This window comes from Rhizobium atlanticum (assembly GCF_030182485.1).
Classification (GTDB): Bacteria; Pseudomonadota; Alphaproteobacteria; order Rhizobiales; family Rhizobiaceae; genus Rhizobium.
The window spans coordinates 1-57671 of record NZ_JAQJCJ010000012.1 but is presented as its reverse complement, the minus strand read 5'-3'; the positions used below and the strand labels follow the sequence as shown (position 1 = coordinate 57671).

Genomic DNA, 57671 nt, shown 5'->3' with positions numbered 1-57671 from the left:
GACGAAAAAACGGACGGCGCCGGCGCCGTCCATCTTTGTTGCCTCGGCGAGCTCATCGGGGACAGTCAGATAGAACTGGCGATAGAGGAAGGTACCGGTGGCGGTAGCCACAAGCGGCGCCACGAGACCGGTATAGGAATTCAACAGCCCCCATTCGAGCTTGATCTGGATGCCGGACACCCAGGCGACGAGCGCGGTAATCCCCGTGACGTCGAGCATTGCCTGGAACGGCTGCAGCGCGTTGGCCGCAATCGAATAGGTCGGCACGATGCGGACTTCGAGCGGCAGCATCAGCGTGATGAAGATGATCCAGAAGATCAGATGCCGGCCGCGGAAGCGGAAGTAGACGATCGAGAAGGCGGCCATGGCGGACAGGATCACCTTGCCGGCGGCGACCGCGGTCGCAAAGATGATGCTGTGAACCAGCTTGTTGCCGAGATCGGCGCGGACCCAAGCAGCTTGTGCATTTTCCCAGAAATGCGAACCCGGAGTGAGCGGCAGCGGCACCCGGTTGACCGTCTCCAGATCGAGCGTCGATGCGATGATGACGATGACGAAAGGCAGAAGTGCGATCACCATGCCGAGCGCCAGAAGCGTATAACAGACGAAATTGAATATCGGCGTGCGTTCGATCATGTCAGCGGCCTCACTTGTAGTGCACGCGCCGCTCGATGAAGCGGAACTGGAAGACAGTGAGAAGGACGACGAGCGCCATGAGGATGATCGACTGGGCGGCGGCGCCCGAATAATCGAGCCCTCTGAAGCCGTCGAAATAGATCTTGTAGACCATCAGTTCCGTCGCTCGGGCCGGACCGCCCTGCGTCATGACGTCGACGATGCCGAAGGAATCCTGGAAGCTTTCGGTGATGTTGATCACGAGCAGGAAAAATAAGGTCGGCGTCAGCAGCGGCAGCTGGAGGTCCCACATGCGGCGCAGCGGCCCGGAGCCGTCCATGGCGGCCGCTTCGATCAGCGAACGCGGGATGCCCTGAAGCGCTGAAAGGAAGAAGATGAAATTATAGCCGATATATTTCCACGAAAAAGCGATGATGACGGCGATCATCGCGTCCTTGCCGTCGAGCGCCGGGTTCCAGAGGCCGGGCCAGACGTGATTGATAACGGAGAGAAGGCCGGCCTCCGGCGCCAGGATGAAGCGGAAGGCGAGACCGAGAGCGGGAGCAGCGATCGCATAGGGCCAGATAAAGACCGACCGATAGATTTTATGGCCGCGCAGTTCACGATCCGTCAAAAGCGCCAGGACGAGCGCAAACCCCATGGCAATGATCGTCGAGCTAAAGGCGAAAACCATGCTGCGGCTGATCGAATCCCAATAGATCGGGTCGCTGAGCAATTGCTTGAAATTGTCAAAGCCGACCCAGGCATTGCCGCCGCCCCATGGCTGCTCGAGCGTGAACGCCCAATAAAGCGCCTGCGCGCTCGGCCAATAGAAGAAGACGAAGATCAGCAGCAGCATCGGAAACGCGAAGAGCAATCCGATCGTCGTCGAGGAGAAAGTGACGCGCTTTTCCATGGGTGATCGTTTTCGACCTGGTCTGGTTTAAGCACGGGCGGCGAGTTCGCCTCCGCAGCCCCGGTATGAATGTACAAGGATGCCCCCGGTCCGCAAGGCAGGCCGGGCGCGGCGCATATCGGACGATCAGGGAAGCTGAACGTTCTTGTAGGTCTGCTGGAAGCGGCGCAGCAGCTGGTTGCCGCGATCGGCAGCGCCGTCGAGCGAAGCCTGGACGTCGGCATTGTTGACGAAGATTGCCTGCAGGCCGTTGGCGATCTCGGTGCGGACCTGCAGCAGGCCGCCGAGGCGAATGCCGTGCGGAGCCGTATCGTCAGCCGGCGATGCGGTCAGGCTCTGGATGGCGAGCTCGCGGCCGGCATAGGGCGCCTTCTCGTAGAAGCCCTGCTTCTTCAGATATTCGAAGCCGGAGTTACGAACCGGGATATAGCCGGTGACGGTCGACCAGGTCAGCGCTTCTTCCGGCTTGGCGATGAAGTTGAAGAAGGCAGCGGCAGCCTTGTATTCGGCATCGGTATGCCCCTTCAAGACCCAGAGCGAAGCGCCGCCGACGAAGGAACTGTGACGGGTTGCATTGCCATAGGTCGGGAGCATTGCCACGCCCCAGTTCATGCCCTGCTTGGCGGTACGGCCGATATTGCCATGGTCACCGACGGAGGTCAGGATGACCTGGCAGTCGCCGGCAGCAAAGGCTTCGACGAAGGTCTGGCCGACGGCCTTGTTCTTGATGATGGCGAGCTTGTTGTCGTACCAGGACTTGAGGTCCTTGATGTAGCTGACGAGAAGCGGGTTCTTGTTGAACACCAGCTCGGCGTCGAGGCCTTCGAAACCGTTCTTCTTCGTCGCGATCGCTTCGCCGTTGACGGCTTCGAACTGCTCGATGTACTGCCAGACTTCGTTGTTGGAGATATCGAAGCCGAGCGGGCAGGCGTAGCCGGCCTCCTTCAGGGCCTTGAAATCTTCACCGGCTTCCTGCCAGGTGGCTGGAGCATGGTCCTTGCCGATCTTAGCGAAGGCGTCCTTGTTCCAATAGAGCAGAGCGGTCGACGAGTTGAAGGGGAAGGAGTACATCTCGCCCTTCGACGTCGCATAGTAGTTTGCGATACCGGAGAAGTAGTCTTTCCAGTCGACCGTATAGCCCATGTCGGTCATCAGCTGGTTTGCCGGGTAGAAGGCGCCGGAAAGCATGATGTCGAGCGTGCCGGCGTCGGACACCTGGGCAATGGTCGGCTGCTTGCCGGCGCGGTAGGCGGCAATCGTGTTCTGCAGGGAAGCGTCATAGCTGCCTTGGCTGGTGCAGACGACTTCATAATCGGCCTGCGACTGGTTGAAGCGATCGCACTGTTCCTGGACACGCTTTGCGATGTCACCGGAATTGCCGAACCAGAAGTCAATCTTGGTCTTTTCGGCGGCGGCAGCGGGCCCAGCAAGAAACGCTGCGGCGAGAAGGGCGCCAACGGCGCCGAGAAGCTTGGCTTGCATGAGAACCTCCAACGTAGAAAGGGGCGCGCTTTAAGCGCACGCCCATTTAGCTGGTTCAAATTGCCGCTGCCAATGAATATTACATGACATGAAATATTCGAATTCTAGTTGTCACAAAAATGACATGCAATCGTTATTCGAAACACCAGGAGAAGTATTTTGAGAATATTTGATCCATCCTTAAATATATTGTCAGATGTACGCACATATATTCGAATAACCGTCATTTTTAAGAGTCTGCAATATTTTACTTATATTGCTGCAAGGCATCCCTGTTCGCGCGGCCGAAGACAACGAAACTTGCGAAAAACATTCGCGTTTTTATCGTTGCGCTGCTGTGCAACGCCCGGTTTCAGCCCGAAAATCACAGAGAATCCTTCAAAATTGCAGCAAAGCGCGGATCGAATGCACGGCTGATCGGGCCGGCGGCCGCGCCGAGCGCCACCGACCAGGGATCGGCCATGCCGGGCTGCAGCCGTGGCAGCATCCGGCCGCGCCTCTCGGCGATCGAAGGCAGCAGCGGGCCGATCGCTGCAATCAGCCTGTTCACCAGCGCTTCCGGTGCGCTGCCGCAGAGGATCACCGTCTGCGGATCGAAGACAGTCTCGATGAGATGGATGCTCCAGCGCAGGTCCGCCGCCGCCGCCTCGATCCAGGCCTCGAAGCTTGGATCCCCGCTGGAGGCAAGCTCGTTGATGCGCGCATGGAGATCGGGATCGGCCGGATCGGCCGGTAGGTGCTGGTAGAGCGAGGCGAGCGAGGCGCGATGTTCGAGCGGCGTCGTTTTGCCGTCGGCAAACAGCAGCGCCATGCCGATCTCGCCGGCATTGCCGTTGGCGCCGCGATAGAGCTCGCCATTCAGGATCAGGCCGGCGCCGATGCCGTAGCCGACGAACAGACAGACGGCATGGTCGATGCCGTGGGCGGCTCCCACCATGCGCTCGGCGGTCGCAGCCGCTGCCGCATCGTTCTGAAGACTGACATCGAGGCCGGTGCCGTCGCTCAGCGTTTCCAGGAGCGGAAACTTCTGCCAAGCCTCCATCATCCAGGGATCGTCGCCGCTGCCTTCCATGCCGAACGGGCCAGGCATTGCGGCGCCGAGGCCGACCAGCCGTTTTTCCGACTGCTGGACGATAACGGCAAGCCTGGAACGCACACCGGCGACGAGATCGAGAATGACCTTCGTTCCCGTCGCCGGACCTCCGGGCGGCAGTCCGGCTTCTGCGCGTACGAGAACGCTGCCGACGAGATCGACGGCGACCGCCCGCGTCACGTGCCGGTCGATCTGCAGGCCGATCGCGAAAGCGCCTTCGGGCACCAGGCCGTAGGGCGTCGAGGGCTGGCCCCTGCCCTTGCGCACAGCCTCCTGCGAACCGACGAGACCATCGCGCTCGAGCTCCTCGATGATATTCGACACCGTCTGCTTGGTCAGCCGCGTCGCCCGCGCCAGATCGGCGCGTGAGAGCGCACCATTGATCCTCAACGCATCGATCATCACGCGCCTGTTATGCGCGCTGGTGCCTTCGTGATTGGTGCCGCTCTTGGCTCGGATCGGCCTGATGTCGCTCATGTGTCAATTGCCTCTTGACTCCAGTAGAATGTTGGCAAAGTAATAAGTCAAGACATTTGACTTAATAGGGACCGGAGAGTCCCAGGGAACGCAGGAGGCCGCGAAGGGCATCCAAAGACGCTCCGAGATGATGACCCGGCACGCTTTTTCACGCGTGCCTTCTCGAAAATCGATGGCGGCGAAACCGCCCTCGGTCATGCGTAAATTTCAAAAACTGGAGGCTGCAATGCTGAAATCTCTCAATAAGACGCTTCTGGGTGCGGCCTTGATCGGCGCATCCTTTGCTCCGCATGCTTTCGCCGAAACGGCGCTGAATGCACTTTTCATGGCGCAGGCCGCTTACAGCGAGGCCGACGTGCGCGCCATGACCGATGCCTTCGTCAAGGCGAACCCGGATATCAAGGTCAATCTCGAATTCGTCCCCTATGAAGGCCTGCACGATAAGACGGTGCTGGCCCAGGGTTCCGGCGGCGGCTACGACGTCGTCCTCTTCGACGTCATCTGGCCGGCCGAATACGCCACCAACAAGGTGCTGGTCGACGTCTCCTCCCGCATCACCGACGAGATGAAGAAAGGCGTGCTGCCGGGCGCCTGGACCACCGTGCAGTATGACGGCAAATATTACGGCATGCCGTGGATCCTCGATACGAAATATCTGTTCTACAACAAGGAGATCCTGGAGAAGGCCGGCATCAAGGCGCCACCGAAGACCTGGGACGAACTGGCCGAACAGGCAAAGACCATCAAGGACAAGGGTCTGCTCGCCACGCCGATCGCCTGGAGCTGGTCGCAGGCCGAAGCCGCCATCTGCGACTACACCACGCTCGTCAGCGCCTATGGCGGCGATTTCCTGAAGGACGGCAAGCCGGCCTTCCAGACCGGGGGCGGTCTCGATGCGCTGAAATACATGGTTACGAGCTATACGTCAGGCCTGACCAATCCGAACTCCAAGGAATTCCTAGAAGAGGACGTCCGCAAGGTTTTCCAGAACGGCGATGCCGCCTTCGCGCTGAACTGGACCTACATGTACAACATGGCCAACGACCCGAAGGACAGCAAGGTCGCTGGTAAGGTCGGCGTCGTGCCGGCGCCAGGCGTTGCCGGCAAAAGCGAAGCTTCGGCCGTCAACGGCTCGATGGGCCTCGGCATCACCTCCGCCAGCCAGCATCCCGATGAGGCCTGGAAGTACATTACCTTCATGACCTCGCAGGCCACGCAGAATGCCTATGCCAAGCTCAGCCTGCCGATCTGGGCATCCTCCTATGAGGACCCTGCCGTCACCAAGGGGCAGGAAGAGCTGATAGCCGCCGCCAAGATCGGCCTCGCCGCCATGTATCCGCGCCCGACGACGCCGAAATATCAGGAGCTGTCGACCGCGCTGCAGCAGGCGATCCAGGAATCGCTGCTCGGCCAGTCCACCCCCGAGGACGCGCTGAAATCGGCCGCCGAAAACAGCGGTCTCTGAGCCCGGCATGAACATCCGGGCGGCGCCTGCCGCCGCCCGGCCTCCATAACCTATGAATGAAAAGGGTCGCCTCGATGTCGGGCACTCGGCTGACAACCCGCGCGTGGCTTCTGATGCTGCCGCTTCTCGTGGTGATGATCTCGGTGATCGGCTGGCCTCTGGTCGATACCGTCGGCCTCTCCTTCACCGATGCCAAGCTTGTAGGCACCGAAGGACGCTTCGTCGGCCTCGACAATTACGTGAAGATGCTCTCCGGCTCGAATTTCCAGCGTACGCTCATCACCACCGCATGGTTCGCGATCATCTCCGTCGCCGCCGAAATGGTGATCGGCGTTCTTGCCGCCCTGCTGCTGAACCAGCGATTCCGTGGCCGCACTGCGCTGCGCGCCCTGATGATCCTGCCCTGGGCGCTGCCGACCGTCGTCAACGCAACCCTCTGGCGGCTGATTTACAACCCCGAATACGGCGCGTTGAATGCCGCGCTGACGCAGCTCGGTCTGCTCGACGCCTACCGCTCCTGGCTCGGCGAACCGGGCACGGCGCTCGCCGCCCTCATCGTCGCCGACTGCTGGAAGAATTTTCCGCTGGTGGCACTGATCGCGCTTGCCGCACTCCAGGCCGTTCCGCGCGACATCACCGCCGCCTCGCTCGTCGACGGCGCCGGCCCCTTCGCGCGTTTCCGCTTCGTCATCCTGCCCTATCTCGCCGGCCCGCTGATGGTGGCGCTGGTGCTGCGCACGATCGAAGCCTTCAAGGTGTTCGACATCATCTGGGTCATGACCCGCGGCGGCCCGGCCAATAGCACACGCACGCTCTCAATCCTTGTCTATCAGGAAGCCTTCTCCTTCCAGCGCGCGGGCTCGGGCGCTTCGCTCGCCCTGATCGTCACGCTGCTGGTAACGCTGCTTGCCGCAGGATACGCGGCGCTCGTGCGTAAGACCGCCGGGAGCGCCGCCTGATGGAACGCCGGAGCCCGCTCTTCTCAGCATTCATTCACCTCTGCGCCCTGCTGCTTGCCGCTGTCATCCTGGCTCCGATCCTGTGGCTTTTCATCATGAGCATCGCGCCGGCTGCCGATCTCGCCGCGAAGCCGCTGCGCTGGTGGCCGCAGGCGGTGGATTTTTCGCGATACCAGGTGCTGCTGTCGACACTCGAAAACAGCGCCGGCGCCGCCTTCACCTCGTCGCTGCGCAACAGCATCGAGGTGGCGGGCACGGCGACGATCGCCGCCATCGCGCTTGCCATTCCCGCCGGCTGGGCCGTGTCGCGCACACCTTCCGTCGGCTGGTCGCTGTCGATGGTGATCGCAACTTATATGCTGCCGCCAGTGGCGCTCGCCGTACCGCTCTATATGGGCCTCTCCCATCTCGGCATGCTGAACAACGTCTTCGGCCTCGCCCTCGTCTATTTGACGATCCTGGCGCCCTTCACCACCTGGCTGATGAAATCCGGCTTCGATTCCATCCCGCGCGAGATCGAATCTGCCGCGATGATCGACGGCGCCGGCCTGTTCCAGACGCTCCGGATCATCACATTGCCGCTCGCCGCCCCGGTGGTGGCGACCTCGAGCCTCTTTGCATTCCTGCTTGCCTGGGATGAATTCTTCTATGCGCTGCTCTTCACCTCGGACCAGCGCGCCAAAACGCTGACCGTCGCTATCGCAGATCTCGCCGGCGGCCGCGTCTCCGATTACGGACTGATCGCCACGGCAGGCGTGCTCGCCGCCCTGCCCCCGGTGTTGATCGGTCTCGTCATGCAACGCGCCCTGATTTCCGGGCTTACCAGCGGCGGCGTCAAGGGATGAACATGACAACAGAAAGAAACCGGCCTGCCGGGCTTGCTGCGATCGATCGCGAAATGGCCCGCCAGCACGCCGATGCAATCGCCTCCTATGAAACGGCCGGACCGATGGCGGCAAGAGCCGCCGCCTCGCTGAAAAAGACCGGCCGCCTGCTCCTGATCGGCATGGGCGGCTCGCATGCGGTAAACCGCGCCGTCGAACCACTCTACCGTGGTCTTGGCATCGATGCCGTCGCGCTGCCGCTTTCCGAGCAGCTCGGCCAGCCGCTGCCGATCGGCGGCAGGACGATCTTCGTTACCTCGCAATCGGGCGAAAGCGCCGAGGTCATGCGCTGGTTCAACGAGACCGGCGGGACGCCGGAAACTTTCGGCCTGACGCTTGAAGGCAGTTCCTTCCTGGCCAGGACCGCCCCCTCGCTGATCGGCAGCGGCGGCACCGAGCTCGCCTTTGCAGCCACCCGCAGCCTGACGGTGACCTTTGCTTTGCATCTGGCAATCCTCGCCGCCCTTGGCGAAGATCCGGCCCCGGCGCTTGCCGTCCTCAGGTCGCCGGAAGAGCATGACGTCGCAGCCGCGCTTGCAGCACTCGAAAACGTCGCGACCGTCGTCACGTCAGGCCGCCGCCTGCAAGGTGTCGCCGAAGCGCTGGCGCTCGGATTGACGGAGCTTTCGCGCCGCCCCTGCTTTTCCCTCGAAGGCGGGCAGCTCCGCCATGGCCCGATGGAAATGCTGGGGCCGGAGATTGGCGTCGTGCTGTTCCGCGGTCTGGACGAGACGGCCGGCCTGGTAACGGCAATGGCGATGTCTGCTGTCGAGACCGGCGCTCCCGTCATCATCTTTGACTCATCGAGCGAAGCTTCAGTGGCCGGCGCGGTGACAATCCGCTTCGCCCCGACAACCGGCCTTGCCGCGATCTTCGCCATGCTGCCGGTCGCCCAGCGGCTGATGATCGCCTTTGCCGACGCCCGCGTCGAGAATGCCGGAACGCCGGTTCGATCCACCAAGATTACCCGGAGCGAATGAATGCGGCCGCTTGCAGTCATCGGCAACGTCAATGTCGACCTGATCCTCGGACCGGCCGCCCCCTGGCCCAAGGCCGGCACGGAAATCATTGTCGATCATGACGAGTTGCGCGTCGGTGGATCAGCCGGCAACAGTGCGCTCGCCTGGCAGGCGCTCGGAGTCGAATTCGAGATCGCTGCCAATATCGGCAGCGACCAGTTCGGTCGCTGGCTGGCCGAAGCCTTCGGCCACCGTTCCGATAAGTGGCCGATGCGTCCTGAACAAACGACCCTCTCCGTCGGCATCACCCACCCCGACGGCGAACGCACCTTCTTCACGACGCGTGGCCACCTGCCGCGCTTCAGCCTGGGCGATGTCTTCGCCGTTATCGACGGCAAAAGTCTGCGCGGCGGCTACGCGCTTCTCTGCGGCGGCTTTCTCACCGACGATCTGACCAGCCAATATGACGCCTTCTTCGACTGGGCCGAGAGCCATGACATCGCCGTCGCCCTCGACACCGGCTGGCCGCTCGACGGCTGGACCGAGCAGAATTGCGCTGCGACACGGGCCTGGCTTTCTCGCAGCCGCATCGCGCTGCTCAACGAGGTCGAAACGACGACGCTTGCCGGCATCGCCGATCCGATCGAAGCCGCCCGGCACATCAGCTCGCATATGCCGCAAGGTGCGATCGTCGTCGTCAAACGCGGCCCCGATGGCGCCATCGCGATCGGACCTGACGGCCAGCTGGTGTCGGTGGCCGCGCCCGTTGTCGCGGTCGTCGACACGATCGGCGCCGGCGATGTCTTCAATGCCGCCTTCCTCGCAGCGCTGGCAAAGGATGAACCTTTGACGTCTTGCCTGAGAGCGGGAACCGAGGTCGCCTCGCGCGCCATCTCCACCCTCCCCCGCAGCTACGGCGACCCGGCCTCTCCTCAGGAGCCACAATCATGAGCGCGCTCGAAATCGAAAATATCCGCAAGACCTATGGCGACGTCGAGACGCTGAAAGGCATCGATATCTCTTTGGAAAGCGGCGAATTCCTCGTCCTGCTCGGTTCTTCCGGCTGCGGCAAGTCAACGCTCTTGAACATCATCGCCGGCCTTGCCGAGGCGACGAGCGGTGATGTCAGGATCGGCGGCCGCTCGGTGCTCCGCGTACATCCAAAGGACCGCGACATCGCAATGGTCTTTCAATCCTATGCGCTGTATCCCAATCTGACCGTGCACCGGAACATCGGCTTCGGGCTGGAAATGCGCAAAGTTCCGGCGCCGGAGCGCGACAGGGCCGTGCGCGATGCGGCAAAGCTCCTGCAGATTGAAAATCTGCTCGATCGCAAGCCGAGCCAGCTCTCGGGCGGCCAGCGGCAGCGCGTTGCGATCGGCCGTGCGCTGGTGCGCAAGCCGGAGGTGTTTCTCTTCGACGAGCCGCTTTCCAATCTCGACGCCAAGCTGCGCATGGAAATGCGCACCGAGATCAAGCGGCTGCACCAGATGCTGAAGACCACGGTCGTCTATGTCACCCATGACCAGATCGAGGCGATGACGCTTGCCAGCCGCATCGCCGTCATGCGCGACGGCCGCATCGAGCAACTGGGCACGCCGGAAGAGATCTACAACAGTCCGGCGACGCTCTATGTCGCCACCTTCGTCGGCGCGCCGCCGATGAACCTGCTGACGGCAACCGTCCGGGATGATCGACTGGTGCTCTCTGGTTCCAATGCCAGCCTGCCTCTGCCCGTCCGTTTCGGCAAGGCGGCGGCCGATGGCCGCGACCTCATTCTCGGCATCCGCCCGGAGTCCCTTCGAACGGCCGGATCCGGGGCTTCGCTCGAGGCAACTTCAGAGGTTGCGGAGTTGACCGGCCCGGAGCTCGTCGTCACCGCCTTGGCCGGAAACCAGCGGTTGATGGCCTGCCTGCCGCCGCGCACGCCGGTCCGTGAGGGTGACAAACTCACCCTCTTCTTCGACGAGGAGGCGATGCACCTCTTCGATCCGCAAACCGGTCTCAGTTGCCGGAGCAAGCGATAGAACGGACGGCGCTGCTTGTTCAGTTCGCCACATCAGCGGGTTTGCGCTTGTAGACGTGGATATAGTCGACGAGCAGGATGGACGGGTTCGGCGTTTCGTCGATCGGCCAACCCGAGCCGAGCGCCAGATTCACCAGCGGATAGAAAGGCATGTGGAACTCCGTCGGTGTATCGAAGCTCCACAGGTACTGGCGATCCAGGTAGAAGGTTGTCTTGTCGGCCTGGATATCGACGCCGTAGGTATGATATTCGCTGTTTAAAATACCATCCTGGACGGTCTTCCAATTGCCGCCGTTGGAATTCTGGCCGCCATGAGCCTGGCGCCAGATATGAAAGCCCATGCTGAACTCGTAGGGCGCGCGTCCATAATATTCCAGGACATCGATCTCGGCGGTGTATTTCGAGCGGTCGAGCCCGATGAGCCAGAAGGCCGGCCACACACCCTTGCCCGGCGGCAGCTTCATCCGTGCTTCGAAATAACCGAACTGCTGCGAGAAGCCCTCACCCTTCGGGTTGACTGCCGAGAGCAGGCCCGAGCGCCAGGTTCCATCCTCTCCCTTGCGCGCTTCGATCTTCAGGATTCCCTGATCGGTCGTAAACGGAAAATCGGGCGCCGGATCCGTAAAGCGGGCATCGCCGAAATCGCCGTCCCAGGGCGTATGAGCGATCCAGCGGGAACTTCTCTCTCCCCACGCCGAGACGTCGAGGCTGTCAAAATTCTCCTCGAACGTCAGTTGATAGGCATTCATGTTGATCGGTTCCTGGGCGACGCTAGGCTGGCTGGGCAACGCCCCCAGACCGAGAACAACGAGCAGACCCAAGCTCTTAGAAGAAATGCCGTAACGCATTGCGCTCCTCCGAAACCGCCAAAACAATCGCTGGACTGCACCGGTCTTTTTCATGAAATGACAACTCTGTTTCGTAGCGGCACGAGCCTGTTAACGACGATTGTTTCAATGCCGTCGGGTCTTCCCAGAATCTGCCATAGGAACAGCGCGAAGACCCAGAAGATTGTCGCTGCCGCCGCGCCGCCAAGCGCCAGGCTGACGATCAGACTGAAGCCGGCTGGCATGGCGGCGAGCTTCGGCTCTATCCAGAGCAGGAAAGCGATCATCGGCAGGCCCGCCGCCAGTGGCCTGCAAAAGGAACTCAGCTGTGCGGCAAAACTCGCCCCGATCAACCGCCGTGTGATGACCAGCGATGCAGCATAGGCGACGAGCACTGCCACAACACGCGCGCCGAGCGCCCCCGCCACCTGGAAATAGGCGATTCCGAGAATCGTGACGGGGACTCTGACCAGGAACTCGGCAAACATCCGCAAGGCGAGGGAACGGGTTTTGTCCATTACCATCGCCAATGCCGGCACTATGTTCGTCGGAAGACCGAGTAGGCTGACCAGGCACAGCCATTGCAGGATCGGCACGGCAGATGCCCATTTCTCGCCGACGAGGACGCGCACGGTCGGCTCGGCGAGCATGGCGAGCGCGATCAGAACGGGGGCCGCAACGAAGGTGATCGCGTTTGTCGCCTTCAGGTAGGCAGCGATCAGATTGCGGCGGTCTTCGACGGTGGAGAATCCGGCCATCAGCGGGCGCAGCAACGGCCCGACGAAGGTTTGATACGGAATTCCGGCAATGTTGTCGGCGACGCTGAAGGCTCCGAATGTCGACAGGCCGGTAAAACGCGGCAAGAGCAGCCGGTCCAGCTGCCAGTTGATCGAATTCAGCACCTGCGACACGGTGTTCCAGCTGATCATGTCTTGAAAATGCTTCCATTCCGACAGACTGAATGCCGGCCGCATCGGGGCAAAGACATAAGAAGTGATCATCGCCGCGGTCGGGCCTGAGACCGCGCCGACCGCGAGCCCCCAATAGCTGCCCGTCGCCACCGCCACGCCGATACCGAACAGCAATGTCGATCCCTTGGTAATCAGATCGAGCACGAATTCGCGCTTGAAATCGAACCGCTGCATGAAGAGCACCATCCGCGGGCTGACCATGCTGCGCATGGCAGGCGCGATCGAGAGAACGGCGACAAGGGCAAAAAGCCGGGGATCGCCGTAGATCAGGGCCATCGGCCAGGAGAGGACGATCATCAGCAGGCTGATAGCCGCCCCTCGAAGCAGGCTGAGAGTGAAAGCCGTGGCAAACATCTCTTTGGAAGGCGACGGCTGTCGCAGCAGAGCCTGCGTCAATGGCAGATCCAGAATCGTTTCGACGATGACGAGAACCGAGGTTGCAATGGCGACCAGACCGAAGTCCGCGGGACTCAAAAGCCTCGCCAGGATAAGCAGGCTCACAAAATCGAGCAGCCGCGCGAGGAACTTTCCGCTGATCGTCCAGATGCTTGCCGTCGCCGTCCTCTGAGATACGCTTGACATGATCTGCTATCTATTCCTCGTTGGCGGATTGAGACGGATTCAGTGCGACCGCAAGATGACGCAGCTCCGGCCCCTGTTCTCAGCCCGGCCGTCTTCTCAGGCCCTCTGCGGATCGGTCGCCTCGGGCGGAAAGCTGTTGCTCAATGAGATCGGCCAGACGATCGCGGAACACGGCGGAGGAGAATTTCAGCGAGTGCGCGCGGATCGCTTGCGGATCGATATCGTCCTCGATTTCTTCGAATGCTGCCATCGTCTCCAGCAGCGCTTCCGTCGTCTGTTCGGCAAAGCGGAAGCCGACCTGCGGCGACGAAACGGTTTCCCTGGCGCCGCCGGCGTCGAAGGCGAGAACCGGACGGCCCGATGCCATGGCTTCCACTGGCAGGATGCCGAAATCCTCGGTGCCCGGAAACAGCAACGCGCGGCATCGCGACAGGTGGTCGCGCAGCACGTTGAAAGGCTGATGACCAAGGAACTGAACGGTCGGTCCGGCGATCGACTTCAGATAGGACAGCTGTTCTCCCTCGCCGATCACGACGAGCTTCCGGCCGGCCTCGGTGCAGGCGCGGACCGCAATATCAGGCCGCTTGTAGGTCGTCAGCTGCCCGGCATAGAGATAAAATTCGCCTTTACCCTTCCCCACCGCAAAGTCATCGGTCGCAACGGGCGGGTGGATGACGACGGATTCCCGGTCATAGAAGCGCCGGATGCGGCTTGCGACATAGTCGGAATTGGCGATGAAGGTATCGACGCGCGAAGCTGTCGTCACATCCCAGGCGCGCAGCATCGGCGCGGTGATCGACATCAAGGCACGACCTACCCAAGGCAGGCCATGACGGTAAACGTGGAATTGATCCCAGATGTAGCGCATCGGCGAATGGCAGTAGCAGACATGCAGCGCGTCGGCGCGCGTGATAATGCCTTTGGCCGGCCCGGATTCGCTCGACAGCACGAGATCGTAATCCTGCAGATCGAACTGCTCGAGCGCGAAGGGCATCAGCGGCAGCATCTTGGTGTAATGCCGCTGCGCGCCGGGTATCTTCTGCAGAAAGGAAGTGCGGATATTCCGCGTCTTTAGAAAGTCGCTGATGCGGTCCCGGTTGCAGACGAGGGTGAAGATGTCAGCCTGCGGAAACATGCGGCACAATTCTTCGACGACCTTCTCGCCGCCGCGCATCGAGACGAGCCAGTAATGGACGATAGCGACGCGCAGTTGCCCGGTCTCCTTGACGCTTCCTGCCTCGGCCAGGCGTCTCTTCGACATCACCGGCGCATCGCCGAGAAATGCCCTTGCGTCGGAAAGAGAGGTTGTTGCTTTGAAGGTCAAAGGAACGCTCCTTGTGTTGCCACACCGTCTGTCAGCTCGGGAACCGCATTCGTCGAAAGCAGCCTGCAATATTCGGCAAGGAGCGCGTCGCGCCATTGCTCATGCGTCGAGGCGAGATCCGGAGACATCAGGAAAGCCCTCTCGCTCATGGCGCGGATTTCATGCCTCGGCATTTGGCTAAAACGCATCAAGGCATCGGCAAAGACGATCTCATCACCCGTGTCGCAGGCGAATGCCATACCGGCCTGCTCCATTTCTTCGGCAAGGAATGCGTTGCGCGACATGATCACGGGGAGGCCGCTCCTCGCCGCTTCGATCGCCACGAGGCCGAACGGTTCGGGATAACGCGAGGGCATCAACAAGGCCCGCGCTTTGCGGATCGTGGTGCCGATCTCCGCATGCGATTGCCAGCCGACGGTCCTGACGTGATCGCCGGAAGCCTCAACCAAACCCCTCAGCGGCCCGTCACCGATCACGCAGAGCCTGGCACCCGCTCTTCGCGTCGCGGCCACGGCGTCCTCCACACCCTTTTCCTCATCGAGCCGTCCGATGAAGACGAACTCGTCGTTCGCCTCCGCCTCGATGCGCTGTTTCGACAGGGGAGCGACGGGATTGCGGATCGTCGTCAGCCGGTCGGGCCGATAGCCGGCGCCGACGAGAAAGCTCGCCATTTTCTCATGCAGCAGGATGATCCGGCCGAAATCGGCCTGCGCCTTCAAAAGCCTGAGGATATTCGAGCCGCGGGCGACCCGCCACAATTTGTGCGAATAACTTCGCTTGTCGCACGCCGTCGCAATGCAGCCCGCACCGAGCGGACGCCGAAGGCAGATCTCTTGCGCTTGGTAATCGAAGAAGGCGCCATTGGGGCAGGCGGTGAAGAAGTCATGGGCGTGAACCAAACACCGTCCCGCGACCGGAGCCAGTGCTCGGAAAAGCGCCGGTGACAGTATCTGATGCCAGCCATGTACGTGATAGACGGTTTTTGCCGTATCTTCTGCGGCAATCCAGTTGGCAACCATTCGGGTTGCCGCCCCATTATGAATGCCGGTCACGAAAGCCTTCGCGCGGTCGGCGCTCAGCAGATCGCGGCTGTTCAAGCCAACCATGGAGACACCAAGCGCAGCAAGCTCCGCGTTGGCCGCGTCATCCCCACAAATATAAGTGACGGGGATATCCAGGCCTCGAAAAAGTTTGGCTGACAGGACCGCCAACCCTGTTGCCCCGCCCCTGGCCACCGAGTAGTCGTCGATGACGACCACGCGATCGATGCTTGGTGTGCCGCCGCCGGGAAAGCGGCTGGCATTTGCGGCGAATCCGTGGACATCGGAAAGCGACGGGTGCATCACTTCACCGAAAACGCGCCATTTACACAGGCCTCAAGCGCCTTGCGATTGAGAATTCTGATCTTGCCCTGCCCTCCGTCGATGATCTTGCATTCGCGCAGGCGCCGCAGGCACTGATTGACCTTCTCGCGGGACGCCGGCAGCGTTGCAGCCAGATCATTTTGCGAGATAATCACTTCGTCGCCGCTGTTTGCGGCATCTTTTCCGTAAACAGCCGAGAGCCGCAGCAGCGTGCTCGCCAATCTTGCCTGCAGCGTCGACGCCGCATTGGCGATGATCCTATCTTCAAGCTCCGAGATACGCGCCAAGGCCCTGGAGAAAACTTTTTCGCGGAAGTAAGGATCGCTGGCATACATGTCGCGCAGCAGCCGGCCTTCGAAGAAATGCAGCTCGCAATTGGAACCGGCTCGGTATTCGAGGTTCAACGTCTGCCGGCGCAAGACTTCAAGCTCGCCGATCAGACCTGTTTTCGGAATGATTTCGACGATGAATTCCCTGCCGTCAGGCAGCATCGTGCTTGCACTGACCAATCCCGAATGCACGCGGGCGAACATATCGACAAGGACGCCGGCGCCGGCAATGACCTCGCCACGACGGAAACGCCGTACGCTCGAGCGGCATGAAAGAAATTCATCTTCGATAACGATACCACTGTTGAGACGAATGCCGCCATTGGTCGAAATCGCGGCCTTGCCGATGCCGAGTCTGCGATCTGATGCATGCGTGATCCCGTCCATGCACTCCACTCCAGTACGAGAATGACTCAATAAATGCTGCACTGCACCAATTATCTTGGATTAGTACGTTAGTCAAATAACATCAGCAAAGCGTGACAAAATTTCAAGTCTATATCAAATTAAAGTCTCAATCCCTCAAAAATTTGCGGCGCAAAGGTCAAAAATTCATCGTTCTAACTAGTATACATGCACACAAAGAGACTATTTTGATCAAAAACAATCAACGCGTTAAAAGCAACATCAGAACTACGATATCGAATATTAGAGAATATTCATCTTAGTAGAGATTACAGAACCACTTAAAAGAATTGATGACACAGCTAAGCGATCGGAAATCTCTTATTCATGGTGGTAGCATAAAGAATTAATTAAGAATTATGACCTTGGTAACAGACAATCAGGGTGCGGCGCAGCAAGCTTTGAATGGTTCTTGACGGCAATTTTTTGGAGGCCGCGATGACATGGGAAGCACACAGTTTTGAGACCTGGTCGCGCGTCGAACGGACGGCAAAGGGCGGCGAGTTACGGGAGTCCCAGCCTCGTTCAGTGGGCAGGTCGGCGAAGCGAGCTATCGACCTTGTTGTCGCGATCACCGCGCTGGTCTTGCTCTCCCCGCTTCTGCTGATCGTGGCATTGATCGTGAAGCTGTCCGACCGCGGCCCCGTCTTGTATTCCCATACACGCATTGGCTTTGGCGGCGCGCCCTTCGGATGCATGAAGTTCCGGACGATGAAGACCGATGCGAGCGCTCAGCTTGCCGAACTGCTGCAGAACAACCCGGCGGCCCGCAGCGAATGGGAAGCAACGCGCAAGCTGAAGAACGATCCGAGGATTACCGCAGTCGGCGATATCCTCAGGCGCTCGAGCATCGACGAGCTTCCCCAGCTGATCAATATCGTGCGCGGCGAAATGAGCCTCGTCGGACCCCGCCCGGTCACAGCCGAGGAATTGCCGCGCTACGGTGAACATATGTGGGCCTATATGGCAGTCCGTCCGGGACTGACCGGTCAATGGCAAACCAGCGGGCGCAACGACGTCAGTTACGACTACAGGGTTTCTCTCGACGTCCACTATCTCAACAATTGGTCGCTCGCTCGAGACTTCGTCATCATCGCCAAGACCATTCCTGCGCTGTTTTCCCAGCGCGGATCGTACTGAGCGTTCAGGGGGCCGCCGACCGTGCCCGAGATGGGGCGATGCGCTTCTCCTCGTCTCCTCCTAGCTGCCATTACCTGGTTATTCCTTGATTTCCCATTCCGGATTAGCACGACATGACCTCCAGCACGATCTTCAGCGGTGTCTCTCCCATATCCCTGCCTGCAGCAGCCACAGGCGGCGGGAATTCGCCGCTGACGCTGCGGGATATGCTCTTCTTTTTGAAAATGCGCTGGCATTGGATCGTCGTGACCACCATCGCTCTCCTGGCGATCGCCGGAATCTACCTGCTGACCGCCGAACCGACTTTCGTCGCCAGCACGCAGCTGGTGATCTTCCCCCAGGTGAGCGGCTCTGAAGCACAGAGAGCGTTCGCGGAAGATGCATTCATCGAAGGACAGCTGGAGATCGCCAGATCGAGCGATGTCGTCGGCGGAACGGTCGCAGCACTTGGTCTTGTTCACGACCCGGAGTTTGTCGATCAGACGCCTTCCCTGCAGGACAGAGCGAAGAATTGGTTGATGGGGCTTTCATCGCAAGCGGATATTCCATCGCAGGATACGGCGGGCAAGGGAGCGAGCGAAGCGCAACCGCGGACAGAGGAGGAACGGCTCCAGGACTGGGCAACCGCCAAACTGCTGAACATGATGGACATCCGACGGATCGGAAACTCGATGATCATCGAGATATCAGCTGCGGCATCCAACCCTCAGAAGGCCGTCGACATCGCCGACACGCTTGCCAGACAGTATATCCAGAAGAATATCGCGATGAAAGCCAACGCCGCCCGCCAATACAGCGACTGGCTGGCGAAATTCATAGCCGAGCAACAGCGAGGGCTGGCGGATACCGCCAGCGCCCTCGCCAGTTTCACGAGCAATCCACGCGACCAGGCCAAGCTTGCGGAGCTACAGAGCGCGACGGATGCCCGCCGAACCCTTTATGAAAGCACCTTGAACCAGCTGACCGAAGCCAGGCAGCGCATCACTTATCCGATCTCCGATGCGACGATCGTCTCGCAGGCCACGCTGCCTCTTTCGAAGGCGAGACCACGCAGTACGCTCATCGCAGCCTTTGCGGCGGTTGTCGGCCTCGGTGCCGGTCTCGCACTCGCGATGATAAGGCACGCCAGCGACCGCCGGCTCGTCCGCCCGCATCAGATCACGGAAACCTGCGGTCTGCCCTTCGTCACAGTGCTGGCGACATCGAAAAGGATTGGGAACGGCGACCCGGCTCGTTTCCCCGCGGGGACGGACAGCAGCAGAGCCGCCTACCCCCCTATTCCTGGCATGGCGGAGCTGAGCGCAACGGTCGTCGGACTTCGGCGCAAGCGCCGGATCGTCATCGGAGTGGTCGCCGTCAATCCAGGCAGCGGAACATCGACCATCGCAAGTGATCTTGCTGTGCTGTCATCGGTATCTGGAGCGAAAACACTTTTGATTGATGCGGCCGCGCATAAATCATCGCTCAGCAACGCGCTCGCGCCTCATAGTTCCAGCGGTCTCGTCGATGTCCTCGACAATGGCGACCTCATTCAGACGGCCGCCTTGCCGCTCACCCCGACGCTGAAGTTCCTGCCGCTCGGCAAGGTGGATACCGTAACACCGGCCATTCGCCTGAGTTCCCGCCGCACGGAATTGAGCTTTGCCGAGCTGAAAAAGCAGTTCGACGCCATATTCGTCGACATTTCCGCCTTCTCCGCGTCACCGGATGCCAACGCCATCGCGCCGGAGCTGGACGGCGTCTTGGTTGTCGCCTCGTACGGACGCACATCGATCGACGACGCCATGCGCGTCATCGACACGATGCGGAACGTCGGCGCGGAGATCCTCGGCGCAATCATCAATCACGCCCCGAAGAGCATGCAGTCATGACCGCCCGTTCGGCAGAAACGTCCAGGCAGGGCGACCGGATCGCACCGACGATTGTTTCCCACGACACGGAAGCAATAGCGCCGCTTCCGAGCCAACCGTTGCGGATTGCCATCGGAATTGCTTCGGCGGGGCGCCCTTCGATCCTGCTGGAAACGATCGAATATCTCGCCGGCTTGCCGGATCAGCCGCAGCGGTTAATCGTCTGCGTGCCGGGGATCGACGACGCCGCCGGGCTCGCCGGCCGCCTCGATGTGGAAGTCATTGTCGGCAGTCGTGGCCTGACCTCCCAGCGCAACACGATCATCCGGGCAGCCGCGGTCGATACGGATGTCTTGATCTTCCTGGACGACGATTTCATTCCCGCGGCAACCTTCCTGTCACGAATGATGGCCGTCTTTGCAACAAAACCTGACGTCGCGATCGCTACCGGCGAAGTCCTGGCGGACGGCGTCCTTGATGGGGGGCTCGACATGTCGAAGGCCCTGCAGGTTCTTCACATTGCCGGCGAAGGGTCCGATCGGGTTACGGATGTCTATAATGCATACGGGTGCAATATGGCGGTTCGCTTGGCCCCCGTCCTCGAACACGCACTGGCGTTTGACGAGCAACTGCCGCTCTATGGCTGGCTTGAGGACGTCGATTTCAGCAGGTCCATTGCCCGCTACGGCAGGTCCGTGCGCGTTGAAGGCGCCCGCGGAGTGCATCTCGGCGTTAGGTCCGGGCGGCAGCCTGGCCGGAGACTCGGCTATTCGCAGGTTGCCAATCCTATCTACCTGATCCGCAAGGGCACGATGTCGAAGACCCGCGCGATAGCGCAGATCGGCCGCAACATCCTGGCGAACGCATTGGGCATAGTGTTCAACGATCGCTTGGTCGACCGATGGGGCCGTCTGAACGGCAATTTGCTGGCGATCGCCGATCTTCTTGCCGCGCGCTCCGCACCGTCCCGCATTCTCGAATTCGGCAATCCGCCGTCCCGCGCAATGGCGTCGCCGCCTATCGCAACGAAACGGAGATAGATCAATGCAGTCCACATTCTTGCCCGATCGCGTCGTCTCCGCACTCGCCTTGCTGGTTTTCTGCTGCATGACCGGCTGGAGCGTCGCCTGCGCGCAAACTTTCACGCTCGTGGCGGAAGACAAGGTCAGACTTCGTGTCGTCGAATGGCGTTCAGCGGATTCCCGCTATGCCAGCTGGGAAGCTCTCGATGGCGTCTATACCATCGACGATACTGGTGATTTGTCGATCCCGATCGCTGGCCATGTACAGGCGTCTGGAAAAACATCCGAAGAACTCGCCGATGCCATCGCCAGCGCGCTCGCCGAAAAGGCGGAACTTCCTGGCAAGCCATACATCGCCGTGGAGGTTGCCGAGCATGCTCCGATCTTTGTGACCGGCACCGTTCAAACTCCGGGACGCTACCCTTTTGAACCGCGGATGACGGTCATGAAGGCCATCAGCATCGCTGGCGGCTTTCTGCGGGAAAGCGAGGACAATACCTATTTCGAGCGCGACCGGATTCAGGCAGCCGGGGCCTTTCGGACCGCCGTCCTCAACCGGCGGGATCTCCTGATGCGGCAGGCGCGGCTGCGGGCGGAAATCGCCGGTGCGCAGAGTTTCGAGATTCCTGCCGAACTCGTGGGAACGCCCGACGTCGACAAGCTGAAGGCACAGGAATTGAACCTGATGCGGCTGCGTCGCGTCGATATCGATAGCCAGATCGAAGCGGCGAATGACCTCGCCCGCCTCTATGGTCAGCAGGTCGAGTCGCTCGAGGCCAAGATCAGTTCGCAAAAGCGGCAGATTGACCTTGCCCAAAAGGAACTGGACAATGTCAACAGCCTAGTGAGCAAGGGGTTGGTCAGCAATTCCCGCCAGGTGTCTGTCGACCGTTGGGTTGCGGATGCCCAAGGTACCCTGATCGATCTCGAAGTTGCGCTGACCACGGCTCGGCAGGGCCTCAGTGAGGCCGACCGTTCCAAGATCAATATCGTCAATAGGCAGAACAGCGAAAACCAGGAGTTGCTGAATCAGGTCAACCTCGCGATCGGCAGAGCGGCGATCGATATCCAGGTGGCGCAGCTTCTTGGCGAGCAGGCCGGCTACGACGCTCAACTTGCTCAGATGAACACGGAGGCGCCGGGTATTGGCAGAGCGCAGAAGAACTACAGGATTGTGCGTCGCAATAGCGATGGAACCTCCAGCAACATCGTTGCCGACGAGCAAACCGCATTGCTGCCGCATGATCTTGTCGAGATCGGTTTGGACACCAATCTTCAGGCGACGACTTCGCCTATACGGCCCCTACCCCAGGCCCAGAGCTCGACACTCCCGTCGTCTGATGTGGCCGGCGATGATCGAGCGGGTCACGGTTGGATATCCCAGACGGGCTCGAATTAGGAGGCGCGATGATGATCAGCGACGACAGCTGGCGGCTATCGCCTCGCATGGGATTTGACGCATGTCGATAGAGCCACTCGGTTTCATCGTTCTCCTGCTTGGCCTCCTCGCCATCGTCAATGGCGCTCGTTTTGCAGTGACGACCCTCTGCCTGTTGACGCTGCTGGGAGCCGCGGCGGCTCTGCAATTGCCGGCGCTCGGCGGCAGCAGTATCCAGCCAAGCCATCTTCTGCTCCTGTTTATCGTCGCCGCCACCTTGTTGCGTCCAGTCCAGACCCAAGCGGCGCTGGCGAGCATCGCTTATCCGGGGCCTGGCTTCTGGTTTGCCGCCTATATCCTGTTTTCCGTCCTGTCGTCTTTCTTCCTGCCGCGCATTTTTGCGGGCGCGACCCTCGTCTACTCCTCTGCGAGAGATGCGACCGGCATGATGTCGACGGTGGCCGCCCCCTTGTCGCCAGGCTCATCCAACCTTAGCCAATCTGTCTATCTGCTCGGCGATCTCGCCTGCTTTGCCATGGTCTCGGGGCTTGCGAGGCTCGGATATGCACGCTTCATCGCACAACAGTTGATCGTCGCGTCAATCGCATGTTTTGCTTTTGCCTTGCTCGACATCGGAACGTTTTTGACCGGACAGTCCTACCTGCTCGATGTCATTAGAAACGCGAATTATACCATGCACACGGCCGAGACGATCAGCGGTTTCAAACGCATCGTCGGCGCCTTTCCCGAAGCGAGCATATACGGGACGGTCGCACTGGCCTACTTTTCATTCACTCTTCTGCTCTGGCTGGAGCGTGTCCGAAGCCGCATGGCCGGCATGGCAACGCTTTTCATCGGCCCCACGATCCTGCTCTGCACGTCGACAACCGCCTATATCGCCGGGCTCTTCGTTGTCTGCATGCTCGTGCTTTTCTGCTTCAAACGTATGATTGCCGGGTCGGCTAAGAGCTCGCATATGACTTTCCTGGCGATAACCCTCTTCCTGATCCCTTGCGCCATCGTAGCCCTCAGCCTTGTCCCCGATGCGTGGGATTCGATCACGAGCCTCGTCAACACCACCCTGTCGGACAAACTCCAATCGCAATCCGGCGAGGAGCGTACCGCTTGGAACACGCTGGCTTTGATCGCATTCGTCGATACTGCAACCTTCGGCGCCGGGCTCGGAACTGTTCGAGCGTCAAGTTTCATCGCCGCATTGCTGTCCAACGTCGGATTGACCGGCACGCTTCTCTTCGCCGCCTTCCTGTACAGCCTCGTCAGAGCCCCCAGCCGGCAGGTCTCGGGCGATCGGGAGACACATGCGATCGGAAACGCCGCCATTATGGCAACGATCTCACAGATCGTCTCTGCGGCGATTTCAGGAAGCGGCACCGATCTTGGCCTGCTGTTCAGCACCACGGCGGGTTTGGCTGCCGGTTGCCTGGCCGCTCCCTATGTCTCGCAGCATCGAGTGACCCGATCTGTCGCAAATCGGCATCGACCGGAGGCATCGGCATCTCTGAGGAGAGCGCCGGTGTTTGCAGCGTGATGACCCCAGCTGCGAATTTCGTTCAAGGCCAAAAGCCGCTGCATCCGTCAGGAAATACCGGCGTTGGAACGCGGGAGGAACGCGGTTCCGCACCACGGTCCTCGGAAGGACGCGTGGCCGGTCGTGTTTCAACATCAGCCCTGCTGGCGCTCGCTGGTGGGTGCTATGCTATCGGCGGCGGAATTGCTTTGCCGCAGCCTGGCGCTACGCCGCGCAAAACCCGACAGGAAGACGCCGGCGAGATAGCCGATCTCCATGAGCACGAGGAGAGCGAGGCCGGAAGCGATCGCTGCGATCAGCAAGGAGCCGTCGGCGAATGCCAGGCTGCCGAAGCCGATAGCCACAAGAATTGCGAAAATCGCGAAGGCCCAAGCGCGGATCGAAGCGCCGGCGGCTATCGAAATCACGGCCGCCACCAGGGTGGTGATCAGCATGGCCATCTTCCTTCCCTCTGCATTTCGACAAGGACCCTGGCACCAATCGTCCTGCCACGGTTCAAGATATCGAAGCACAGTCCTGTGATAGGCACGGCTTTCTCCATGACGAGCGTCTCAACAATGGAACACACAACCGGAGGCGGGACGCTGTTTCAGCAAACGAGCGGTCCTGCGATCCGCAATATATACCCGACCGGACTGTCATACGACAGGTCAGCCGGGTCAATCAACAACTGCTCCCTCAACCCTGAAGAGAGCAGCCATTCACTCGCATTCAAGACAACCGGAAGGGTGATGACATGAACAATCAGTGCGTTGTCTACGTCACGGATGTGGAATATTCATTTCCGACTATCCTTTCCGCGCTTCAGGCTCGCAAATTCGCAAGTTCCGCAACCGACGTTTGCGTGCTTATGTCTGAACGTCTCGACAATTTCGGCGAGTTGAAGGCCCTGCTCGCCGCGAGCGGCGTCGAATTGGCGGATGCGACCGACGCACTGCAGGATTCGCTCGGCAAGCTTGACAGTTCGCACTTTCAGGGGCGCATCAGCGTCAGCACGATGGCCAAACTAGTCCTTTGCGAGATCCTGCCCACCCATTACAGCCAGATCATCTATCTCGATGGCGATACCCAGATCGTCAGCGATCTCGGCAAACTCGAAAACGCCAACGTGCCTGAAGGCCGGTTTTTCGCGGCCCGCGATTACACGGCAATCCAGGACTTCCTCAACACTGGGAAGGACAACCACTACTTCAATGCAGGGGTCCTGAAATTCCATCGCAACGGCTGGATCGGACAGGAGGCGCTTGAGCTTTTTGCCAGAAATCCCGAGGCTTGCGAGGGCAAACATGATCAGGGCGCATTAAATTATGTTTGCGGTTCGTCGCTCATCCTCGTGTCCAACCGCTGGAACTTTCCCAAGCAGTTTCTGCATCTGGTGAACATGTCGTCACTGGCGATCGTCCACTATATGGCGCATCCAAAGCCATGGCATGGGACCTTCTTTCCATGGACAGATCGTGAAAGCCAAGTCTATGTGGATCTGCGCAAAGCCCATCCGATTTATAACGCGCTCTATCGCGGAATAAGCCTCGATCGGAAGATACTCTATAAATATCGGTCGCTACGGGCACGCCTCGAACACGCAATCGAAAGGAACGGCGCCCACCCGCGGGTTCAGAACCTGCTGGTTGGCGACTACGCAGTATGATGACGCATACTGGTCCGACCCAACAAATAAAGATCCGCATATAGAGCTCAGGATTGAAGATGAGTTATCGGGCTTCCGTCGCCAGTATCTCGCATTACGCAAAAGCCCGCCTGCGCCGGTCACTCAAAGCTCGGCAAGTTCGCTATGACGTGCTGCGCAGTGGGCTCAGACAGGCCCGCCACGTCGTCATCTGCGTCATCCGTGACGAGGGCCATCGGCTGGCATTCTTCCTGCAATATTATCGCAATCTCGGTTTCGAGCACTTCATCTGCATCGACAACGGCTCGGCGGATGGAACGGCAGAATTGCTGTCCGGTTTCGACGATGTCTCGCTTCTCTCGGCTCATGGCTCCTACAAGGCGGCAAGGTTCGGAAACGACTGGATCAATGAGGTCATCAACCGGCACTGTCAGGAGAAATGGGTTCTTTATGTCGATGCAGACGAGTTCCTGGTCTACCCGCATTGCGACACTCGGCCAATCGATCAGCTGACCGCCTATATCGAATCCACCGGCGGTCATTCCCTCCGCTCGGTCATGATCGACATGTACAGCGAGCGTCCCGTTCTCGAAAACATATGTGAACCCGGCCGCAACCCGCTCGAAGTCTGCAATCTATTCGACCGGTCCGGCTACGTCGCACATTTCGACGACCGCAACAGGACAACGTGGATCAAAGGGGGCGTCCGCGGACGCATCTATTTTCGCGATCGGCTCTGGGACGGGCCGGCGCTCAACAAGATCCCGCTCGTATATGTGACAGGTGAACGGCTGTTTCTCAAATCATCACACCAGGTCTGGCCGCTCTCCCTGAATCTGGGCGACATGCGCGGCGCGATTTGCGTATCCGGCGCGCTTCTCCACTTCAAATTCCTATCGACCTTCGTGCACAAGGTTGCCGATGCCGAGCATCTTTCTCAGCATACGGAAGAATACACTGTTTACTCCGCTGACAAGGGGATGGGCGGCTTCGTCTGTGACGATACAGGCACTTACGCAAGCTGGAGGGACTTGTCCGATCATGGGCTCATTCAAGGCGAAGGCTGGAAATATTGGAAGAATGTCTCCGGGGACGAAATCGAAACAGTCCAGCAGAACATGCCTGGTTCAGCGCAGCGACATCCGCAGAGAAGGCATGAAAATCGCTACGACCCCGCCTCCCTTGGATCGGCATCGTGACCGAACCTGGTAGCCGCCAATACGGCTCTATCGGACTTTCCGCCGTTCCGCTCGAAGCTTAGGGGGCAAATCTAAATCGAACGGCTCGACTGAAGCGTCACACGGTATGACTGCTTGAGGCATCATGCGATGGCATAAGCCCAGCATCAGCATTAAGCATTCAGAGCCGCTGTGACGGCAAATCGCGATGATCTCTTCGCTGGTCGGCTTCGGTTTGCGGGCTCTCCGATGGCGACTGGAAGCCTATTTCAAAACCGCGCCGGCCAACTCCCGTCTTGAACCGCGCTGCAGGTACAGGTTCTCAAGCCAGGTCACCTGTTTCCTCAACCCCAACGCAGGCCTTTCGATAAAGTGCCACGAGAAGGCGGCAAAACAAGTGACAATCAGGCTGCAGACGATCCCATTCAGCCACCAGTTATGCGCCCAGGGTCCGAGCGCGACGAAGGCCTGCTGGATTGGATAGCCATAAAGGAATACGCCATAGGAATAGTCGGCCCCCTGGAGCACTCCGAGCTTGCGGGGCGAGGTGAGGCCGAGAAAGACCGTTACATATCCAATAGCCGGAATGGCAACGAAGTCCCCAAAAGAGCTGAACCAGTAAGCCCACAATATGACGGCAACGGAAGCGATGAAGATGCGGACATCCCACAGAATCTTGTCTTTGTAGAGATAAATCGTCACGCCCACGAGGAAGGCGCCGATCAGCAGATTCCCCGACGCGGTCGTCGGCATGGATGCCCAGTTGCTCTCGTGCTTCCAATATCTCGCAAGCCCAAACCCCACGATCAACGCCGTCGTTGCCACCAGCGCCATTGCACGCCGCTTGACCACGCCGAGCAGAAAAAGCACGGCGATCGCGACGTAACATTCAAGTTCGAAAGGCACGGTCCAGAGCTGGCCATTTACCATCGCGGCGTCCGGATTGTTCAGGAACACCCCCGGAAGATTGAAGTGAATGTGTCCGGTGACATTCAGCAGATATGCAAAAAACTGGGGGTCGGTGAAGTAGTTACTGAGGTCATACTCGGTATAGATCGCTCCAAGTATAAAAGCAGCCAGCAACACTTCCACTGCGAGGGCGGGGTAAATCCGGATAAATCGATTGCCAAGAAAGGAGATCAACGTCTTCGACCGCGCGAGACTGCCGGCAACCAGGAACCCGCTCAAGGCGAAGAACATGGGCAGTACCGACTTGATAAAGGGGCGCAGGGGCGTTTCCCACAAAAACAGATCATCGCCATAGGTGACACGAGCCGTATGTATCCAAAGCACCGAAAAGGCCAACAGCAATCGCATGTAATCGAATCCTGTCGGCCGCCCCTTCGCCAGGTCAAGCTTTTCACCGAGAACCATCATTGCCCCTTTCAGAAGTTTTGACGCAATCGCAAGCATCATTGCCGGCTCGGGGACACGTGTCAGTGACCGCAGCTACATCATGAAAAATTTGAAGGGACTGCCTGTCTTCGGGACGAACACCTGACCATCGGTCCAACGCTCTGTGCTGCCGGAGACGCCGTTCGATGGTCGGAGACGAATGCGGGCTATTGCGCAGCGAATTGGATGAGGAGACGATGAAATTACTGGCCGCTCTGTTCTGTATCGTTCTCGCCTTTATTGGATTGGGCCTGACGGGAGGCGGCGCCTTGCTGCTCAGCCTCGGCGGCTCGCCCTATTACGCAATCACAGGACTTGCCTACCTCGTTGCGGCAGTTCTGCTGTGGCGCCGGAAGCCTCTCGGCGCATTGATTGTCCTGCTTGTCGCCGTTTTCACTCTTCCCTGGGCGTTATGGGAATCGGGCACCAATTTCTGGGCACTCTTCGCACGCTTGATGTCCCCCATCGCACTGGCGGGATTTGCGTTGCTCTTTGCACCAGCGCGCTTGCCCACCGTCGACCGAAAGCTCTTCCACGGCGGCGCGCTGCTTGCCGCCATTCTGTTTGCTGCAGGATTCGGTCTTGCCTTCATCCCGCATGAGGTGATCCGCCCTTCTGCAGACACCCCGGCTTACAAGACCGCCAAGGGCGACAACTCCCCTTCCGACTGGACATCCTATGGCCGCAGCACGGCGGGAGATCGCTATTCCCCGTTCGACCAGATCAACCGCAGCAATGTTGCCCAGCTTGACCTTGCCTGGACATATCGTACCGGAAGGGGCGACGGCGTCGATCAGAATACACCTCTGCAGATCGGGGATACGGTCTACACATGCACACCGACGAATGTGATCACAGCTCTTGATGCCGATACGGGAAAACTCCGCTGGACGTTCGACCCCAAAGCGTCGGCGCCCTATTGGCAGCGCTGCCGGGGCCTCGGCTATTACAAGATGCCGAAGGAACACCGATCGCCCGATGGCCTTTGCGACGAGCGTCTGATACAGACGACCATCGATGCCCGCCTCCTCGCGATTGACAGCAAGACCGGCGCGCCGTGCACGGCCTTCGGCGACAACGGTACTGTGCAGCTCTCCCAGGGCATGGGCGAAGTCAAGACCGGCTACTATTTCCAGACATCGGCTCCGCTGATTGCCCGCAACCTGATTGTCATCGGAGGCTGGGTCACCGACAATCAGGAGGTCGGCGAGCCGTCAGGCGTCATCCGCGCATTCAATGTGGTCACCGGCGAGCTCGAATGGGCCTGGGATCTCGGCAATCCTGCGATCACCAAGCTTCCGCCGGCAGGCGAGACCTATACGCGCGCCACGCCCAACATGTGGACGACAGCGGCCTTCGACGAAAAGCTCGGCCTCATCTATGCCCCGCTCGGCAATACCACGCCGGATTATTACGGCGCCAATCGCCCGGCTTTCGCCGATCAGTACAACGCGACATTGGTGGCGCTCGATGTGACGACCGGCAGGGAGAGATGGAAGTTCCAGACCGTGCATCACGATATCTGGGACTATGATCTGCCGGCCCAACCAGCGCTGATCGACCTCCCCGATGGCAATGGCGCCATCGTGCCGGCCATCTTGCAGACCACCAAACGTGGGCAGCTTTTCCTGCTCAATCGCCAGACCGGCCTTCCCCTCGCCGAAGTTCAGGAAAAGCCGGTTCCGCAGATGGGAGGCGCGCCGGAAGAGAAGCTGTCACCGACGCAGCCTTATTCGGTCGGCATGCCGACGATCGGTGCGGAACGCGTGACGGAGCAGCGGGCCTGGGGCCTGACGATGTTCGATCAGCTTGCCTGCCGTATCGCCTTCCGCAAGATGCGCTACGACGGCGATTTCACCCCGATCGGCACGCGTCCTGCACTTCAGCAGCCGGGAAATCTGGGCGGCCTCAACTGGGGAAGCGTCTCGCTCGACCTCCCCAACAACCGCGTGTTCATGAACGACATCCGTGTACCCAGCATCTTCGCCCTCGTTCCGCGGGCCGATTACGTCGATTTCGCCCTCGTCACGACGGCGCACGGCCCCTCCGCTCCACAGCGCGGCACACCTTATGGTATGACGACCGAGAAGTGGACGTCGAGACTGCGCATTCCCTGCACGCAACCGCCATGGGGGATGGTGACGGCAGTGGATCTGAACACACGCAAAATCGCATGGCAGGTGCCGGCCGGGACTGCCGAACAGCTCGGACCGTTCAAGATTAAGATGAATTTACCCATGTCGATGGGCTTGCCGACCTATGCTGGCACATCGGCGACTGCCGGCGGCCTTGTCTTCTTTGCCGGCTTTCAGGATTATTACATTCGCGCCTATGACGCCGAGAACGGCAACGAGCTTTGGAAATATCCTCTGCCTGTCGGCTCGAGTGCGACGCCGATGACCTACGTCTCACCGAGGACAGGCAAACAATATGTGCTGGTCTCGGTTGGCGGAGCGGCAAATTCGACTGACCTCGGCGACTATGTGCTGGCCTTCTCCCTGAAAGAGGGGGATTAGCCGGCCGAAAGATTGGCTGACAGTAGATGATCGCATCGAAGTCGTGCGCGTGGCCATGTCTGATCCTCTTGCTGCCGATCCGGGAACCAACCCGCTTATGCAAGGTTAAGGCGATATGCCTCCGAGTTGTTGCCTCGGAAACATCTGGAGCGGTTCAGCTTTTCACGGAAGCGCAGAACCGCTCCAACCTTTTGGATTTACGCTATTCCGGAGGGAAACGGCTTCGCACTTTTCCTGGAATTGCTCTAACCGCCTTCCGACTCGGTCCGAAGGCCGGAAGGAAGCTAGCAATGCGCAACCACCACAATTCCCGACATGAGGGGATGAGCAGGCATCCCTATTCCATGTTCGCCGTCAACATGATCCTCAGCCTGATCGCCATGTACTTCGTGATGTTTTCAATGATCGACGGCTGGAGCGATTTCCGGAATAATCTCAACATGCTCTACATGGCGTTAACGATGGTGGCCCCGATGGGCATCATCATGCTCGCCACCATGGGCGGCATGTACCGGAACAGGAAGCTAAACGCCGCCATCCATGCCGGCCTGGTGATCCTGTTCGTCGCGGCCTTTGCAGGCACTCGCACACAGGCTCTCATAGACGACCGCCAATTCATCGCATCTATGGTGCCGCATCATTCAGGTGCAATCCTCATGTGCCGGGAAGCAGCCCTCAACGATCCTGAACTGGTTGCTCTCTGCGCCAACATCTCGCGCGGCCAGCGTGCGGAGATCGAGCAGATGAACGCGATCCGCACGCGCCTGGATCAAGGTACGCGGTAAGACTCCTCGACCCGTTGTCAAACAAACAAGCCCGCGCCTAGGCGGGCATTGTTATTTGGATGCCGAGGCCTTATGGCAGAGAGACTTGCAACTTCGGCGGAACAGCCGGTGTTAGCTGGAAGAAATTTCCCAATACGCCTTAAACAAAACCTAGGTACCTACGGGGTAATCCCATTTGCCTGTGGAACCATAAAATAGGTACGACCCGATCGAAGGCGCGGGCTTGGCAAGCGACCGTCGGTCACGTCCGGGCCGGCTCGATCTTGCTCCCCCGATGACAATAATCTTGTGAAAAATCCGATACTAGGGCACAATTTGCGAAGGCATCTGAAGTTGCGGCGCAGTCTCGAATCCGGCCGTCTCGCGCCGAGTGGCAGTTCGCGTCGGAGGGTCGGCGTCGATGGATCAGGGGTTCTTTCTTCTGTTCGCTGCGGTATCCGTGATCACGGCCCTGACGGTGGTCCTGGCGCGCAATCCGGTTCACAGCGCGTTGGCGCTGATGGCGTGTTTCCTGCAGGTCTCGGCAATCTTCGTCTTGCTCCAGGCACCGTTGCTCGCGGTTATCCAGATCTTCGTCTATGTCGGCGCGATCATGGTCCTGTTCCTGTTCGTGATCATGATGATCGATGTGCGCGAAGCGGTGTTGCAGCGGTTCCTCCCAGGCGGCAACCTCCCAGCACTGGTCCTGCTCGCCCTGCTCGGGGTCGAGATGCTCGTGCTGGTGCTCTGGAGCAACCGCTTTTCGGTCATGGAGCCCGTCGCGATGCGCAGCGGCGATGACGTCAGGCAGCTTGGCACAGCCCTTTTCGCCGACTATCTCCTGCCGTTTGAAACCGCCTCCGTAATCCTGCTGGCGGCCTTGGTCGGCGCCATCATCCTGGCGCGGAAGGAGCAGGGGTGATGGTTCCGCTCTGGTGGTATATTGTGCTCGGAGTGGTCCTGTTCGTGATCGGAGCGGCGGGCGTGCTGCTCAGGCGCAATATTCTCATCGTACTGATGTCGCTGGAGCTGCTGCTCAACTCGGTCAACATCAATTTCATCGCTTTCGGGCGTTACCACGCCGATTTCCGCGGGCAGATCTTCGCGATCTTCGTCATCGCAATCACCGCGGCGGAAGTTGCCGTCGCCCTCGGTATCCTGGTTGCCCTCGTGAGGAACAAATCCACCCTCAAGATCGACGACGTGACGGTGATGAAAGGATAGCGGCTTTGGACCCGGTTGTATCGATCCGGCCGTTGCTTGCCATCGCCGTCGCCGGTCTGGCGGCCCTTGCAGTTCTCCTTTTGCATAACCGCGAGAGACTTCGCGATCTGGTCTCGCCATTAGCCGCGATCGCAATGTTCGCGATTGTCGTGTCGATGGCGCCCAAGGTGCTGGCGGGCGGGACGGTCGAATTGCGCCTGTTCGAGGTTCTGCCGGGGATCGACTTTGCTTTCCGGGTCGATGCGCTCGGCATGGTGTTTGCCACCGTCTCGTCGCTGCTGTGGATCGTGGCGGCGATCTATTCCGTCGGCTACATGCGGCATTTGAACGAGCATGCGCAGACCCGGTTCTTCGCCTGCTTCGCCAGCAGTCTTGCGGCCGCCGCGGGAGGCGCCTTCTCCGCCAATCTGTTTACGCTGGTGATCTTCTACGAAGTGCTCAGTCTCGTTACCTACCCGCTCGTCTATCACCATGAGGACGAGGAGGGATGGAGGGGCGGCCGCAAGTACCTCGTCTATCTGATGGGCGCCTCGAAAAGCGCGCTGCTCGCCGCACTGGCGCTGACCTACCATATTGCGGGATCGCTCGACTTTGTCGCGGGAGGGCTGCTGGCGGCGAGCGATGCCCCGGCGGCGCTGCTGACGGTCGTCTATTTCTGCTATCTTTTCGGCTTCGCCAAAGCCGCTGTGATGCCCATGCATGCCTGGCTGCCCGCCGCGATGGTCGCGCCGACACCGGTCAGCGCGCTTTTGCATGCAGTGGCAGTGGTCAAGATGGGCGTGTTCTGCGTGCTGCGGGTGGTGTTCCATGTCTTCGGCACGGGGCTGGTGGGTGGGCTGAGCCTCGGCATCGCCACGGCCTATCTGGCTTCGTTCACGATCCTGATGGCGTCGGTTTACGCCCTCACGCGGGACGACCTGAAGGCCAGGCTCGCCTATTCGACGGTCAGCCAGCTCTCCTACATCGTTTTGGGCGCGGTTCTGTTGTCGCCGGTCGCGATGGTCGGCGGGATCATCCACATCGCGGCGCACGCATTCTCCAAGATCACGCTCTTTTTCTGCGCCGGCTCGATCTATTGCGCGTCCGGCAAGCGCAACATCAGCGACATGGCCGGTATCGGCCGCAGGCTGCCCTGGACGATGGGGGCATTTTTCATCGCTTCACTCAGCATGATCGGGATACCGCCGACCGCGGGCTTCGTCAGCAAATGGTATCTGGCGGAGGGCGCCGCGGCGGCTGGAGAGACGGCGTTCCTGGTCGTGCTCCTGGTGAGCTCGGTCCTGAACGCCGCCTATTTCCTGCCGGTCAGCTATGCCGCCTTCTTCCAGACGGAGAAGCAGGAGAGCCGGACGACGGTCCGTGAAATTCCGCTGGTCACGATTCCGCTAGTCACGACGGCGATCCTGTCGGTGCTGATGGGCATTTTTCCCGGCTATTTTCTCACTCTGGCAGATGGAGTGATCCGATGATCAAGCGTGTCGTCGACTTCTTTGGTGCCGAACAATATGCGAGGCCGCGCCGCCGACTGTTCTACCTCGTGCTGGTCCTGATCGTCGTCGCCGACTTTCTGGTCTCTCGCGAACATGCCGAATATCTGTGGGACAGGCTGCCGGGCTGGTCCGCCGTCTACGGCTTCGTCTCCTGCGTCCTGCTTATCTTCGTTTCCAAGTTTCTCGGCCATCGGGTCGGGCTGATGCGGCGCGAGGATTATTATGACTGACTTCATCCATCCAGCTCTGCTCTTTATTCTTGGCGCCCTGCCGATCCCTTTCCTCAGCGGGTCGCTCCGCAAGGCCTATCTGCTGCTGATCCCTGCGCTGGCGATCCTTGCCGTACTTGCCATGGAACCGGGCAGCTATGGCGAAGCGCGATTCATCGGGCAGGAGATCCTGATCGCGAAGGTGGACAAGCTCAGCATCGTCTTCGCCACCGTTTTCACCATTATGGCGTTGATCGGCATGGTCTATGCGCTGCACCTGAGGGATACCGGCCAGCACGTGGCGGCGTTCGTTTATGTCGGCAGCGCGCTTGGCGTGGTGTTTGCCGGTGACTACCTGACCCTCTACCTGTTTTGGGAGGGCATGGCATTCGCTTCCGCCTATCTGGTCTTCGCGCAGCGTGGCGGACCGGCGGTCTGGGCCGGGTTCCGTTATCTCATGGTTCATATCACCGGCGGCGTCGTCCTGCTCGGCGGCATCATTTCCCACGGGCTCGCCACCGGTTCACTGCTTTTCGGCCCGATCCCGGGGGCCCTCACCAACGGAGGAATGGACGTCGGCGACTACCTGATCCTCGCCGGCTTCATTCTCAACGCCGCCGTGCCGCCGCTCAATGCCTGGCTGACCGATGCCTATCCGGAGGCGACCGTCACCGGGGCGGTGTTCATGAGCGCGTTTACCACCAAGACCGCCGTCTATGTGCTGGCGCGAGCGTTTCCGGGGACCGAGCTCCTTGTCTGGCTCGGCACCATCATGGCGCTCTACGGCGTCATCTACGCGGTGCTGGAGAACGATTGCCGACGGCTTCTCGCCTATCACATCGTCAGCCAGGTGGGCTATATGATTGCGGGTATCGGCATCGGCACCGAGATGGCGCTGAACGGAGCCGCCAGCCACGCCTTCGCGCATATCCTCTACAAGGCGCTGCTGTTCATGGGTGCCGGTGCAGTCATCTACGTCACCGGCCGACGCAAGCTCACCGAGCTCGGCGGGCTTTACAAGACAATGCCGCTGACCGTGGCGCTTTACATGATCGGCGCCTTCGCGATCTCGGCCTTCCCGTTCTTCTCGGGGTTCGTCACCAAATCGATGGTGATAGCGGCCGCAGGAGCGGATCACCGCGCACTGGTGGTGCTGGCGCTGACCATGGCATCGTCCGGGACGTTCCTGCACACTGGCCTCAAGCTTCCCTATTACATGTTCTTCGGGACGGACCGGAAACTGGAGGCGCGCGAGCCGCCGCGCAACATGCTGATTGCCATGGGCATTGCGGCGGTGCTCTGCATTGCGATCGGGGTGTTCCCCCAGCCGCTTTATGCGCTTCTGCCCTATCCGGTGGATTTCGAACCTTATACGGGTTCGCATGTCACGGAGAGCCTCGGGCTGCTGATGTTCACCGCCCTGGGGTTCGTGCTGTTCCTCTGGGCGCTCGATCCCGAGAACACGACCAGCCTCGACACCGACTGGTTTTACCGCAAGGGTGCGCGGGCCTTCATGTGGCTCGCCGAAAGGCCGCTGGCGCGCTATGAGCAGGCGGTGAGCAATGTCTCCGAGACCGCGGCGCTGCCCTTGCTGCACGGCGCGGCGCGGGCAGGAATCCGGCTCGATCTGACCGGCGTCGATGCCGTCGTGAATGGCGTCGCCCACTCGATCCTGCACGGCGGCGGGCGGCTCAGGCGGCTCCAGACGGGTGTCGTGACCCATTACGTGCTGGCGATGATCGTCGGTCTTATCGCAGCCACCGCCGTCTTCGTCGTGGCGTGGCGGTAGGGGGTGCCATGGGCTTCCCGCTGCTCAGCCTCATCATATTCACGCCCGTTGTCGGGGCCGCGGTTCTCATGTTCCTGCGCGATGATGATGTAGTGCGGTGGAGCGCGCTCTCTTTCACCGTCCTCGACCTTGCTCTTTGCATCGCCATGCTGGTCGGATTCGACACCAAGATCCATGCCATGCAGTTCACCGAGACGCACCCGTGGGTGCCCGCGCTCGGGATCAATTATGCCCTTGGCATCGACGGAATCAGCGCGCTCTTCGTGTTCCTGACCGCACTGTTGGGGTTGATCTGCGTGCTCGCCTCCTGGGTCGCTATCGACCGCAAGGTGAAGGAATTCATGATCTGCCTGCTCTTCATGCAAGCGCTGATGCTCGGCGTCTTCTGCGCGCTGGATCTCTTCCTTTTCTACGTCTTTTGGGAGGCGATGCTGATCCCGATGTATCTCATCATCGGCGTCTGGGGCGGCGAGGGTCGGGTCTATGCGGCGATCAAGTTTTTCCTCTACACGCTGGCAGGCAGCCTCCTGTTCCTGATCGGCGTCATCGTGCTCTATTTCTACGGTGGCAGGACCTTCGATATCCTCGCTTTGACGGAACAGGATTTGCCATTCCGGATCCAGTCCTGGCTGTTCTTCGCCTTCCTGGTCGCTTTTGCGGTCAAGGTTCCGATGGTGCCGGTCCATACCTGGCTGCCGGACGCCCATGTGCAGGCGCCGACGGCGGGCAGCATTATCCTCGCCGGAGTGCTCCTGAAGATGGGCGCCTACGGATTCCTGCGGTTCTCGCTGCCGATGCTGCCGGAGGCATCGATGTATTATTCGCCGCTGATGCTGGCGCTTTCGGGGCTTGCGATCGTCTATGGCGGGTTGCTCGCGCTTGCGCAGGACGATCTGAAGAAGCTTGTGGCTTATTCCAGCATCAGCCACATGGGCTTTGTGACGCTTGGGATTTTTGCGCTGAATCTCCGAGGGCTCGAGGGCGGTATCCTGCAGATGTTCAATCATGGCGTGACGACAGGCGCCCTATTCCTGTTCGTCGGGCTGATTTACGAGCGCACCCATACCCGAAGCATCGCCGACTATGGTGGGTTGATGAAGGTGGCGCCTGTTTACACCACGTTTCTGGCACTGTTTACCCTGTCGTCGATGGCGCTGCCGGGAACGAATTCGTTCGTGGGCGAGTTGCTGGTGCTGTCAGGCGGGTTTGCGGCCAATCTGGTCGCTGGCTCTGCAGCCGTTTTTGGCGCATTGCTGGGGGCTGCCTATCTGCTTGGCATGTACGGAAAAATCGCGCTCGGCCCGGCCAGCGTCGGTACCCGGTTGAAGACACGCGACGTGAACGCCCGTGAGATGGCCGCGATCCTGCCGCTGGCCGTCTTCGTGCTCTGGGTTGGGCTCTATCCGAAACCCTTCCTCGACATCATCGATGACTCGGTGAAGCATCTGCTGACGCAGGTGAACAGTAAGGGGAGCGGCCCATGACCGCCGCCGCGCTTTTCCGGTCGGCCCTAGCGAGCCTGCCCGAGATCGTGGTGATCACCGGCGCCTGCATCCTGCTGATCCTGGGACAGTTTGTACGAAAGGGACAGGAACATTTGCTTGTCTGGGCGTCGATCGCGATTGTATTGATTGCCGCCTTGGCGACACTCATGCTTGCTAGCGAGGTGCGGCCGGCCTACACGGGCATGTTCGTCGCCGACCGCTTCGCCGTCTTCTTCAAGTTCGTTTTCTACCTGGCCACCGTTCTGACATTCGTCCTTTCGCGAAAATATGCCGATATCGAAGGGATCGGGAGCAGCGAATACTATGTCCTGCTGCTCTTCGCGCTTTCGGGCATGATGATCATGGCCTCGGCGACCGATCTCCTGTCGATCTATGTGGGCCTCGAACTGATGGTGATTTGCACCTATGTGCTGACCGGCTTCCTGCGGCGTGAGCGGCGGTCGAACGAAGCAGCACTGAAATACGTAATCCTTGGCGCGGTCTCGACCGGGATTTTCCTTTACGGCGTTTCGCTGGTCTATGGGCTCACCGGCACGACGCAATTGGACGGGATGGCTGCGGTCGTGACTGGCGATCCGCTCGATCCAGGTTTGTTGCTGGCGGTGGTCTTCATCGTCGCCGGGCTGGTCTTCAAGGTCGGCGCGGTTCCCTTCCACATGTGGCTGCCGGACGTCTATGAAGGCGCGCCGACAACGATCACCGCCTTCATGTCGGTGGGCCCCAAGGCGGCGGGGTTCGCGGTGATCCTGCGGGTATTCCTCAACCCTCTGGTCGCAGCCTCGGACGTCTGGATTATCGTTGCCGTCATTGCGGTGGTGACGATGGCGCTCGGAAGCTTCGTGGCGCTGGTGCAGGACAATTTCAAGCGTCTCCTGGCCTATTCCAGCATCGCCCATGCCGGCTTCGCCATTTTCGGCGTGGCCGCTGGTGGCGCCGATGGGATCGCCAGCGTGATGCTCTATCTGCTGATCTACGCCATCATGAATCTCGGCATTTTCGGCGCCGTCATCATGATGCGTAACGGCGATTTCTCGGGCGAGGTTATCGAAGACTATGCAGGTTTCGCCAAGTCACATCCTGGGCTGGCGCTCCTGATGCTACTCTATCTCTTCTCGCTGGCCGGCATTCCGCCGACCGCCGGTTTCTTCGCCAAATTTTACGTGCTTGTCGCCCTCGTCCAGCATGGTTTCGTCATCCTGGCGGTAATCGCAGTGCTGCTCAGCGCCGTCGCCGCCTATTTCTACATCCGCATCGTCATGGTGATCTATATGCGCGAGCCGAAGAGGACGTTCGCCCCGGCGCTCACGCCTCTGGTGGGCGCGACACTCGCCGTCACCGCCGCCGGCACCATCGGCATCGGGCTATTTCCGTCGTGGTTCCTGAAGCTTGCCCAAGATTCGGTCCTTGGCGGGTGAGCGATTGGATTTGCAATGATCACACCGACGGAATAAACTTGGACGCAGAGAAAGGATTGTCCAGTCGCGCCGTGGCGTGACCGACTTACCCGTTCAGGATGAGGTCGGTGGGCAACCGGTGCAGTGATATGGCTGCAATGGAATTCTTGCCGGTTCTTTTCATGATCGCCGGAGTCGTTCTGGTGGCGGGGGTGACGTTGTTCGTTTCCTCGCTGCTGCGCCCATCCAATCCCTATTCCGCCAAGAACATGCCCTATGAATGCGGTATGGAGGCCGCGGGCGAGGCGGCGGCGGGTCGCTTCAGGGTGCCGTTCTTTATCCTCGCAATCCTGCTGGTCGTTTTCGACGTCGAAGCGATGTTCCTCTTTCCCTGGGCCGTCGTCCTGAAAGAGATCGGACTGGTCGGCTATATCGAGATGATCGTCTTCATATTGCTGCTTCTCGTGGGCTTCGCCTATGCCTGGCTGAAAGGAGCGCTGGAATGGGAGGCGTAAACAATGCGATCCGGGACAGCGTGCTGTTCACCACGGCCGACAGCATCATCAGTTGGAGCCGGCGATCGGCGCTGTGGCCGGAAACCTTCGGCATTGCCTGCTGTGCCATCGAAATGATCTCGGCCGGTTGCGCCCGCTACGATCTCGACCGGTTCGGCGTGGTGTTCCGCCCTTCACCGAGACAATCCGACGTTATGATTATCGCCGGCACCGTGACCCGGAAGTTCGCGCCCGTCGTGCGGCGGCTCTACGACCAGATGCCGGAACCGCGCTGGGTGATCGCCATGGGCACCTGCGCTATTTCGGGCGGGGTCTACAACACCTATGCCGTGGTACAGGGATCGGAAACCTTCGTGCCCGTCGATGTGCATGTGCCCGGCTGTCCCCCCCGGCCCGAGGCGCTGATGCACGGCTTCCTTCTGCTTCAAGAAAAGATCAAGAGGTCCCGGGCGCTCGCCGGCACACCTCTGGATCGGGTTATAGCGTCATGAATGTGGAGCCTCCCCTCAATCGCGCTCCGATCATGGAGCGCTTCGGAGAAACAATCGAGGACCTCGGCACTGCGCACGGTATCGATGCCTTTGCCGTTCCGCCCGAGAGGATAGTCGAGTTCTGCCGGCTCCTGAAAGAGCATCCGGGGCTGCAGTTCAATTTCCTCTCGGACATTTGCGGCGTCGATCATTATCCCGAAACGCCTCGGTTCGAGGCGGTCTACCATCTTTATTCGCTGCCCAACCGGTGGCGGGTCCGCATCAAGTGCCGACTTGGCGATCCTCCTGAAGTGCCTTCGGTCACGGGAGTCTGGCGTACCGCCAACTGGCATGAGCGTGAGGCCTGGGACATGTATGGTATCCGGTTCGAGGGACATCCCGATCTGCGCCGGATCTATATGTGGGAAGGCTTCGAGGGCTTTCCCCAGCGCAAGGATTTCCCTCTCAGGGGCTATAAGGACAAGTTGAACCCCTTCGGTGCCGAAGGTCCGCCGCCAACGCAGCCCGATCTTGCCACCAGGGACATTCCGTAAGGGAGGCCGTTCTACGCCGGAACGTTGAGATGACCGAAGTCACCGAGCTCAGCAGGCCTGAGGGTGAAGCGCTCAATACCAGGGAAGTGCTTCTCAACCTCGGTCCGCAGCACCCCAGCACCCATGGGGTTCTTCGGCTCGTCCTCGAACTGGACGGCGAGTTCGTCGAGCGCGTAGATCCGCATATCGGCTACCTCCATCGCGGCACCGAAAAACTGGCGGAGAGCTTCACCTATACCCAGATTTTTCCGCTCACCGACCGGCTCGACTATCTCTGTCCGCCTTCGAACAACCTCGCCTTCGCGCTGGCGGTGGAAAAACTCCTCGGCATAGAAGCGCCGATCCGGGCGCAATATATCCGCGTGATGATGGCCGAGCTAGCACGGATCTCCGGTCACCTCCTGATCACCGGCGCGCTGCCGATGGATCTCGGCGCCATGACCGCGCTGCTTTACGTCATGCGCGAGCGCGAAATGATCATGGATCTCCTGGAAATGATAACCGGTGCGCGCATGCACACGTCCTTCTGCCGGGTCGGCGGGGTGCGCGAGGACCTGCCTGACGGGTTCTTCCCCAAGATCCGGGAGTTTTGCGACATCTTCCCGAACCGGATCCGCGACTATGAGCGATTGCTCGAAGATAACCGGGTGTTTCTCAATCGCACGAAGGGGATCGGCGTGATCTCTGCAGAGGATGGCATCGATCTCGGCCTCAGCGGCCCGAACCTGCGTGCTTCCGGTGTCGACTGGGACATCCGCCGCGACGAGCCCTACGAGATCTATGACAGGCTGGCGTTCAACGTCATCACCCGTGACGAGGGCGATTGCTATGCACGCTGGCGATGCCGCGTCGATGAGATGCGCGAGAGCATAAGGATCATCGAACAATGCATCGACCAGATGCCTGAGGGGCCGTTCCAGATCGACATGCCGACCATCGCCTTCCCGCTGGACAAGGATCGGGTGCACTGCTCGATGGAGGCGCTGATCCAGCATTTCGACCTGTCGGCCTACGGCTTCAAGGTGCCGAAGGGCGAGGTCTATTCGGCGATCGAGGCGCCAAAGGGCGAGCTTGGCTTTTACATCATCAGCGACGGGTCGCCAAAACCGTTCCGCATGAAGGTGCGGGCACCCTCGTTCGTCAACCTTCAGGCCCTCTTCGGAGTCACCAACGCCCGCTATTTGGCGGACATGATCGCTGTGCTCGGCAGCCTCGACCCTGTGATGGCGGAGGTGGACAAGTAGCAAGGATTTGAATGCGATGACCATGCGCGAAAAGATCGAAGAGGCGGCGGCGCGGTATCCCGACCAGCGCTCTGCGATCATGCCCGCGCTCCTGATCGCGCAGGAAGAACACGGCCATCTGCCTGGGCCAGTGTTGGAAGAGGTCGCCGACATTCTCGGAGTCGAGCGGATCTGGGTCTACGAGTTGGCGACCTTCTATACCCTCTTCCATACCGAACCGGTGGGGATGTTCCACCTGCAGCTCTGTAACAATGTTTCCTGCATGCTGTGCGGATCGGAGGACCTGTTAGACCATCTGGAAACAGTGCTGGAGATCAGGAAAGGCGGCACCACTCCGGACGGGCTGTTCACGCTTTCTACGGTCGAATGCCTCGGCGCCTGCGAGATGGCTCCGGTGATGCAAGTCGGCGACGATTACCACGCCCACCTTGATGTGACGCGGATAAACGCATTGTTGGACAGCCTGCGGGCGATAGCGGGAGCCGCAAGCGTCGAGCACGCCTCTGCGCGGCTGCCGGGGGAGTAGCGCCATGTTCGAGCCAATTCTTCTCAAAAATGTCGATGTGGCGGATGGTCATTTGGTGTCGACCTACGAGGCCGGAGGCGGCTATCAGGCGCTGGCGAAGACCCTGCGCGAGTACACGCCCGACGAGGTTATCGACCTCGTCAAACGGTCCAACCTGCGCGGTCGCGGCGGTGCCGGATTCCCAACGGGCATGAAATGGGGTTTCGTGCCGAAGCGCACGGGCAAGCCGACATATCTGTGCTGCAACGCCGATGAGGGCGAACCGGGCACGTTCAAGGACCGGATCATCATGGAGCGCGACCCGCATCAACTGATCGAGGGGCTGGCGGTAAGTGCCTACGCGATTGGGGCCGAAACCGCCTATGTCTACATTCGCGGAGAATATGTGACGGCGATCCGCCGTCTGGAGCAAGCGATCGCGGAGGCCCACGCAAAGGGCTATCTCGGAAAGCGCATTCTGGGCTCGGATTTCAATTTCGCGGTACACATCCACTGCGGCGCCGGCGCCTATATCTGCGGCGAGGAGACTGCGATGCTCGAGTCGCTCGAGGGCAAGCGGGCGCAGCCGCGATTGAAACCTCCGTTTCCGGCCGTGGCCGGGCTCTACGCCAGCCCGACTGTGATCAACAATGTCGAGACGCTGGCCTGCGTGCCGCATATCGTGGCGCGGGGCGCGGACTGGTTCCGCGGCATCGGCCCGGACAAGAGCCCCGGCCCGAAGCTCTACTGCCTCAGCGGACAGGTGCGCAAACCCGGCCTCTACGAGTTGCCGATGGGCATACCGCTGCGCGAGCTGGTCGAAGAACATGCCGGCGGGACCTTGCAGGGACGCAAGATCAAGGCAGTGATCCCGGGCGGGGTCTCAGCGCCGGTCATCCCGGAGCACGGGCTGGAGGTGAGGATGGATTTCGACTCGCTGGCTGCCGCCGGCTCGATGCTCGGTTCAGCTGGCGTTATCGTAATCGACGATAGCACCTGCATGGTCAAGGTCGCCACCAGGATTGTCGAGTTCTTCCACCACGAGTCCTGCGGCAAGTGCACGCCCTGCCGGGAAGGATTGAACTGGGTCGTGAAAGTCCTGCGCCGGGTTGAAGGCGGCGAAGGTGCTGCCGGCGATCTGGAGCAACTGGAGATGCTCTGCAAGGGCATTTTCGGCAATACGTTTTGTGCCTTGGGTGATGGTGCAGCGATGGGATTGCGGGCAGCACTCACGCATTTCCGAGATGAATTCGTCGCCCATGTCGAGGAGCGGAGGTGCCCGTTTCACTGAAGGAGTGTGCTTGATCAGGGTTGTGAGGAAACCATGCTTAAAGTCACGATCGATGGACAAACGCTGGAAGTTGAGGCTGGCTCAACAGTGTTGCAGGCCGCCCGGCATTTGGGCATCGATATTCCGACCTTCTGCTATCTGAAGCGTCTGCCGCCGCTGGCCTCCTGCCGCATGTGTCTGGTGGAGATCGAGGGCCTGCGGCGGCTGCAGCCGTCCTGCGCTACTGCGGTCACCGATGGCATGGTCGTGCGGACGAATACGCCTCTGATCGAGGAAACGCGCTCTTCCATGCTCGACATGCTGCTCGCCAATCACCCCCTCGACTGCCCGATCTGCGACAAGGGCGGCGAATGCGAGCTTCAGAACATGGTAATGGCCTATGGGCCCCGCGAAAGCCAGTTCCGCGATGACAAACGTGTGTTCCACTCCGAGGACATTCGCCTCAGCCCGGTTATCATCATGAACGTCAACCGCTGCATCCAATGCCAGCGCTGCGTCCGGATGTGCGAGGAGGTCGTCGGCGCGGTGGCGCTGGGTACCGTCGAGAAAGGCATGGATACCGCCGTCACCGGCTTCGAGGGCAGTCTGGCGAGTTGCGACCAGTGCGGCAATTGCGTCGAGGTCTGCCCGGTCGGCGCGCTGATGAGCTTCCCCTACCGCTACAAGGCGCGCCCCTGGGATCTCGTGGAGACCGACACGATCTGCCCGCATTGTGGCACCGGTTGCCAGCTGACAGTTGGCACGCGCAAGGGCGAGTTCATGCGGGTGCGCTCGAAGTGGGACGAAGGTGTCAACCACGAAACTCTCTGCGTGCGAGGACGCTTCGGCCTCGATTTCGTTGCAAGCCGGGACCGGATCAAGCAGCCAATGATCCGTCAGGATGGCGCCCTGGTCCCGGTTTCCTGGGACGAAGCGGGGGATTATCTGCGCCGGCGACTGTTGGCTGTCGAGAGCAAGGAGGCCGGCGGGCTGGTCTCGCCTCGCCTGCCCAATGAGGTGCTTTATCAGTTCCAGAAGCTGATGCGAACAGTATTCCGGACCAACAACATTGATTGTTCGTCACGCTGGGCCGCGCCCTTCGATACGCTCGGCCCGCTATTGGGAACTTTCTACAGCCGCACACCGCTGGCCGACGTAATCGGCAACGACTGCGTGCTCGTCGTCGGCGGCAACGTGACCGAGGAGAATCCCGTGTCCGAATACCTGCTGCGAGACGCCGCGCGGCGGCGGCAGGCCGGATTGCTGATGCTTTCGGCGCGGCCCTCGCGCCTGGACGCCGATGCCAGGGTGGTGGTACGCGTGCCGCCGGGCGGAGAAGAGGCAAGCCTTGCGGCGGTGGTAGCCGCGCTCATGGCGGTGGCCCGTCAGACCTTGCCGGGCGACGCATTTGCGGACATCGGGGCGATGGTCGGCAGGCCGGCAACGGGCACCGGCAGCGACGGGCCGGATCGTCTGGCCACCGCGCTCAAGGAAGCCCGTAGCGTCACCGTGCTTGTCAGCGTCGACCTCCTGAGATCACCCGAAGCGCGCGCGACGCTGCTGCAGCTCTACAACCTGCTGCAGGTTCTCCGCCTGCTAGGCAAAGGCCCGGCGATGCAATTTCTCTTCGACCGTGCCAACCAGCTGGGAGCCTGGGACATGGGGGCCTTGCCGGCGGCTCTGCCGGGGCTGCGGGCAGTCGCCGATGACGCGGCGCGCGCAGCTCTTGCACGAAACTGGGGCGCCCAAATCCCGTCTGAACCCGGCGCGAATCTCGATGCCATGCTGGAGCTCTGCGTCGGTGGCCGGATGGGCGCGCTCTACATCGTCGGAACCGACCCCCTGATCGCCTATCCCGACCGGAACTTTGTGACGTCGGCGCTTGGCGCAGTTGATCTCCTGATCGTGCAGGACGCGTTCCTCACGGATACGGCGGGCATGGCCGAGGTCGTCTTGCCCGCGGCGGGATACGGCGAGGAATCCGGAACGTTCACCAACAACGAGGGCCGGATCCAGAATGTTCGCAAATTCCGTGAGCCCGTCTTCGACGCGCGAGGCAATCTGGCGATTATCGACTTCGTCGCCGCGCTACGCAGCCAGGCGTTGCCGCCATCGACGCGAGGCGAAATTTTCGACGAGATTGCCCGGCTGATTCCGGCCTATCAGGGGTTGACGCAGGACGGACTTGGCGGCGACGGCGCATTCACCAGGGCGGTGCCAACACTATCGGCTGGCGTGTTCCTTGCGCCGCCGTCCGCTCCAACAGCAGCCGACCGGCTCATGCTGATCACCGGCGACTGCCTGTTCCACAACGGATATCTTTCCGAACGGTCGGACACGCTGAACACAGTCGCGAACGATCCCTATGTCGCGATGAGCGCGCAGGATACTGCGGAGCTTGGCCTTTCGGATGGCGATCAGGTAATCGTGCGTTCCGGCCAGGGCGAACTGTCGGCGCAGCTCAAGGTCGACAGGCGGTTTCCCAAGGGCCTCGTCTTCGTTCCGGAAAACTATAGAGCCTTGCGTCTCAACAGCCTGCTGCGGCGGGGCGAATATCCATGCGTGGTGGAAGTCCAGAAGGCGCATGCCACTCCTGAGGTCGCCCCCCCAGGCCGGATCTGGCGCGGGGTTTGAGGATTTGGGATCGGGGGCACCGCAAGACTCCGTGGCAAGCTTCCCGCCCCAGCGTCATTACATCGAGTGGGCGGCGTCAGTGATACCTGGTACCGCATATGTAATCCTGCAGCTCCTGCTCTGTACGCTGCGCTTCGTCGAGCCTGTGCTTAACCACATCTCCGATGCTGACCACGCCGACAACGTTGCCTCCATCCGTGACCAACACATGGCGCGTACGCCGCTGGGTCATGATCCCCATCGCGACGGGTAGCAGATCTTGTGTCGAACACGTCGCGACATTGCGGTTCATGATGTCCGCGACCCGCATCGCCGCTGCCGCGGCCCCGTATTCCGCCACCGCATTGCAGCAATCCCGCTCCGACACTGTACCGAGGTATTTGCTGTTTGATCGGCTCACGACGACGAAGCCGATATTGTTGTCTCGAAACAACCTCAGTACCTCCACCATCGTCTGATCGGGGGCGACTGCGATGACACCGACACCCTTGTTCTTCATGATTTCACCGACAAACATCTGAGCCTCCTGTTCGAGCGCTTCGGTTTGATGGCTGGCGCTTTCATGTTCGCCGGATATTCCGCCACCAGTTGTAGCCGTGCGTCTCTTTCGTCTCGACGAGTACGTCCTTCTTCGTATTCAGGCGCGCGGCGACCACGCCACCGCCGGTTGCCGCCTTACCCGGCTTGGCGAGCAGATCGTCGCGCCCGATCACCAGGTCAGCAGAGGAAAAACTGGAAAATTCGTATTGTTGCCCAAGCGCGATTGCATCCGCCGGGCAGGCGTCCTCGCACAACCCGCAGAACAGGCAGCGGGCTGTGTCGATTTCAAATTTCGCCGGGTGCCGGCTGCCCTTCTCGTCCTCGTACGGGACGACTTCGATACAGTCGCAGGGACAGATCCGCGCGCAGAGTTCGCAGGCCACGCACTTGATCTCGCCCTCTTCATCACGCTTCAGAAAATGATGTCCGCGGTAACGCGAGTAGGGTAGCCATTTTTCGTTGTCCGGATATTGCATGGTCACGGATTTGGAGAACAGATATCCGAAGGTCAGAGCCAAGGCATTCGCCAGATCGGCGAAGAACGCCCAGCCAACCCATGTTCCAACTCTGTCCTGCGCGCGCGACATCGCCGCCTCGCTACGGGGCCGTTACGACCCCTAAAAGTACACCGGTTATAATTATGTTCGCCATCGACAGAGGAAGCAAGACCTTCCATCCGATCGCCATCAACTGATCGTAGCGGTAGCGGGGGAAAGTGAAGCGGAACCAAATAAACACATAGACGAAGAACGCGACCTTGAGAGCAAACCACAGGAGCGGTGGCAAGGGAATCAGAACACCGTTCCAACCGCCGAAGAACAGGATCACCACCAAGACCGACACAAGCAATACGATGGCATATTCGCTGACCATAAAGAAGGCAAAGCGGATACCGCTGTATTCGGTATGGAACCCGGCCCCTAGATCCCCTTCCGCTTCCGCCAGGTCGAAGGGAATGCGCTGCGCTTCGGCCAATCCGGCGACGAAGAACACCAAGAACCCGACCGGTTGGTAGACGATGTTCCAGACATCGGCCTGCGCCCGCACGATCTCGAGAAGGCTCATGGACTGCGCCAGCATGACCACGCCGATGACCGCGAACCCCATCGGGATTTCGTAGCTGATCATCTGGGCGCAGGTTCTGAGGCTGCCCAGGACAGCGTATTTGCTGTTGGAGGCCCAGCCGCCAAAGATGACGCCATAGACCTCGATCCCGATCACCGAGAAAACGAAAAGGAGCGCCACATTCATGTTGGAGACGTAGAGCGTGATCCCGTGGCCGAGGACCGAGACAGTTTCGCCGAAGGGGATCGCGACGAACACCACAAAGGGCGGAGCGAGCGCCAGGATTGGCGCCAGTTTGAACAGGAACCGGTCGGCCTCGGCCGGGATGTGATCCTCTTTCGTCAGGAGCTTGATTCCGTCCGCCACCGGCTGCAACAGCCCGTGCCATCCCACGCGCATCGGCCCCATCCGCTGCTGGATGTGCCCGGCGACCTTGCGTTCCAGCCAGGTGAGCGGCAATGGTAGCAACAGCAGGATCGCAATCAGGAACGCGACCTTCAAGAGGATTAGGCCAAGGGCGACGATAAGTTCCATCATCCGGACTACTTATTCATCGGGTTGAAGCGCGCGACCGGGCTTTGGCTCCGCTCGACAATGAGCACGGCGCACACTTGTCAGATTACATGGTACAACGGCGACGCACCTCACACAATGCCGTCGCCGTTATGCCGTCGCTCGACCCGTTACCAACAAAAAGCCCACCGTGTTGGCGGGCTATTTGTTTGGTTGCGGGGCCTGAAAACGCAGAAACTTGCAAAAATCGCGGAGATTCGAGGGTACTGAACGTAAGCGGTTTTTATGGAAGTTCGATTTCGCCATCCACCACGTGGTTGAGGCCGGTGCCTTCCGCCGTCAGCGTCACGCGGACCTTCAGCTTCTTGCCGCCGGACTTCCCTTCGCGCACTGTCTCCTCGATCTTGCGCTGCGAGGTGACGCCGACTTCCTTCAGGAACTTGCGAATCGACATATTGAAGGCGTCTTCGCTCATGACGGAACTCCTGTGTGCCCGGAAGGGATTATAGGGGAAGGCAAGTCGGCAAGGAAGCAGAACGGTGACGCGCGATCGCACCTAATCTCAAATGCACTCTCGTGATGCAGCGGAACCCGAGATGGGAAGTTGAGATATCGACCGGCTGGGCCACCGCAGTGGGGCGACAGCCCTGGCCAAAGAACAAAGCTCCGCGACGCGTTTGGCTAGGCAGTTCTTCAGAAACGGCAAAGCCCCGTCAGCTTGCCGAGCAGGTCTTTGGGGCCTGGGAATATTGGTTGCGGGGGCTCGCAACCAACGATTCCTGCGATTGGTCGAGAGGGCTATCCCAAAGCTGGCCGCATGATACTGACGCGGTTTAGAGCGGGCGTCTCGGCCACTAGTTCGACGATGAATTTTGCTGATAAGCCTGTGTGGCCTCTTCCGGCGTGCCCAACGTTTGAACGGGATAGCCGCCAAGAGAGAAGCTCAACTTGCTCGACAGCTTCGGCCGACGATCCAGGCTTCAACGCCCCGATCTACGCCAAGTTCTTCGACGACGAGGAAGGCGACACCTTCTCGCTGATCTGGTCCCGCCCCAACGGGCGGCGCGGCGACTACGACCCGCGCGAGGCCCAACCTTCCGGCCGGGGCCTGCCGGTACAGGGACTTCTTAAGCCATGACAGACAACAAAGCCACGCGCCGGTTCCATCAGAAATCTAGTCAAAACGCCGTAGGGCGACTATTGTAGTTGAAACGCTTTTGACACAAATTCAGCTTACAAAACACGGAACGTTCTGGCTTAATTTCATCAAGACCTTAAGAATACTTGCTCGCCGTGCCATCCTATTTTTAGCGTACTCGGTGGCCCCTGCTTAGTCGATCGACCGAGTTGTTGTATCGATACTTCACAGGGGGCACGCAAATGGCCTCATGAGCCGTACAGCTCCGGATCTGGCGAGATGTTGGTTTGCCCCCTGCATGACTGCTCACCGAAGTGCTATTTAAATTTTCATTCGTATCAAGAGAGAACTCTCGAAGGAAAGGAATTATGACTAGCGACCTCGCCGAGCGGTCTTTGCGGTCTTACTCCTTCGGGCCGTTCATGCTGATTCCCGAACGCCAACTGCTCTTGCAAGGCGAGGCGCCCGTTCGGATCGGAGGCCGCGCGCTGGACATCCTGACGGCACTAGTCGAGCGGCCTGGCGAACCAGTAAGCAAACGCGAGTTAATGGCTCGCGCTTGGCCAAACATCATCGTTGACGAAGGTAACCTCAAGGTCAACATGGCGGCGTTGCGGCGAACGCTTGGGGACGGACCTGGCGCCGCGAAATATATCGCGACGGTGACTGGACGCGGATATCAGTTCACTTCTCCAGTCCAGAGACATGGATCATCGGGCCTTGCGGCGCCCTTTCGTTCGCCAACACCACGCAATCACAATTTGCCGATTGCGACGTCGGCGATCTTTGGAAGAGCAGATACGATTGATGCTATTCGACGGGATCTGGGAGAATCCCGCCTGGTGTCGATCGTTGGCGCCGGCGGTATCGGAAAGACGACAGTGGCGCTCGCTGTCGCCGAGCACGAACTTAAGACGTTTAAGGATGGCGTCTGGCTTGTTGATCTGGCGCTTCTGAAGGACCCGGCCCTAACGCCCAACGCCATAGCGACGGCACTCGGCCTGGCGGTCCATTCTATAGACGCCCTTGCCGGCCTATGTGAATCCTTGCGTGATCGCGAGGTGTTGCTCGTGCTCGACAGTTGCGAACACATCATTGACGCTGCGGCGTCCTGCGCAGACCGCCTCCTGGCTGAAGTTGCCGGCGTGAGGATCCTCGCCACCAGCCGTGAACCACTTCGAGTAAAAGGGGAACGCGTGCGAAGGCTTCCGGGACTCGGCGCGCCGCCGCGCTCGTCTCGGCTAAGCGCCGCCGAAGCAATGTCATTCCCTGCCATTGAGCTTTTTGTGGACCGAGCGACCAACAGCTTCGAACTGTTTGAGTTGCATGACGTCGATGCGCCGGCCGCTGCCGAGATATGCTGGAGACTTGATGGTCTGGCGCTTGCAATAGAACTTGCCGCGACACGCATCGATGCATTCGGGGTCGGCGGTCTGTTGAAGCAACTTGACGATCGATTCCGCCTTCTTGTCGGGCGGCGGGCGGGCCCGGAGCGGCATCGCACCCTGATTGAAACGCTCGACTGGAGCTACGGCCTGCTGACGGAAAGCGAGACCGCGCTGCTACGCGCTGTATCCGTTTTCGCAGGTCTTTTCGATATCGAAGGCGCTTCGGCAGTGTCGAACGTCACTCCCGCCGAAACGGCAGATGCCGTGGCACAGCTTGCGGCGAAGTCTTTGCTTGCGTTTGATGTCGACACCGACGGCGTCGCTTATCGCCTCCTTGAGACAACGCGAACGTATTGTCTCGAACGACTGCGGGTCAGCGGCGTGGATCAGATCATTCGCCAACGCCACGCGGAGCATGTGTGCGCGGTGCTCGAGCGGGCCACGGTCGAGTGGGCTGAACGCCCGGCCCGTGAATGGGAAGCCGCCTATGGGCGCGTCCTCGACGATTTGCGCGGCGCACTCACCTGGACAGCTCAGGATGAAGCGAATCGGTCACTGCGCATCCGGCTGACCGTCGCCGGGCTCCTGCTCTGGAACCATCTGTCGCTCACCGAAGAATGCCGCGTTCATGTTTCGCAGGCGATTGAAGAACTTGGCCCGGCGGGACTCGCCGGCAGCGTGTTTGAGATGCAGCTTCAGGTGTGGCTTGGTGGCGCTACCATGTTCACGCAGGGCCTCATACCTCAAGCGAGAGACGCGATGCAACGGGCGTTGGACATCGCCGTTCAGATTGGCGACACAGATTGCCGCGTTCGTTGCCTTCGGTTGATTGGAGTGTTTGAACTTTTCAGCGGCGAGAACGACGCCGCGGTCCGCACGCTTGAGAACTTCGCCTCGGTTGCAGCCACGGAAGTCCCTTCCGCCGTGTTGGAGGCGGAAGTAGCCCTCGGGATCGGCAAACTCTTCATCGGCCAGCTGCACGACGTCCGGCAACGCTTCGAACGTCGTCACCTGCTCAATCTGGAAGACATCAACGATACCCAACGCTTAAGGCGGCACGTGCGATACCTCTCCGATAGGATTGTCGATGTGACGAATCTATTGTCGCATGCACAATGGTTGACGGGTTCGCCGGACACTGCCCTGGACACTGCGCGGGCAACAGTCGACTACGCGTCCAAGACCAAGCATCACCTTTCGTTGGGCAATGCGCTCTCGTGGATCTGTCCGGTATTCTATTGGACAGGACGTTATGAAGAATGTGACCGTTATGTCACCATGCTCGATGACCAGGCTAGGCGGCACGGATTCGACGTCCGGCGCCCGGTCGCCATGTTCTATCGTGCGGCATTGGCATGTGCGCAAAGCGCCGCCCCGGGTGAGGAGGTCGAGAACCTCGAGCGAGCCATTGCGGATTTCCACCGAACGAAGCATTTGGCGCGATTGCCGTTCTACCTGGGCGTCCTCGCGGACTTCCAGGCCAAGCAAGGTCGTCTTGGCGACGCGGAAACCACGATCCGAGCCGCGCTTGACCGAGCAGATGCAAAAAATGACCACTGGTGCCTGCCCGAGGTCTTGCGAGTCCAAGCCTCCATTCTGCTCGCTCAAGGCCAGGCGGACAGGGCGGAGGCGCAACTCATCAAGTCGATGGCGCTTGCGCAGGAAATAGGTGCGTTGTCATGGCGATTGCGTGCAGCCAACGACCTCGCACGACTCTGGCGCGCTGGGTCAAAGGCCGATGGTGCCTACAAGATGCTGTTGCCGATATTCAGCGAATTCATCGAGGGGTTCGAGACACACGACCTTGCCGTTGCCGCTGACCTGCTCGCCTCGCTCACACGCTCCGGAGACAGCCAGGCCACTTTCTCTTAAGAGCCCGCCCGTGATCCGACTTCGAAGCGGCCTGCCTTCGATTCCCTGCTAAAAAATTTCCTCCAGCCCGCGCAAGAGCGGAGCAGCGGCAGGCCTATCGACGCGCAAGCGCTGCAGCGATCGACGGCTCATATTGTCCGTCTATTTGAATGAACAGCATGCGGCACAGTTTGCCAGAGCGGTTCGCCCAAGCATGGTTGGTGCCGCGCTGGATTACGACGCTGTAGGGCTTGAGCGGCACTTCGGAATCGTCGAGCATCAGCGTCATCTCGCCATCGATAACGATGCCATAGTCAACGGCCTCGCTCCGATGCATCATCGGGTGCGGCGAATCCGCCTTTACAGTCAAGCCGCTGGGATCATTGACCTCGTTGAACAGCTCCTTCATCTGCAATGTGCCATCGGCAAGGTATTCGGCGTCTGGCGGCATGTCGACGAAACGGATGCGGGTGCCATGCTTCGGCGGCTGGTGCATCAGCGCACCGGTGGTCGGATCGGCACTATTGTCCACTTGCGCCGGCGTGCCGCGCGTTTCCCAAACCTCATGGAAGATCATCCCGGGAATGGCATTCAATTCGACGACTGTTGGCAGCGGGCCGTCGATCGCGACGATGGACTTGCCATCGGCATCATGTCCGGTGACGACGCGGTGGATTGCTGGAAAGGACATGGATATGCTCCTTGAGGGCAGGCGGCGGTACTTTAGCGCGACATAATAGCGAAGAGAGGTGCGGTATTTCTAGAGCCGCGATACAATGCAGGCGATAGTATCGGCGGTTGCCTTTTCCTTGCCCAGTCATTGAACGTATCGTGAAAGAGCTCTTCGCAGAGCTTCAAGGTATCGGAGATCGAGCGTGAGATTAAGCATGCATTTGCCGTGTTACGCCTCTGGAAGGCGGGTCCCGATCTCGAAAACATGGTGCTAAACGCGAGCATGCCCGACCTCGATCGGACTCAGCACCAACGCGGTGCGGTCTGCCAGATCCCCGATCTGCGCGAGATAGTTCTTATAGTGGTGGGTCTCACGATGTGCTGCGACGGCCGCGCCATCGACATACAGTTCATCGAGAACGTACCGGTCGGGACGAGACTGGTCCTGCCAAATATCCCATCGCAGATTGCCCGGCTCTGCTCGGCAATCCGATGCCATTCCGAGAAGCAGTGCCTGCAGCTTCTCGGCCTTGTCTGGACGAGAGGTGAGGATTGCGGTGATCTTAACGTGCGATGACATGGACGAAGCCTTTCAATCTCCGACATGAGCCACTCAAGGCTACGGCAGTTGATACCCGAGCCCCTGGGTTGGCCAGCGTCCAAAGCGAGCGGAACTGTTGCATTGTCCGCCTGAAATGACCGCCAGGGCGTGGCGAATGGCTCTCGATTAATGCCTTGCGACTTTTCGATCGAGGAAATCGCGGATCAGCGGCGCCATCTCATCCAGCTTGTCTTCAAGGGCGAAATGGCCTGTGTCGAGGAGGTGCATTTCAGCGTGCGGAAGATCACGCAAGTAAGGATGTGCGCCGTCCTCCGGGAAGATCTTGTCGTTCCTGCCCCAGACGATCAGCGTCGGCGGCTTGCGTTCGCGGAAGAAGGCCTGGAACTGCGGGTAGAGCGGGACGTTCGTGCCGTAATCGTGGAAGAGATCGAGCTGGATATCCTTGTTACCCGGCCGGTCGAGCAAGGCCTGATCATGAACCCAGTTGTCGGGGCTGATGCGTGTGAGGTCCTTGACGCCGTCCGTGTACTGGAACTTGGTGGTCTCGAGGACTACCAGATTGGAGAGCGCCTCGCGCTTCTCCTTCGAATCATCGGCCCAGTAGGCCTTGATCGGATCCCAGAACTCGCACAGGCCTTCTTCATAGGCATTGCCGTTCTGGACGATCAACCCGCTCACCCGTTCCGGGTGCTTGAGAGACAGACGGTAGCCGACCGGTGCGCCGTAATCCATGACATACATGGCGTACTTCTTGGCGCCGATCTGGTTCATGAGCGTGTCGACCATGTCTGCGTAACGGGCGAACGTGTAAGCGAACTTGGTGTGATCGGGTGCATCACTCTGACCGAAGCCCGGATAGTCAGGCGCGATGACGTGATAGCGATCCGCGAGCAGCGGAATGAGGTTGCGAAACATGTGCGAGGATGTCGGGAAGCCGTGCAGAAGCAGGACGACCAGCCCATCGGACGGACCGGCTTCACGATAGAACATGTTGATGCCATCGATCTTGGCCGAACGATAGTGCACGGTGACCGACACCTGCTGGGTGATCGCAGCCTGCTTGGGAGGAGCGGCGACGGCTTGGGAAAAGGGAGCAAAGCTGACGGTAGTAAGCACCAGGGAAATGATCAGTCTGTTCATTGTCATCTCCATAATTTATTGCGGCTGAGCGCGAGGCTGATTCAATATTTAGGAGGAAATCTCCTCGCACTGATCCAAGACGGCCGTCTAGCTCCACTCGTCGCGGCACGGAGGCAGTAGTCCGGGTGCCATAGCTACTTTGTCCCAGCCGCAGCGCTAGTGATGAAGTCGACGACAGCCTTGGAATGCGACAGCATCACCGCATGGCTGCTCTGGATTTCGATGACCTTCGCGCCAGCCCTCGCGGCCATGGAGCGCTGTCCGCTAGGTGGAATCATGCGATCCAGCGCGGTCACCATGAAATAGCTCGGCTTCTGCTTCCAAGCTGGGCTGGTTATCTTGGTCTGAATGGCCCCGAGCCCCCAAGGCACCTGAGCTGCAGCCATGAACCGCGTCGTCGAGATATCGACATCGGCGGCAAAGGCGGCGGGAAACTTCGCCGGATCGACGAGGATGAAACCGTCGTTCGGCGGGAGCAGCGGAGCCCCCTCTTCGCCGGGATGTGGTGCAGTTGCCAGATCGAATACCGATTCTCCCGCCGCCGGCGCAAAGGCGGCGATGTAGACAAGGCTCCTGACCTTCGCGTCGCCACCCACCTCGGTGATTACGGCCCCGCCATAGGAGTGGCCGACAAGCACCACTGGATGCGTGGCACTGGCGATGACCTCCTTGGTCGCCGCGACATCACCATCCAAGGTGATCGTGGGATTCTGCACAACCAGGACTTCATATCCGTCCGCTGACAGCATGTTGTAGACAAGCTCCCAGCCGGAGGCGTCGACGAACGCTCCATGCACAAGAACGATCGAGACTGGCTTCTCCGCGGCGGCGGAGGCGACCGGAGCAAAAGCAATCATGGCAGCGAGTAATCTCCAAACTGACCGTTTCATTAGTGTCTCCATCAATCTCTGAGCTGCGCCTAGCCGGCCGCGGCGAGGAGCTTTTCGACTGTCTTGTCAGTGCTCCACACGCCGTTGGCCATGAAGCGGTAGGTGATGGCGCGGCGAGATAGCCATCGCCGTCGGGCAGCTGCGGGAGGGCAAGGCGGCACTGCCGTGTCACGCTGCAGCGCGCTTCCGGTCCAATGCAGCGATCAGGGCCGCGGCGATCGGATGATCCGAGCGCGGATTCTGACCGGTGATCAGCTCGCGATCCTCGATCACATAGGGCTCGAAGTCCGGTCCGGTATCCACGATGGCACCGGCAAGGCCCAGCGCGAACGGCATGTCGAAATAGATCTTGGCGTGCAGGATGGTGTCCTCGATCACCTTCTCCTCGGCCTTCTCGAACACCGTCATCCTGTAGCCGGCATATTGCCAACCCTGGGACCATTCCTTCGCCTTTTCGGGATCGCCGGCAATCAGCGCCGCGCGAAACTCGCGCGCATACGGCATCGCCGCGACCGAGGAGATCGGTCCGTGACATAGCATAGCGGTCGGCTTCTCATGCTCGTGGAAATGGCGCAGGATCTCGCCGATTTCCTGGTCCTGCATCAGATCGACGATCGGCGCCTGGCCGCCAGGGATGAAGATGGCAGCATAATTGTCCAGCCCCTCGTCGAGGACCGAGCGCAGGGTACGTGCCTTCATCGATGGGTCGTCCGCGTAGAACACCTTGGCGTGCTCATAGGCGGCCACATCCCCGCCGAAATGTGCGGGGGCATCCGAAGCCTTGTCGATCGTCGGCGGAGTCCCGTCCGGCGTCGCGAGCACCACCTCATAGCCGGCTTCGATCAGGGCCATCGCCGGCACGACCGTCTCATTGAGATACTGGCCGGTGACACCCCAATAGCCGCCTTTTGTCTCGATCCGGGTCGCGTTGGACCCAAGAACCACGACTTTTCCCTTACTCATGACTTCCTCCGTGCCTTGCGTTACGAGTGCAGCGATGGAGTAAGCCTTATACTTTTCTGCTCTGGACGGGGGTTAGGTGCGGTTAAATCCGGTAAGGTGCTTTTGCGGTCCCTGATCCGGTAAGGTCGTTTTATGGTACCGGCGACACACCGCTCAATGTGGCGCGATCCCCAGGAGAAGCCCTCTACGGACGAAATCTATAAAAATGGGGATATTGGTGGCACGACCGCACGTTGATAGCTAATGGGATGCGAGAGCCGAGACGAGGCAGGCCACACCCTATTTCAGAGAGGCGGCAAATGCGTTGCAGACGATCCGGCCCGCGGAATTCCTGACCCGAAACGAGCTGAACATGGGGGATCGGACTCCGGCGTCGTTCGCTGAACGCATGTTGTGACGTTCCCCCAGAAACGCAAAACCCGCCATGAGGCGGGCTTTTTGCGTGTTGTGTTTATGGAAGGTTTGGTTGCGGGGGCAGGATTTGAACCTGCGGCCTTCAGGTTATGAGCCTGACGAGCTACCGGGCTGCTCCACCCCGCGTTATTTTATTCCGGACTGTCTGAGCCCGGGAGCGATGTCAGGCGTAGCCTGACGAGGTGAGGCCGTTAAGAGATGGATCCGGTGGATCGATCTTAGGCCGAACGGGCTGCTCCAGCCCGCGGTATTTATTATAACACGAAAGGCCGCGTTGAGCGGCCCTTTGTTTCGGCTTTGGGCCGTTGGCTTGTGATTGAGAAGATTTTATCAACTGAGTTGCGTTTGGCAGACCTGGCAGCGACCTACTCTCCCGCGTCTTAAGACGAAGTACCATGGGCGCAGGGGCGTTTCACGGCCGTGTTCGGAAAGGGAACGGGTGCAGCCACCCCGCCATAACCACCAGGTCGGCAAAGCGCAACTTGTTGTTTGAGAAGCTGGTACACGAGTGACTAGTGATTAGTGACTAGTCGGTAGTGGTTTGTTTGAACACGTCTTTGAGGCTTGTGATGGAATGGGGGAGTGCAGCGATTTCCCGCTACTCACTACCGCCTATTCACTACTCACTTCATCAG

General features: G+C 60.1%; 50 protein-coding genes, 1 tRNA gene, 1 rRNA gene and 1 pseudogene (1 of these 53 running past the window's edge). 31 read left to right on the top strand and 22 right to left on the bottom strand.

Going from position 1 to position 57671, the window contains the following annotated elements; all coding sequences use genetic code 11:
• The 4 genes from PH551_RS18210 to PH551_RS18195 all read right to left on the bottom strand — a co-directional run.
• Window positions 1-636, bottom strand: partial view of an ABC transporter permease subunit gene (locus PH551_RS18210; protein ID WP_285194093.1) — the 5' portion only. 279 nt of this gene lie to the left of the window's left edge; only the first 636 of its 915 coding nucleotides appear in the window; it begins with the start codon at window positions 634-636; its stop codon lies off the left edge, out of view.
• 10 nt (window positions 637-646) lie between these two features.
• Complete coding sequence (locus PH551_RS18205) at window positions 647-1531, bottom strand: carbohydrate ABC transporter permease (RefSeq protein ID WP_183699029.1); 885 nt, start codon at window positions 1529-1531, stop codon at window positions 647-649.
• Window positions 1532-1657: 126 nt separating this feature from the next.
• On the bottom strand, window positions 1658-3013 hold the full coding sequence (locus PH551_RS18200; protein ID WP_285194091.1) for an extracellular solute-binding protein: 1356 nt from the start codon (window positions 3011-3013) through the stop codon (window positions 1658-1660).
• 364 nt (window positions 3014-3377) lie between these two features.
• Window positions 3378-4583 carry an ROK family transcriptional regulator gene (locus PH551_RS18195; protein ID WP_285194089.1) on the bottom strand — a complete coding sequence of 402 codons (1206 nt, stop codon included), beginning with the start codon at window positions 4581-4583 and terminating at the stop codon, window positions 3378-3380.
• Between the two features lie 226 nt (window positions 4584-4809).
• Here PH551_RS18195 and PH551_RS18190 point away from each other — a divergent pair, with 226 nt between their 5' ends.
• From PH551_RS18190 to PH551_RS18165, 6 genes are all read left to right on the top strand, one after another.
• Window positions 4810-6048, top strand: a complete 1239-nt coding sequence (locus tag PH551_RS18190; protein ID WP_285194087.1) for an extracellular solute-binding protein — start codon at window positions 4810-4812, stop codon at window positions 6046-6048.
• Window positions 6049-6122: 74 nt separating this feature from the next.
• On the top strand, window positions 6123-7007 hold the full coding sequence (locus PH551_RS18185) for a carbohydrate ABC transporter permease (protein WP_285194085.1): 885 nt from the start codon (window positions 6123-6125) through the stop codon (window positions 7005-7007).
• A complete protein-coding gene (locus PH551_RS18180) occupies window positions 7007-7852 on the top strand; it encodes a carbohydrate ABC transporter permease (protein WP_285194084.1) in 846 nt (281 codons plus the stop codon). Before PH551_RS18185 ends, PH551_RS18180 begins: the two co-directional genes overlap by 1 nt.
• Window positions 7849-8871 (top strand): SIS domain-containing protein, encoded by a 1023-nt coding sequence (locus PH551_RS18175; protein WP_285194083.1) that lies wholly within the window; start codon window positions 7849-7851, stop codon window positions 8869-8871. The genes PH551_RS18180 and PH551_RS18175 overlap by 4 nt, the downstream gene beginning before the upstream one ends.
• Window positions 8872-9801, top strand: coding sequence for a PfkB family carbohydrate kinase (locus PH551_RS18170; protein ID WP_285194082.1), 930 nt, complete (start codon window positions 8872-8874; stop codon window positions 9799-9801).
• Window positions 9798-10877 (top strand): ABC transporter ATP-binding protein, encoded by a 1080-nt coding sequence (locus tag PH551_RS18165; RefSeq protein WP_285194081.1) that lies wholly within the window; start codon window positions 9798-9800, stop codon window positions 10875-10877. The genes PH551_RS18170 and PH551_RS18165 overlap by 4 nt, the downstream gene beginning before the upstream one ends.
• Before the next feature lie 19 nt (window positions 10878-10896).
• Here the strand turns inward: PH551_RS18165 and PH551_RS18160 are convergent, their stop codons facing one another.
• The 5 genes from PH551_RS18160 to PH551_RS18140 all read right to left on the bottom strand — a co-directional run bounded on the left by PH551_RS18160 (window position 10897) and on the right by PH551_RS18140 (window position 16660).
• On the bottom strand, window positions 10897-11724 hold the full coding sequence (locus tag PH551_RS18160; protein ID WP_285194080.1) for a glycoside hydrolase family 16 protein: 828 nt from the start codon (window positions 11722-11724) through the stop codon (window positions 10897-10899).
• A 50-nt stretch (window positions 11725-11774) separates the two neighbouring features.
• Complete coding sequence (locus tag PH551_RS18155) at window positions 11775-13256, bottom strand: lipopolysaccharide biosynthesis protein (protein WP_285194079.1); 1482 nt, start codon at window positions 13254-13256, stop codon at window positions 11775-11777.
• 79 nt (window positions 13257-13335) lie between these two features.
• Window positions 13336-14580: a glycosyltransferase family 4 protein gene (locus PH551_RS18150; RefSeq protein WP_285194078.1), complete on the bottom strand. Its 1245-nt coding sequence runs from the start codon at window positions 14578-14580 to the stop codon at window positions 13336-13338.
• Window positions 14577-15923 carry a glycosyltransferase family 4 protein gene (locus PH551_RS18145; RefSeq protein WP_483315428.1) on the bottom strand — a complete coding sequence of 449 codons (1347 nt, stop codon included), beginning with the start codon at window positions 15921-15923 and terminating at the stop codon, window positions 14577-14579. The genes PH551_RS18150 and PH551_RS18145 overlap by 4 nt, the downstream gene beginning before the upstream one ends.
• On the bottom strand, window positions 15923-16660 hold the full coding sequence (locus tag PH551_RS18140; protein ID WP_085779244.1) for a Crp/Fnr family transcriptional regulator: 738 nt from the start codon (window positions 16658-16660) through the stop codon (window positions 15923-15925). Before PH551_RS18140 ends, PH551_RS18145 begins: the two co-directional genes overlap by 1 nt.
• A gap of 456 nt (window positions 16661-17116) precedes the next feature.
• Here PH551_RS18140 and PH551_RS18135 point away from each other — a divergent pair, with 456 nt between their 5' ends.
• From PH551_RS18135 to PH551_RS18115, 5 genes are all read left to right on the top strand, one after another.
• Window positions 17117-17818 carry a sugar transferase gene (locus tag PH551_RS18135; RefSeq protein WP_221113589.1) on the top strand — a complete coding sequence of 234 codons (702 nt, stop codon included), beginning with the start codon at window positions 17117-17119 and terminating at the stop codon, window positions 17816-17818.
• Window positions 17819-17931: 113 nt separating this feature from the next.
• Window positions 17932-19689: a GumC family protein gene (locus PH551_RS18130; RefSeq protein WP_285194076.1), complete on the top strand. Its 1758-nt coding sequence runs from the start codon at window positions 17932-17934 to the stop codon at window positions 19687-19689.
• Entirely contained in the window at window positions 19686-20708 is a 1023-nt protein-coding gene (locus tag PH551_RS18125) for a glycosyltransferase family 2 protein (protein WP_285194074.1), read from the top strand. The genes PH551_RS18130 and PH551_RS18125 overlap by 4 nt, the downstream gene beginning before the upstream one ends.
• A gap of 4 nt (window positions 20709-20712) precedes the next feature.
• Complete coding sequence (locus PH551_RS18120; protein ID WP_285194072.1) at window positions 20713-22089, top strand: polysaccharide biosynthesis/export family protein; 1377 nt, start codon at window positions 20713-20715, stop codon at window positions 22087-22089.
• 61 nt (window positions 22090-22150) lie between these two features.
• Window positions 22151-23617: a hypothetical protein gene (locus PH551_RS18115; RefSeq protein WP_085779248.1), complete on the top strand. Its 1467-nt coding sequence runs from the start codon at window positions 22151-22153 to the stop codon at window positions 23615-23617.
• Window positions 23618-23751: 134 nt separating this feature from the next.
• On the opposite strand, the gene PH551_RS18110 is transcribed toward PH551_RS18115, so the two are convergent.
• Complete coding sequence (locus PH551_RS18110) at window positions 23752-24051, bottom strand: hypothetical protein (RefSeq protein ID WP_285194069.1); 300 nt, start codon at window positions 24049-24051, stop codon at window positions 23752-23754.
• A 302-nt stretch (window positions 24052-24353) separates the two neighbouring features.
• Here PH551_RS18110 and PH551_RS18105 point away from each other — a divergent pair, with 302 nt between their 5' ends.
• Complete coding sequence (locus tag PH551_RS18105; RefSeq protein ID WP_285194068.1) at window positions 24354-25265, top strand: glycosyltransferase family 8 protein; 912 nt, start codon at window positions 24354-24356, stop codon at window positions 25263-25265.
• A 59-nt stretch (window positions 25266-25324) separates the two neighbouring features.
• Entirely contained in the window at window positions 25325-26443 is a 1119-nt protein-coding gene (locus tag PH551_RS18100) for a glycosyltransferase family 2 protein (protein ID WP_285194067.1), read from the top strand.
• Window positions 26444-26686: 243 nt separating this feature from the next.
• Here PH551_RS18100 and PH551_RS18095 read toward each other — a convergent pair whose 3' ends face one another.
• On the bottom strand, window positions 26687-27838 hold the full coding sequence (locus PH551_RS18095; RefSeq protein WP_285194065.1) for an acyltransferase family protein: 1152 nt from the start codon (window positions 27836-27838) through the stop codon (window positions 26687-26689).
• A gap of 176 nt (window positions 27839-28014) precedes the next feature.
• Between PH551_RS18095 and PH551_RS18090 the strand changes: the two genes are divergently transcribed.
• From PH551_RS18090 to nuoG, 16 genes are all read left to right on the top strand, one after another.
• A complete protein-coding gene (locus PH551_RS18090) occupies window positions 28015-30333 on the top strand; it encodes a membrane-bound PQQ-dependent dehydrogenase, glucose/quinate/shikimate family (protein ID WP_285194064.1) in 2319 nt (772 codons plus the stop codon).
• 344 nt (window positions 30334-30677) lie between these two features.
• Window positions 30678-31118 carry a DUF305 domain-containing protein gene (locus tag PH551_RS18085; protein ID WP_483315427.1) on the top strand — a complete coding sequence of 147 codons (441 nt, stop codon included), beginning with the start codon at window positions 30678-30680 and terminating at the stop codon, window positions 31116-31118.
• Between the two features lie 400 nt (window positions 31119-31518).
• A complete protein-coding gene (locus PH551_RS18080; protein ID WP_285194063.1) occupies window positions 31519-32019 on the top strand; it encodes an NADH-quinone oxidoreductase subunit J family protein in 501 nt (166 codons plus the stop codon).
• Window positions 32019-32321 (top strand): NADH-quinone oxidoreductase subunit NuoK, encoded by a 303-nt coding sequence (gene nuoK / locus PH551_RS18075; protein ID WP_097600726.1) that lies wholly within the window; start codon window positions 32019-32021, stop codon window positions 32319-32321. The genes PH551_RS18080 and nuoK overlap by 1 nt, the downstream gene beginning before the upstream one ends.
• 5 nt (window positions 32322-32326) lie before the next feature.
• Complete coding sequence (locus PH551_RS18070) at window positions 32327-33790, top strand: monovalent cation/H+ antiporter subunit D family protein (RefSeq protein WP_285194062.1); 1464 nt, start codon at window positions 32327-32329, stop codon at window positions 33788-33790.
• The gene (locus PH551_RS18065; RefSeq protein ID WP_097600728.1) at window positions 33787-34041 is read left to right on the top strand and encodes a hypothetical protein; all 255 of its coding nucleotides are present in this window, start codon (window positions 33787-33789) and stop codon (window positions 34039-34041) included. The genes PH551_RS18070 and PH551_RS18065 overlap by 4 nt, the downstream gene beginning before the upstream one ends.
• Window positions 34034-35809, top strand: a complete 1776-nt coding sequence (locus PH551_RS18060; RefSeq protein ID WP_285194061.1) for a Na(+)/H(+) antiporter subunit D — start codon at window positions 34034-34036, stop codon at window positions 35807-35809. The genes PH551_RS18065 and PH551_RS18060 overlap by 8 nt, the downstream gene beginning before the upstream one ends.
• Window positions 35810-35817: 8 nt before the next feature.
• Window positions 35818-37293: an NADH-quinone oxidoreductase subunit M gene (locus PH551_RS18055; protein WP_285194060.1), complete on the top strand. Its 1476-nt coding sequence runs from the start codon at window positions 35818-35820 to the stop codon at window positions 37291-37293.
• A complete protein-coding gene (locus PH551_RS18050) occupies window positions 37290-38729 on the top strand; it encodes an NADH-quinone oxidoreductase subunit N (protein WP_285194059.1) in 1440 nt (479 codons plus the stop codon). The genes PH551_RS18055 and PH551_RS18050 overlap by 4 nt, the downstream gene beginning before the upstream one ends.
• 128 nt (window positions 38730-38857) lie before the next feature.
• A complete protein-coding gene (locus PH551_RS18045) occupies window positions 38858-39223 on the top strand; it encodes an NADH-quinone oxidoreductase subunit A (RefSeq protein ID WP_285194058.1) in 366 nt (121 codons plus the stop codon).
• Window positions 39211-39714: a NuoB/complex I 20 kDa subunit family protein gene (locus PH551_RS18040; RefSeq protein WP_003582024.1), complete on the top strand. Its 504-nt coding sequence runs from the start codon at window positions 39211-39213 to the stop codon at window positions 39712-39714. Before PH551_RS18045 ends, PH551_RS18040 begins: the two co-directional genes overlap by 13 nt.
• Window positions 39711-40247, top strand: coding sequence for an NADH-quinone oxidoreductase subunit C (locus tag PH551_RS18035; protein WP_285194054.1), 537 nt, complete (start codon window positions 39711-39713; stop codon window positions 40245-40247). Before PH551_RS18040 ends, PH551_RS18035 begins: the two co-directional genes overlap by 4 nt.
• Window positions 40248-40276: 29 nt before the next feature.
• The gene (nuoD, locus tag PH551_RS18030) at window positions 40277-41491 is read left to right on the top strand and encodes an NADH dehydrogenase (quinone) subunit D (protein WP_097600735.1); all 1215 of its coding nucleotides are present in this window, start codon (window positions 40277-40279) and stop codon (window positions 41489-41491) included.
• 16 nt (window positions 41492-41507) lie between these two features.
• Entirely contained in the window at window positions 41508-42017 is a 510-nt protein-coding gene (nuoE, locus tag PH551_RS18025) for an NADH-quinone oxidoreductase subunit NuoE (RefSeq protein WP_285194053.1), read from the top strand.
• A gap of 4 nt (window positions 42018-42021) precedes the next feature.
• Window positions 42022-43287 carry an NADH-quinone oxidoreductase subunit NuoF gene (nuoF, locus tag PH551_RS18020; protein ID WP_285194051.1) on the top strand — a complete coding sequence of 422 codons (1266 nt, stop codon included), beginning with the start codon at window positions 42022-42024 and terminating at the stop codon, window positions 43285-43287.
• A 33-nt stretch (window positions 43288-43320) separates the two neighbouring features.
• Window positions 43321-45900 carry an NADH-quinone oxidoreductase subunit NuoG gene (gene nuoG / locus PH551_RS18015; protein ID WP_285194371.1) on the top strand — a complete coding sequence of 860 codons (2580 nt, stop codon included), beginning with the start codon at window positions 43321-43323 and terminating at the stop codon, window positions 45898-45900.
• A gap of 76 nt (window positions 45901-45976) precedes the next feature.
• On the opposite strand, the gene PH551_RS18010 is transcribed toward nuoG, so the two are convergent.
• The 4 genes from PH551_RS18010 to PH551_RS17995 all read right to left on the bottom strand — a co-directional run bounded on the left by PH551_RS18010 (window position 45977) and on the right by PH551_RS17995 (window position 48493).
• Entirely contained in the window at window positions 45977-46417 is a 441-nt protein-coding gene (locus tag PH551_RS18010; RefSeq protein WP_085779269.1) for a CBS domain-containing protein, read from the bottom strand.
• Window positions 46418-46460: 43 nt separating this feature from the next.
• Window positions 46461-47027, bottom strand: coding sequence for an NADH-quinone oxidoreductase subunit I (locus PH551_RS18005; protein WP_097600739.1), 567 nt, complete (start codon window positions 47025-47027; stop codon window positions 46461-46463).
• Between the two features lie 10 nt (window positions 47028-47037).
• Window positions 47038-48039: an NADH-quinone oxidoreductase subunit NuoH gene (gene nuoH, locus PH551_RS18000; protein ID WP_285194370.1), complete on the bottom strand. Its 1002-nt coding sequence runs from the start codon at window positions 48037-48039 to the stop codon at window positions 47038-47040.
• Window positions 48040-48301: 262 nt separating this feature from the next.
• The gene (locus PH551_RS17995) at window positions 48302-48493 is read right to left on the bottom strand and encodes a DUF6494 family protein (protein WP_285194050.1); all 192 of its coding nucleotides are present in this window, start codon (window positions 48491-48493) and stop codon (window positions 48302-48304) included.
• A 342-nt stretch (window positions 48494-48835) separates the two neighbouring features.
• On the opposite strand from PH551_RS17995, the pseudogene PH551_RS17990 reads away from it, so the two are divergent.
• Window positions 48836-49090: pseudogene (locus tag PH551_RS17990) on the top strand (DUF736 family protein); the annotation flags it as partial.
• A gap of 434 nt (window positions 49091-49524) precedes the next feature.
• Entirely contained in the window at window positions 49525-52416 is a 2892-nt protein-coding gene (locus PH551_RS17985; RefSeq protein WP_285194048.1) for an ATP-binding protein, read from the top strand.
• Window positions 52417-52510: 94 nt separating this feature from the next.
• Here the strand turns inward: PH551_RS17985 and PH551_RS17980 are convergent, their stop codons facing one another.
• The 7 genes from PH551_RS17980 to rrf form a co-directional block, all read right to left on the bottom strand.
• Window positions 52511-53086: a cupin domain-containing protein gene (locus PH551_RS17980; RefSeq protein WP_285194047.1), complete on the bottom strand. Its 576-nt coding sequence runs from the start codon at window positions 53084-53086 to the stop codon at window positions 52511-52513.
• 252 nt (window positions 53087-53338) lie between these two features.
• Window positions 53339-53647 carry a putative quinol monooxygenase gene (locus PH551_RS17975; protein ID WP_087000181.1) on the bottom strand — a complete coding sequence of 103 codons (309 nt, stop codon included), beginning with the start codon at window positions 53645-53647 and terminating at the stop codon, window positions 53339-53341.
• 147 nt (window positions 53648-53794) lie between these two features.
• Window positions 53795-54769 carry an alpha/beta fold hydrolase gene (locus tag PH551_RS17970; RefSeq protein WP_285194046.1) on the bottom strand — a complete coding sequence of 325 codons (975 nt, stop codon included), beginning with the start codon at window positions 54767-54769 and terminating at the stop codon, window positions 53795-53797.
• A 134-nt stretch (window positions 54770-54903) separates the two neighbouring features.
• The gene (locus PH551_RS17965; protein ID WP_483315426.1) at window positions 54904-55659 is read right to left on the bottom strand and encodes an alpha/beta hydrolase; all 756 of its coding nucleotides are present in this window, start codon (window positions 55657-55659) and stop codon (window positions 54904-54906) included.
• A 168-nt stretch (window positions 55660-55827) separates the two neighbouring features.
• Window positions 55828-56622: a DJ-1/PfpI family protein gene (locus PH551_RS17960; protein ID WP_285194045.1), complete on the bottom strand. Its 795-nt coding sequence runs from the start codon at window positions 56620-56622 to the stop codon at window positions 55828-55830.
• Between the two features lie 463 nt (window positions 56623-57085).
• A tRNA-Met gene (locus tag PH551_RS17955) sits at window positions 57086-57162 on the bottom strand.
• 226 nt (window positions 57163-57388) lie between these two features.
• Window positions 57389-57503 (bottom strand): 5S ribosomal RNA (rrf, locus tag PH551_RS17950).
• Between the last annotated feature and the right edge of the window lie 168 nt (window positions 57504-57671).

Bases quoted from the DNA above. Each gene is read 5' to 3' on its own strand.
- PH551_RS18170 (WP_285194082.1), top strand. From the start codon at position 8,872: ATGCGGCCGCTTGCAGTCATCGGCAACGTCAATGTCGACCTGATCCTC.
- PH551_RS18135 (WP_221113589.1), top strand. From the start codon at position 17,117: ATGACATGGGAAGCACACAGTTTTGAGACCTGGTCGCGCGTCGAACGG.
- PH551_RS18180 (WP_285194084.1), top strand. From the start codon at position 7,007: ATGGAACGCCGGAGCCCGCTCTTCTCAGCATTCATTCACCTCTGCGCC.
- PH551_RS17980 (WP_285194047.1), bottom strand. From the start codon at position 53,086: ATGTCCTTTCCAGCAATCCACCGCGTCGTCACCGGACATGATGCCGAT.
- PH551_RS18200 (WP_285194091.1), bottom strand. From the start codon at position 3,013: ATGCAAGCCAAGCTTCTCGGCGCCGTTGGCGCCCTTCTCGCCGCAGCG.
- PH551_RS18060 (WP_285194061.1), top strand. From the start codon at position 34,034: ATGACTGACTTCATCCATCCAGCTCTGCTCTTTATTCTTGGCGCCCTG.
- PH551_RS18140 (WP_085779244.1), bottom strand. From the start codon at position 16,660: ATGGACGGGATCACGCATGCATCAGATCGCAGACTCGGCATCGGCAAG.
- PH551_RS18005 (WP_097600739.1), bottom strand. From the start codon at position 47,027: ATGTCGCGCGCGCAGGACAGAGTTGGAACATGGGTTGGCTGGGCGTTC.
- nuoE (WP_285194053.1), top strand. From the start codon at position 41,508: ATGACCATGCGCGAAAAGATCGAAGAGGCGGCGGCGCGGTATCCCGAC.
- PH551_RS18205 (WP_183699029.1), bottom strand. From the start codon at position 1,531: ATGGAAAAGCGCGTCACTTTCTCCTCGACGACGATCGGATTGCTCTTC.
- PH551_RS18185 (WP_285194085.1), top strand. From the start codon at position 6,123: ATGTCGGGCACTCGGCTGACAACCCGCGCGTGGCTTCTGATGCTGCCG.
- nuoF (WP_285194051.1), top strand. From the start codon at position 42,022: ATGTTCGAGCCAATTCTTCTCAAAAATGTCGATGTGGCGGATGGTCAT.
- PH551_RS18050 (WP_285194059.1), top strand. From the start codon at position 37,290: ATGACCGCCGCCGCGCTTTTCCGGTCGGCCCTAGCGAGCCTGCCCGAG.
- PH551_RS18090 (WP_285194064.1), top strand. From the start codon at position 28,015: ATGAAATTACTGGCCGCTCTGTTCTGTATCGTTCTCGCCTTTATTGGA.
- PH551_RS18095 (WP_285194065.1), bottom strand. From the start codon at position 27,838: ATGATGCTTGCGATTGCGTCAAAACTTCTGAAAGGGGCAATGATGGTT.
- PH551_RS18110 (WP_285194069.1), bottom strand. From the start codon at position 24,051: ATGCTGATCACCACCCTGGTGGCGGCCGTGATTTCGATAGCCGCCGGC.
- PH551_RS18055 (WP_285194060.1), top strand. From the start codon at position 35,818: ATGGGCTTCCCGCTGCTCAGCCTCATCATATTCACGCCCGTTGTCGGG.
- PH551_RS18010 (WP_085779269.1), bottom strand. From the start codon at position 46,417: ATGTTTGTCGGTGAAATCATGAAGAACAAGGGTGTCGGTGTCATCGCA.
- PH551_RS18160 (WP_285194080.1), bottom strand. From the start codon at position 11,724: ATGCGTTACGGCATTTCTTCTAAGAGCTTGGGTCTGCTCGTTGTTCTC.
- nuoH (WP_285194370.1), bottom strand. From the start codon at position 48,039: ATGGAACTTATCGTCGCCCTTGGCCTAATCCTCTTGAAGGTCGCGTTC.
- PH551_RS18130 (WP_285194076.1), top strand. From the start codon at position 17,932: ATGACCTCCAGCACGATCTTCAGCGGTGTCTCTCCCATATCCCTGCCT.
- PH551_RS18145 (WP_483315428.1), bottom strand. From the start codon at position 15,923: ATGCACCCGTCGCTTTCCGATGTCCACGGATTCGCCGCAAATGCCAGC.
- PH551_RS18080 (WP_285194063.1), top strand. From the start codon at position 31,519: ATGGATCAGGGGTTCTTTCTTCTGTTCGCTGCGGTATCCGTGATCACG.
- PH551_RS18125 (WP_285194074.1), top strand. From the start codon at position 19,686: ATGACCGCCCGTTCGGCAGAAACGTCCAGGCAGGGCGACCGGATCGCA.
- PH551_RS18065 (WP_097600728.1), top strand. From the start codon at position 33,787: ATGATCAAGCGTGTCGTCGACTTCTTTGGTGCCGAACAATATGCGAGG.
- PH551_RS17960 (WP_285194045.1), bottom strand. From the start codon at position 56,622: ATGAGTAAGGGAAAAGTCGTGGTTCTTGGGTCCAACGCGACCCGGATC.
- PH551_RS17965 (WP_483315426.1), bottom strand. From the start codon at position 55,659: ATGAAACGGTCAGTTTGGAGATTACTCGCTGCCATGATTGCTTTTGCT.
- PH551_RS18175 (WP_285194083.1), top strand. From the start codon at position 7,849: ATGAACATGACAACAGAAAGAAACCGGCCTGCCGGGCTTGCTGCGATC.
- PH551_RS17995 (WP_285194050.1), bottom strand. From the start codon at position 48,493: ATGAGCGAAGACGCCTTCAATATGTCGATTCGCAAGTTCCTGAAGGAA.
- PH551_RS18040 (WP_003582024.1), top strand. From the start codon at position 39,211: ATGGGAGGCGTAAACAATGCGATCCGGGACAGCGTGCTGTTCACCACG.
- PH551_RS18115 (WP_085779248.1), top strand. From the start codon at position 22,151: ATGTCGATAGAGCCACTCGGTTTCATCGTTCTCCTGCTTGGCCTCCTC.
- PH551_RS18165 (WP_285194081.1), top strand. From the start codon at position 9,798: ATGAGCGCGCTCGAAATCGAAAATATCCGCAAGACCTATGGCGACGTC.
- PH551_RS18035 (WP_285194054.1), top strand. From the start codon at position 39,711: ATGAATGTGGAGCCTCCCCTCAATCGCGCTCCGATCATGGAGCGCTTC.
- nuoD (WP_097600735.1), top strand. From the start codon at position 40,277: ATGACCGAAGTCACCGAGCTCAGCAGGCCTGAGGGTGAAGCGCTCAAT.
- PH551_RS18190 (WP_285194087.1), top strand. From the start codon at position 4,810: ATGCTGAAATCTCTCAATAAGACGCTTCTGGGTGCGGCCTTGATCGGC.
- PH551_RS18100 (WP_285194067.1), top strand. From the start codon at position 25,325: ATGAGTTATCGGGCTTCCGTCGCCAGTATCTCGCATTACGCAAAAGCC.
- PH551_RS18085 (WP_483315427.1), top strand. From the start codon at position 30,678: ATGTTCGCCGTCAACATGATCCTCAGCCTGATCGCCATGTACTTCGTG.
- PH551_RS18120 (WP_285194072.1), top strand. From the start codon at position 20,713: ATGCAGTCCACATTCTTGCCCGATCGCGTCGTCTCCGCACTCGCCTTG.
- PH551_RS18195 (WP_285194089.1), bottom strand. From the start codon at position 4,583: ATGAGCGACATCAGGCCGATCCGAGCCAAGAGCGGCACCAATCACGAA.
- nuoG (WP_285194371.1), top strand. From the start codon at position 43,321: ATGCTTAAAGTCACGATCGATGGACAAACGCTGGAAGTTGAGGCTGGC.
- PH551_RS18155 (WP_285194079.1), bottom strand. From the start codon at position 13,256: ATGTCAAGCGTATCTCAGAGGACGGCGACGGCAAGCATCTGGACGATC.
- PH551_RS18105 (WP_285194068.1), top strand. From the start codon at position 24,354: ATGAACAATCAGTGCGTTGTCTACGTCACGGATGTGGAATATTCATTT.
- PH551_RS18045 (WP_285194058.1), top strand. From the start codon at position 38,858: ATGGCTGCAATGGAATTCTTGCCGGTTCTTTTCATGATCGCCGGAGTC.
- PH551_RS17970 (WP_285194046.1), bottom strand. From the start codon at position 54,769: ATGAACAGACTGATCATTTCCCTGGTGCTTACTACCGTCAGCTTTGCT.
- PH551_RS17975 (WP_087000181.1), bottom strand. From the start codon at position 53,647: ATGTCATCGCACGTTAAGATCACCGCAATCCTCACCTCTCGTCCAGAC.
- PH551_RS17985 (WP_285194048.1), top strand. From the start codon at position 49,525: ATGACTAGCGACCTCGCCGAGCGGTCTTTGCGGTCTTACTCCTTCGGG.
- nuoK (WP_097600726.1), top strand. From the start codon at position 32,019: ATGGTTCCGCTCTGGTGGTATATTGTGCTCGGAGTGGTCCTGTTCGTG.